The organism is Cupriavidus ulmosensis, from assembly GCF_977008105.1.
Map to the genome: position 1 here is coordinate 566113 of NZ_CDRMWP010000002.1, position 57671 is coordinate 623783.

Annotated in this window: 44 protein-coding genes, 1 tRNA gene and 1 pseudogene (2 of these 46 only partly in view); 21 read left to right on the forward strand and 25 right to left on the reverse strand. The window is 71.1% G+C overall.

All coding sequences use genetic code 11. The features are described from left to right. From ACWTPI_RS22430 to ACWTPI_RS22515, 18 genes are all read right to left on the reverse strand, one after another. Positions 1-864: the 5' portion of an FAD-dependent oxidoreductase gene (locus ACWTPI_RS22430; RefSeq protein ID WP_197090448.1), read on the reverse strand. Its footprint begins 822 nt before the window's first position; 864 of the gene's 1686 nt are visible here — the first part of the coding sequence; its start codon is at positions 862-864; the stop codon falls past the left edge of the window. A gap of 111 nt (positions 865-975) precedes the next feature. Continuing rightward, on the reverse strand, positions 976-1317 hold the full coding sequence (locus tag ACWTPI_RS22435; protein WP_020204009.1) for an FKBP-type peptidyl-prolyl cis-trans isomerase: 342 nt from the start codon (positions 1315-1317) through the stop codon (positions 976-978). Positions 1318-1377: 60 nt separating this feature from the next. Continuing rightward, the gene (locus tag ACWTPI_RS22440; RefSeq protein WP_454732758.1) at positions 1378-2052 is read right to left on the reverse strand and encodes a hypothetical protein; all 675 of its coding nucleotides are present in this window, start codon (positions 2050-2052) and stop codon (positions 1378-1380) included. Positions 2053-2061: 9 nt separating this feature from the next. After that, on the reverse strand, positions 2062-3456 hold the full coding sequence (locus ACWTPI_RS22445) for a selenium-binding protein SBP56-related protein (RefSeq protein WP_454732759.1): 1395 nt from the start codon (positions 3454-3456) through the stop codon (positions 2062-2064). A 121-nt stretch (positions 3457-3577) separates the two neighbouring features. Then, positions 3578-4417 (reverse strand): MetQ/NlpA family ABC transporter substrate-binding protein, encoded by an 840-nt coding sequence (locus tag ACWTPI_RS22450; RefSeq protein ID WP_454732760.1) that lies wholly within the window; start codon positions 4415-4417, stop codon positions 3578-3580. Positions 4418-4606: 189 nt separating this feature from the next. After that, entirely contained in the window at positions 4607-5662 is a 1056-nt protein-coding gene (gene selD, locus ACWTPI_RS22455; protein WP_454733992.1) for a selenide, water dikinase SelD, read from the reverse strand. Between the two features lie 26 nt (positions 5663-5688). Continuing rightward, positions 5689-6813: a transglutaminase-like domain-containing protein gene (locus ACWTPI_RS22460; RefSeq protein ID WP_020204004.1), complete on the reverse strand. Its 1125-nt coding sequence runs from the start codon at positions 6811-6813 to the stop codon at positions 5689-5691. A gap of 191 nt (positions 6814-7004) precedes the next feature. Then, positions 7005-8051 carry a nucleotidyl transferase AbiEii/AbiGii toxin family protein gene (locus tag ACWTPI_RS22465; RefSeq protein WP_454732761.1) on the reverse strand — a complete coding sequence of 349 codons (1047 nt, stop codon included), beginning with the start codon at positions 8049-8051 and terminating at the stop codon, positions 7005-7007. 3 nt (positions 8052-8054) lie between these two features. Then, complete coding sequence (locus ACWTPI_RS22470; protein ID WP_454732762.1) at positions 8055-8744, reverse strand: DUF6088 family protein; 690 nt, start codon at positions 8742-8744, stop codon at positions 8055-8057. A 335-nt stretch (positions 8745-9079) separates the two neighbouring features. Further along, complete coding sequence (locus ACWTPI_RS22475) at positions 9080-9325, reverse strand: hypothetical protein (protein ID WP_020204001.1); 246 nt, start codon at positions 9323-9325, stop codon at positions 9080-9082. A gap of 358 nt (positions 9326-9683) precedes the next feature. Then, positions 9684-9779 (reverse strand) — tRNA-Sec (locus ACWTPI_RS22480). A 53-nt stretch (positions 9780-9832) separates the two neighbouring features. Beyond that, positions 9833-11764 carry a selenocysteine-specific translation elongation factor gene (selB, locus tag ACWTPI_RS22485; RefSeq protein ID WP_454732763.1) on the reverse strand — a complete coding sequence of 644 codons (1932 nt, stop codon included), beginning with the start codon at positions 11762-11764 and terminating at the stop codon, positions 9833-9835. Next, positions 11761-13188, reverse strand: a complete 1428-nt coding sequence (gene selA, locus ACWTPI_RS22490) for an L-seryl-tRNA(Sec) selenium transferase (RefSeq protein WP_454733993.1) — start codon at positions 13186-13188, stop codon at positions 11761-11763. Before selA ends, selB begins: the two co-directional genes overlap by 4 nt. A 26-nt stretch (positions 13189-13214) precedes the next feature. Then, complete coding sequence (gene fdhE, locus ACWTPI_RS22495) at positions 13215-14177, reverse strand: formate dehydrogenase accessory protein FdhE (RefSeq protein ID WP_454732764.1); 963 nt, start codon at positions 14175-14177, stop codon at positions 13215-13217. Between the two features lie 93 nt (positions 14178-14270). Continuing rightward, positions 14271-14912, reverse strand: coding sequence for a formate dehydrogenase subunit gamma (locus ACWTPI_RS22500; RefSeq protein ID WP_454732765.1), 642 nt, complete (start codon positions 14910-14912; stop codon positions 14271-14273). After that, positions 14899-15837 (reverse strand): formate dehydrogenase subunit beta, encoded by a 939-nt coding sequence (gene fdxH / locus ACWTPI_RS22505; RefSeq protein WP_020203093.1) that lies wholly within the window; start codon positions 15835-15837, stop codon positions 14899-14901. The genes ACWTPI_RS22500 and fdxH overlap by 14 nt, the downstream gene beginning before the upstream one ends. Before the next feature lie 45 nt (positions 15838-15882). Then, positions 15883-18951, reverse strand: a complete 3069-nt coding sequence (gene fdnG / locus ACWTPI_RS22510; RefSeq protein ID WP_155888070.1) for a formate dehydrogenase-N subunit alpha — start codon at positions 18949-18951, stop codon at positions 15883-15885. 692 nt (positions 18952-19643) lie between these two features. After that, entirely contained in the window at positions 19644-19799 is a 156-nt protein-coding gene (locus tag ACWTPI_RS22515; RefSeq protein WP_454732766.1) for a hypothetical protein, read from the reverse strand. A gap of 487 nt (positions 19800-20286) precedes the next feature. On the opposite strand from ACWTPI_RS22515, the gene ACWTPI_RS22520 reads away from it, so the two are divergent. Then, positions 20287-20754, forward strand: a complete 468-nt coding sequence (locus ACWTPI_RS22520) for a GDP-mannose mannosyl hydrolase (protein WP_029044266.1) — start codon at positions 20287-20289, stop codon at positions 20752-20754. Between the two features lie 16 nt (positions 20755-20770). Here the strand turns inward: ACWTPI_RS22520 and galU are convergent, their stop codons facing one another. Next, positions 20771-21784, reverse strand: a complete 1014-nt coding sequence (gene galU, locus ACWTPI_RS22525) for a UTP--glucose-1-phosphate uridylyltransferase GalU (protein WP_454732767.1) — start codon at positions 21782-21784, stop codon at positions 20771-20773. Positions 21785-22066: 282 nt separating this feature from the next. Here galU and ACWTPI_RS22530 point away from each other — a divergent pair, with 282 nt between their 5' ends. Together ACWTPI_RS22530 and ACWTPI_RS22535 are read left to right on the forward strand one after the other, a co-directional pair. Then, positions 22067-22690, forward strand: coding sequence for a phosphatase PAP2 family protein (locus tag ACWTPI_RS22530; RefSeq protein ID WP_020206134.1), 624 nt, complete (start codon positions 22067-22069; stop codon positions 22688-22690). 4 nt (positions 22691-22694) lie between these two features. Further along, positions 22695-24689: a hypothetical protein gene (locus ACWTPI_RS22535; protein WP_020206133.1), complete on the forward strand. Its 1995-nt coding sequence runs from the start codon at positions 22695-22697 to the stop codon at positions 24687-24689. A 46-nt stretch (positions 24690-24735) separates the two neighbouring features. Here ACWTPI_RS22535 and ACWTPI_RS22540 read toward each other — a convergent pair. From ACWTPI_RS22540 to ACWTPI_RS22555, 4 genes and pseudogenes are all read right to left on the reverse strand, one after another. Then, a pseudogene (locus ACWTPI_RS22540) lies at positions 24736-25170 on the reverse strand (IS3-like element ISAzo10 family transposase); the annotation flags it as partial. Between the two features lie 46 nt (positions 25171-25216). Then, positions 25217-26362, reverse strand: coding sequence for an acyltransferase family protein (locus ACWTPI_RS22545; RefSeq protein WP_020423976.1), 1146 nt, complete (start codon positions 26360-26362; stop codon positions 25217-25219). Positions 26363-26436: 74 nt separating this feature from the next. Beyond that, positions 26437-27072 (reverse strand): DapH/DapD/GlmU-related protein, encoded by a 636-nt coding sequence (locus ACWTPI_RS22550; protein WP_454733994.1) that lies wholly within the window; start codon positions 27070-27072, stop codon positions 26437-26439. Positions 27073-27333: 261 nt separating this feature from the next. Then, a complete protein-coding gene (locus ACWTPI_RS22555; protein WP_454732768.1) occupies positions 27334-28521 on the reverse strand; it encodes a glycosyltransferase in 1188 nt (395 codons plus the stop codon). A gap of 315 nt (positions 28522-28836) precedes the next feature. On the opposite strand from ACWTPI_RS22555, the gene ACWTPI_RS22560 reads away from it, so the two are divergent. From ACWTPI_RS22560 to ACWTPI_RS22640, 17 genes are all read left to right on the forward strand, one after another. Further along, on the forward strand, positions 28837-30114 hold the full coding sequence (locus tag ACWTPI_RS22560) for an oligosaccharide flippase family protein (RefSeq protein WP_454732769.1): 1278 nt from the start codon (positions 28837-28839) through the stop codon (positions 30112-30114). Continuing rightward, positions 30114-31172, forward strand: coding sequence for a glycosyltransferase family 4 protein (locus tag ACWTPI_RS22565; RefSeq protein ID WP_454733995.1), 1059 nt, complete (start codon positions 30114-30116; stop codon positions 31170-31172). Before ACWTPI_RS22560 ends, ACWTPI_RS22565 begins: the two co-directional genes overlap by 1 nt. Positions 31173-31212: 40 nt before the next feature. Further along, positions 31213-31902, forward strand: coding sequence for a PIG-L deacetylase family protein (locus tag ACWTPI_RS22570; RefSeq protein ID WP_020206126.1), 690 nt, complete (start codon positions 31213-31215; stop codon positions 31900-31902). A 646-nt stretch (positions 31903-32548) separates the two neighbouring features. Further along, complete coding sequence (locus ACWTPI_RS22575; RefSeq protein WP_029044265.1) at positions 32549-33553, forward strand: GlxA family transcriptional regulator; 1005 nt, start codon at positions 32549-32551, stop codon at positions 33551-33553. 200 nt (positions 33554-33753) lie between these two features. Continuing rightward, positions 33754-35247 (forward strand): mannose-1-phosphate guanylyltransferase/mannose-6-phosphate isomerase, encoded by a 1494-nt coding sequence (locus ACWTPI_RS22580; RefSeq protein WP_043367387.1) that lies wholly within the window; start codon positions 33754-33756, stop codon positions 35245-35247. A 110-nt stretch (positions 35248-35357) separates the two neighbouring features. Continuing rightward, positions 35358-36737 (forward strand): undecaprenyl-phosphate glucose phosphotransferase, encoded by a 1380-nt coding sequence (locus ACWTPI_RS22585; protein ID WP_020206123.1) that lies wholly within the window; start codon positions 35358-35360, stop codon positions 36735-36737. A 72-nt stretch (positions 36738-36809) separates the two neighbouring features. Further along, positions 36810-39035, forward strand: a complete 2226-nt coding sequence (locus tag ACWTPI_RS22590; RefSeq protein WP_020206122.1) for a polysaccharide biosynthesis tyrosine autokinase — start codon at positions 36810-36812, stop codon at positions 39033-39035. Positions 39036-39101: 66 nt separating this feature from the next. Next, complete coding sequence (gene gmd / locus ACWTPI_RS22595; protein ID WP_059413854.1) at positions 39102-40220, forward strand: GDP-mannose 4,6-dehydratase; 1119 nt, start codon at positions 39102-39104, stop codon at positions 40218-40220. Between the two features lie 41 nt (positions 40221-40261). Continuing rightward, the gene (locus tag ACWTPI_RS22600) at positions 40262-41251 is read left to right on the forward strand and encodes a GDP-L-fucose synthase family protein (RefSeq protein WP_059413852.1); all 990 of its coding nucleotides are present in this window, start codon (positions 40262-40264) and stop codon (positions 41249-41251) included. Positions 41252-41270: 19 nt separating this feature from the next. Next, a complete protein-coding gene (locus tag ACWTPI_RS22605) occupies positions 41271-42449 on the forward strand; it encodes a glycosyltransferase family 4 protein (RefSeq protein WP_454732770.1) in 1179 nt (392 codons plus the stop codon). A gap of 56 nt (positions 42450-42505) precedes the next feature. After that, positions 42506-43810: a WcaI family glycosyltransferase gene (locus tag ACWTPI_RS22610; RefSeq protein WP_454732771.1), complete on the forward strand. Its 1305-nt coding sequence runs from the start codon at positions 42506-42508 to the stop codon at positions 43808-43810. A 226-nt stretch (positions 43811-44036) separates the two neighbouring features. Next, a complete protein-coding gene (locus ACWTPI_RS22615; RefSeq protein ID WP_454732772.1) occupies positions 44037-45509 on the forward strand; it encodes a hypothetical protein in 1473 nt (490 codons plus the stop codon). Further along, complete coding sequence (locus tag ACWTPI_RS22620) at positions 45506-46747, forward strand: glycosyltransferase (RefSeq protein WP_454732773.1); 1242 nt, start codon at positions 45506-45508, stop codon at positions 46745-46747. The genes ACWTPI_RS22615 and ACWTPI_RS22620 overlap by 4 nt, the downstream gene beginning before the upstream one ends. Positions 46748-46905: 158 nt before the next feature. Then, a complete protein-coding gene (locus ACWTPI_RS22625; protein ID WP_454732774.1) occupies positions 46906-48648 on the forward strand; it encodes an FAD-dependent oxidoreductase in 1743 nt (580 codons plus the stop codon). A gap of 176 nt (positions 48649-48824) precedes the next feature. Continuing rightward, positions 48825-49634 (forward strand): Crp/Fnr family transcriptional regulator, encoded by an 810-nt coding sequence (locus ACWTPI_RS22630; RefSeq protein WP_020204083.1) that lies wholly within the window; start codon positions 48825-48827, stop codon positions 49632-49634. Then, positions 49631-52066, forward strand: a complete 2436-nt coding sequence (locus ACWTPI_RS22635; protein WP_454732775.1) for a polysaccharide biosynthesis tyrosine autokinase — start codon at positions 49631-49633, stop codon at positions 52064-52066. Before ACWTPI_RS22630 ends, ACWTPI_RS22635 begins: the two co-directional genes overlap by 4 nt. 323 nt (positions 52067-52389) lie before the next feature. Next, positions 52390-52587 carry a hypothetical protein gene (locus tag ACWTPI_RS22640; RefSeq protein ID WP_156173951.1) on the forward strand — a complete coding sequence of 66 codons (198 nt, stop codon included), beginning with the start codon at positions 52390-52392 and terminating at the stop codon, positions 52585-52587. A gap of 15 nt (positions 52588-52602) precedes the next feature. On the opposite strand, the gene ACWTPI_RS22645 is transcribed toward ACWTPI_RS22640, so the two are convergent. Then, positions 52603-53313 (reverse strand): response regulator transcription factor, encoded by a 711-nt coding sequence (locus ACWTPI_RS22645; protein WP_043366914.1) that lies wholly within the window; start codon positions 53311-53313, stop codon positions 52603-52605. Between the two features lie 548 nt (positions 53314-53861). Here ACWTPI_RS22645 and ACWTPI_RS22650 point away from each other — a divergent pair. Further along, positions 53862-54500, forward strand: a complete 639-nt coding sequence (locus tag ACWTPI_RS22650; RefSeq protein ID WP_020204079.1) for a response regulator transcription factor — start codon at positions 53862-53864, stop codon at positions 54498-54500. A 40-nt stretch (positions 54501-54540) separates the two neighbouring features. On the opposite strand, the gene ACWTPI_RS22655 is transcribed toward ACWTPI_RS22650, so the two are convergent. Continuing rightward, positions 54541-57671 carry the 3' portion of an ATP-binding protein gene (locus tag ACWTPI_RS22655; protein WP_020204078.1) on the reverse strand. Its footprint extends 142 nt past the window's final position, so 3131 of the gene's 3273 nt are visible here — the last part of the coding sequence; its start codon lies beyond the right edge, outside the window; it ends in the stop codon at positions 54541-54543.

Below are 57671 nucleotides of genomic sequence, written 5' to 3' on the forward strand. Positions count from 1 at the left end.
CGTCTGCAAGGCGCGCGCGATCACGCCGCGGCCATGCGCGGAGCCGGCGCCTTCCAGCACCTGGCCCTGCGCGTCGTAGAACGTGGCCCACTGGTAGAACAGCGACTTGGTGACGGAGGCGAACGCGGGGCCGAGCCCGTAGGCGTTGGAGAACTCCATGCCCGACAGCTCGGCGCCGGCCTCGGCGGCCATCAGGTGGCCTTCGCCGGTGAGCACGTTGCAGCCCAGCGCGCGGCTCAGGAACGCGCAGCCGCCGGTGGCGATCACCACCGCGCCGGCGCGCACGCGCCATTGCGCGGCCTGGCCGGCGCGCGGCTGGCGGCGCAGGCCGCGCGCGCCGCTCACCCGGCCGCCGTCGTCCACCAGCAGTTCCAGCGCGGGGCTGTGGTCGAGGATGCGCCCGCCCGCGGCCTTCACGCGCCGGCGCATCAGCCGCATGTATTCGGGCCCCTGCAGCGAGATGCGCTGGCTTTGCCCGTGCTCGTCCTGCGGGAACGGGTAGCCCCATTCGGCCAGCCGTTCCAGCCCGGCGTGGGTGCGGTCCAGCACGCGGTCCATCCAGGCCGGCTCCGCCAGCTCGCCGCCCAGCGTGTAGCGGCTGGCCCTGGCCGCCGCGCGCGCGGCCGGGTCGGGCGCGACGTGCCAGATCGCCGTGCCGGCCGCCGCGGTGGCGCCGGAAGCGCCGCAATAGCCCTTGTCGGCCAGCACCACGCGCGCGCCGCGCTCGGCCGCGGCCACGGCCGCCCAGGTGCCGGCGGGGCCGCCGCCGATGACCAGCACGTCGGTGTCCAGCCAATCGGCGTTCGGCGGGGCGGTGTCCAGCGGGGCGGGTGCGGCGCGCGGCTCGCGCGGGCGGGATGGCATGCGGCGGTCCTCCGGGGCGGTGGCATAGCGGATGTATCGGATGACAGTAGCCACGGCGCGCCGCGCGCACAACGAAGGATTGGTGAAAACCTTATACGGTTGGCGGCGCGCTCAGTCGTCGCGCGTCAGCACCTCCAGCAGCGCGATCTCGAACACCAGGTTCGAATTCGGCTTGATGTGCTCGCCCACCTGCCGCTCGCCGTAGGCGAGGTGCGCGGGAACGGACAGCCGGCGCCTGCCGCCGGTCCGCATGCCCATCAGGCCGATGTCCCAGCCCTTGATGACGCGGCCGGTGCCGATCACGCACTGGAACGGCTTGCCGCGCTCGTGGGAGGAATCGAACATGGTGCCGTCCTCCAGGTAGCCGGTGTACTCGGTGGTGATGAGGGCGCCCTTGACGACCGCCTTGCCGGTGCCGGGTTCGATGTCTTCGATCTTCAGTTCGGTGCTCATTGCGTTGTCTGGTTGGGTTGTGCTTTGCGTGTCTGGCGTGTGGTGCGCGATGGTACCCGCTCAGTGGCCGGACGCGAACAGCAGCCACGTGCCGCAGGCCAGCAGCGCGGCGGTCCATACGCGGTCGAGGTTGAGCCAGCCGGTGCGCAGGAAGGCCACGCCGAGGCGGTCGTACACCAGCAGCGCCACGGTGCCGATGGCCAGCAGCATGGCCAGCGTGTGCAGGCCCAGCGCCAGCAGCGCCGGCACCAGCGCGCCGCCGCCGGGCGCCGCGGCGGCGCACAGCGGCAGCATCACCGGCACCAGCATCAGCCCGGCGCCGTGCGCGCCGGCCATCAGGAACGACCACAGCGCCAGCCCCGCCATGCCGGCCTGCATGCCCACGCGCGGGTGGCGGCGGTGGCCGCGCAGCGCGTGCCACGCGGCCCAGCCGATCAGCGCGACGCCGCCGATGCGCGCCATCCACGCCGGGTCCAGCAGGCTGCCGAGCGTGAGCGCGGCGGCCAGCACCAGCGCGACCGCCAGCGCATGGCCCAGCGCGATCGGCAGCAGCGCCAGCAGCACCACCTTGCGCCGTCCGCGATGCAGCCCGAGCGCGACCGCGAACAGCCAGCCCATCGCCGGGTTGATGCCGTGGAACAGGCCCAGCGCGGCAATCGCCAGCCACGGCCACCAGAGCGGCCACAGCGCCGCCCATTGCGCGGCGAGATGGGTATCCAGCGCGGCTCCGGGCATGGCGCGCCGCTACGGGTAGCAGTACGAGTCGGACGAGCAGTCGCCACCCTGCAGCCGCACCTGGTGCGGCCGGTGGCCGGCCGGCCAGCGCAGGAAGAAGCGCGGGTCGAAGGCGATGCCGCCCTCGGGCGCGGCGTCGAGCTTGACCATCCAGCCGTCGATGCCTTCCGGGTAGAACTGCGCGTCCACTGCGCCGTACAGCGAGTTGGTGAAATAGACGCGGCGGCCGTCGCGGCTCACCTCCACCATCTGCGGGCCGCCGTTGAGCGCGGCGCCGCCCGCGCCCGGGTGCGTGGCGCGCGAGACGATGCCGCCGATGCGCACGCGCCCGGTCTGCTGCGGCGCGAACGGGTCGGAGACGTCGTATTGCAGCAGGTCGCCGGTGCCCCAGCACGAGACGTAGAGGAAGCGGTCGTCCATCGACAGATCGATGTCGCTCACCAGCGGCGGCACCGCCTTGAAGCCCTTGAGGATGGGCGGCAGCAGGTCCGGGTCGGCGGGTTCGGCCGGGATCTCGATGATCTTGCGCACGGCCCATCTGTCGCCGTCGCGGTACCAGGTCCAGATCGACGAGGACAGGTCCTTGAGGCTGATGACGCAGTTGACGAAGCCGTAGGCCCGGGTCGGGTCGTGCGCGGGGCGCAGCTCGAACACCAGCTGGTGCTCCTCGCCGAAGTCGATCTCCTGCAGGTGCCTGCGCTTGTTGAGGTCCCAGAAATGCAGGCGCCGGCCGTAGCGCGAGCCGAGCAGGATCTCGGGCACCAGGCCGTCCTCGAACATGTCCGGCGTGCCCCATTCGCTGGTCACCAGCGTGTCGTAGCCGAGATGCCACCAGCCGTCATAGGCGAACTGCTGCGGGCCGCGCTCCACTTCCCACTGGCCGAGCGGCTCGAAGCTTTCCTGGTCCAGCAGCATGATGCCGCCCGGCCCCTTGCCCGCGCCGTTGCCGAGCGCCGTGATGTAGATGCCGGCGGGGCCGCAGTGCACGGTGTGCGGGCGCGTGTAGCCGGTGCGCTCGGCCAGCTCGCCGGGCTCGATCACCTTGACGATGACGGGGTGCAGCGGATCGGGCTTGGTGTCGAGGATGTAGACGCGCGAGGAGCGCAGGCCCGGCACCACCAGGTAGCGCCGCTCCATGTGCGGGTGCGGCGCGTTCGGGCACAGGCAGGAGGAACAGGCGTTCCAGCCGAAGTGATGCAGCTCGTCGCCGGTGTGCGGCATGGCCACCCGGCCGACGATGGTGGCGTAGGCGGGCGAGGCCGGGTCCGTGTTCACCACGGCGATGCCGTCGGGCTGGCTGCGCGTGGGATCGAACATCGCCACGTAGGCGAGGGATTCGGGCGGTGCCTTCGCCGCCAGGCGCGGCGACGGGTAAAAGCTCGGATCGGGCTTCCAGGTTGCCATGATGTGCCTCCTTGTATGCCTTGTACGGCTCGCATGCCTTGCCCCACCGGCTATCGCGGCTTTGTACTATAGGACACATCGGCGGGATCGGCCGGCCCCCGGCGGGGCGGCCCGGCACCGCTCAGAAGGCCGGGATCAGCGAGCCCTTGAACTCGGTCTCGATGAACCGGCGCACTTCCTCCGACTGGTAGGCCTTCACCAGCTTCTTCACCCACGGCTTGTCCTTGTCCTCGGCGCGCGTGGCGATCAGGTTGGCGTAGGGGCCGCGCGCGTCTTCCACCGCGATGGTGTCGCGCTGCAGCGAGAGGCCGGCGCGATAGGCATAGTCGTTGTTGATCGAGGCGGCGGCGAGGTCGTCGAGCGCGCGCGGCAGTTGCGCGGCGTCGAGCTCGATCAGCTTGAGCTTCTTCGGGTTCTCCACCACGTCGAGCGGGGTGGCGTTGACGCCGTTCTCGCCCACGCCCGGCTTGAGCTTGATGAGCCCGGCCTTCTGCAACAGCAGCAGCGCGCGGTTGCCGTTGGACGGATCGTTCTGGATGCCGATGCGCGCGCCCTGCGGCAGTTGCGCGACCGACTTGTAGGCCCTGGAGTAGATACCCAGCGGCGCGGTCAGCGTCAGGCCCACCGGCACGATCTTGTAGCCGCGCGCCTTGATCTGGCTGTCGAGGAAGGGCTTGTGCTGGAAGGCGTTGGCGTCGAGGTCGCCGGCGGCGAGCGCCTCGTTGGGCTGCAGGTAGTCGCTGAAGGTGATGACCTGGATGTCCAGGCCGTCGCGCGCGGCGACCTTGCGCACCACCTCGAAGGTCTGTTCGGCATTGCCGACCGAGACGCCGACCTTGATCTTCGTTTTTTCCTGCGCTTGCGCTTGCGCTTGCGCTTGCGCCTGCGTTTGTGCCTGCGCGGCGCCGGCGCCGAATGCCATCGCCAGTGCCGCCAGCGCGGCCGCGTGCCATCGTTTCATGGTCCCGTTCCCAGGCTGTTGCGTGGCCGCCAAGTATAGGAACGGCACGACGCCGCGCGAACTGATGGTTTCGTCTTAGCTTAGAACGGGGCGGGGCAATAGCTTGTTCGGTTGTCGCGGGCGGCCCGCGCGGGATGCGTTTGGACACGTTGGGATGCGCGCGGCCAGGAAGCACCCGGCCGCCGCCGCTCACACTGTCACGCGCGCCGGCCCCGCCGTGGTCTCGCCGATCACGGCGGCATGCGCGAAGCCTTCGTCGCGGAACACGGCGAGCACGTCGTCCACCGCCGCCGGCGCGCATGCCACCAGCAGGCCGCCGCTGGTCTGCGGATCGGTCAGCAGGGCTTTCTGCGCCGGCGTGATGCTTGCCGCCAGCGCCACCTCGGCGCCGTAGCTGGCCCAGTTGCGCCCCGACGCGCCAGTGACCACGCCCGCGCCGGCCAGCGCCGCCACGCCGGGCAGCAGCGGGATGCGGTCCATCGCCAGCCGCGCGCCCACGCCGCTGCCGCGGCAGACTTCCAGCAGATGGCCGAGCAGGCCGAAGCCGGTCACGTCGGTGAGCGCGTGCACGCCCGCCAGGGCCGCCAGCCGTCGGCCCGGCGTGTTGAGCCGCGTGGTGCTGGCGATCATCTCGCGGTAGCCGTCGGCGTCCAGCTTGTCCTTCTTGATGGCGGCCGACATGATGCCCACGCCGAGCGGCTTGCCGAGGATCAGCACGTCGCCGGGCCGCGCGGCGCTGTTGCGCTTGACGTGGTCGGGGTGCACCAGCCCCATCACCACCAGCCCGTAGATCGGCTCGACCGAGTCGATGGTGTGGCCGCCCGCGACGGGAATGCCCGCCTGCGCGCAGACCGCCTCGCCGCCGGCCAGGATGGTGCCGATGACCTCCGGCGGCAGCTTGTCCACCGGCATGCCGACCAGCGCCAGCGCCATGATCGGCGTGCCGCCCATCGCGTAGACGTCGGAGATGGCGTTGGCCGCGGCGATGCGGCCGAAGTCGTAGGGGTCGTCCACCACCGGCATGAAGAAGTCCGTGGTGGCGACCAGCGCCTGGGTGTCGTTGAGCCTGTAGACGGCGGCGTCGTCGCTGGTCTCGATGCCGACCATCAGCGCGGGCGGCGCCGGGAAGCCGCGCGTGTTCCTGAGGATCTCGGAGAGCACGCCGGGCGCGATCTTGCAGCCGCAGCCGCCGCCGTGGGAAAAGGCCGTCAGCCTGATTGCGCCGGCGGCCGGCCGGTCGGCCATCGTGTTGTTTGCCGTCATGGGTCTCCCTATGCGATGCGGCGCGAGGCGATGCGGTAGCCGAACGCGGCGGGATCGACACTGTCGAGCGTGCCGGCGACGGTCTCGCCGTTCGGGTACATCAGGAACGGCACCGGCGCCGCCTTGCTGCCCGGCAGCGCCACGTCGTGGCCGTGGTTGTAGGCCACCCAGTTCATCTCCCAGGCGCCGAACAGCATCGCGCGCGCCGAGCGCACCTTCCAGTGCGTCATCGGCAGCCCGCCGGGCACCTCCTCGAGCGCCACCTTGCGCACGTCGGCCGGGTCCACCGGCACCCAGCCGTAGCCGGCGTTGTAGAACTCGGCGCGGCAGTGCTGCGCCTTGGAGATGTCGCCGGCCTTGCCCATCGCCTTGAAGCCGTATGCGGAATTGTCCACGCGCACGCCGTAGGCATCGCGCGCCGGAATGCCCGAGGCGCGCGCCAGCGCCACGAACAGCGCGTTGATGTCCGCGCACTTGCCGCCCATGATGCCGCCCGCGCGCAGCATGGCCGCCACGTCGCCCACGCCGCAGCCGCGCACGCTGGCCTCGCGGCAGGTATGGTCGACCACCCATTCGTAGAGCGCGCGGGCGCGCGTCATGTCGTCCGGCGCGCCGGCGGTGATCTGCTGCGCGGTGGCCTTGACGATGCCATCGGTCGGCAGCAGTTGCGTGGGCCGCAGGTATTCGCGCAGGGTCTCGGCCGATTCGCGCGGCCCGCGCGACGACGGCGGCTGGCCGAGATCCGCCTTGCGGTCGCGCAGCGCCACCACGTTGGTCAGCGTGGCATGCAGCGGCTGGCCTTCGGCGGCGGCGGGCCAGTTCAGCGCCAGCATGCGCACGTCGTAGCCGGGCGCGCGGGTGTCTTCCGCGCGTGCGCCGGGCGCGGCCCAGGTGGTGGACAGCGTGCGCTGGTAGTCGCCGATCCGCCCGGCGGTGATCGGCACCCACACGCTGGCCGGCGCGGCCGCGGGCGGCAGCGTCACCTCCGTGGTGACTTCATAGACACGCCAGCCCTCGGCGGCCGGCAACGCCTCGGCGCCTGGCGCGCCGGCGCGGGCCAGCCCGGGAATCCCGGCTGCGCCCGCCAGCACGGGCGCGGCGGCGCCCGCTTTCAGGAAAGAACGACGGTCCATTTGCATTCCTCCGGTTCGGTGGCCTGGGCGGTGCGCGGCGGTCGCGGCGGTACGCCTGACCAATGCATAGTAGGCCGCCGGGGCGGAAGGGGGGAGCAAAAAAGTGCCGGGCAGGGGGCTGGGAGCGGCGGGAGAGTGCGGGAGGGCCGATGGGCGAAACATCGGTCGGCGGGCTGGCCGGCTAGCCGATGCTACGAGCCGATGACATTGACGGCCTGTTCCAGGCGGGCAGCGGCATCGAGCACCGCATCGAATGCCGGCGCGTTGCCAAAGACCATGCCCGCCATCGCCGCGTAGTCCCTTGCCAGCGCATCGCGCATGGCTCCCGCCGGGACCAGGGTGAACGCGCCGGGCCGCGCGGCGTCGAGTCCCAGGTCCGCGCTGCCGAAGAAGAGTCTTGCGTGTCGCACGCAGTCCAGGGCAAGCAGGCCATCGCCGGTCCAGCCATGCGCCGTGGCAATTCGCAAGAGCTGGTGCAGGTCGTAGTAATGGCGGGAAACCCGCTGGCCGCCATGCCGGAGTTCGGCGCGGCGGTCGTGCCATTGCCGCAGTCCGTGCACGATGATGATCTTGTCCCAGAACGTGCGTTTCGCTTCTACGGTGGTGATGTCCGGCACGGCCAGGTCCAGCCCCGGCACGTCGCCGGCAACGTAGGGCGTGACACTGGCGGGGACGTGCGGATCGAGGGCCGACTTGGCTCCCGACTCGATCTTGACGGCCGAGCGGACGTAGCCTCCCGCCTCCTGCGTGACGGCGGGGTACCAGAAAAGCAGGCTCTGGCGATCCGCATCGCCCGGGTCCGGCTCAAGCAGGAAACGCCCTTCGCCGATTGCCGCGAGAGCGCACGCGCTTATCCGAGTTCTCAGGGCGCCGGCGACATAGGCCTGGCAGGCTTCCTTGATCGCGTTGAGCCGCTCGCGGCGCTTCTTCCCGCTCAGCGCATCAAGTTCGGCGGCGCTCGCCTGCTGGCCAAGATCGTCGCGAAAGACCGTGACGTCGATGTCTTCCGAAAAGCGGGTAATCAGGCCGAATGCCTTGGACAGGGAAGTGCCGCCCTTGAACAGCAATCGCGGCCCGCCGTCGGGCAGCCGGTTGAACAGTACGTCCAGGGTCCAGCACACCCAGAAATCCTTCTCGACGTTCTGCACGGCCGTGCCCAGGCGCGTGGCGGTGCGCAGGAACAGGTCGCGCCGGTCGGCATCGGAAGCCGCGAGGATTTGCCGGTAGGCCTGGTTCAACCTTTACCCCGGCATGTCCGCGGCGGCGGCGGCCGGCGCCGGTGTCGGCCTGCGGTGCGCGGGCGGGGCGTCCGCGTGGAGCAGATCCCGCGCGATGTCCTGCATCCAGGCCGGCATCATCGACAGCCCGCCCGCAAGATCCTCGCGGATCGCATCGCCGTTCGCCGAGCCGGCGAGGACATCCCGCAACCGGCCGAGGATGTGGGCGCGGTCGGATGCCAGCATGTCCTTCAGCCAGTAAAGGGCCTGCACCACGCGCATGGCGGGGCGGCCTGCCCAGTACAGGCGGCTTGGCGCGGTGTGTTTGAACTGGATATCCAGGTTGCCTAGCCGCACGCCACGGCGCCGGGCATCCGTATGGACGACGACGCGGGCGGGAACGGCATCGGTCAGCCCCAGGTCGTTCGCCGCCGTCAGGCCGTCCACCAGCATCCGCAACTGGTCCCGCCGCGCGATTGCCGCTATCACGGCGCGATAGTCCGGCGTGGTGGGACTGTTCGTCAGCTGGTTCATCGAGGGCCGGTCGTAGAGGCCTCGTTCGATTCGCCGCAGTTCTCCTGCCGCGACCATGCGCTGCAATACCTTGTCGATCGCATCCCGGTTTCCGAGATCGGCGAAATCGGACGGCACCCAAACCTGGCTGCATGCGGCGGCATCGATCAATGCGGAGATTCTGGACTTGAGGGCGGACATGTGGGGCTCCTTGTCCGATATTTGTATATTTTTTCCAGACAACTGGCAAGCCATCTGTCCGTAAAAAAGTATCAAATTTCGGACAACATTGAGCGGATCATGGTGCACTTTGTCGTGACCGACTGAAGAACGGAGACTGGCGCCGGCAACAGTTGCCGCGAATGACCAGTTCCTTCTTCCGAGCACGAAAGGTCGGACCGCGTTCGCCGTCTCGAAAGGCCGCAAATGAGGTCTCTTGAGATTCCGATCAGAAGAAGATTCAGGCTGCCCGCCTGATCTGCCCGAAGCGGTGCGGGCTCTGCAGCCACGCCCTCGTCCGCATACCCCCTCTTGCCTCACTCGCCAAGCGCCGGAATGCTCCCCTCCTGCACCAGGATGCGCGGCGACCCCATCTCGCCCGTTTCCTCGTCCACCAGCACTTCGTAGGCGGCGACGCCGGCGAAGCTGGACGCCATTGCGCTGGCGATGCGGATGGCGCCGACCTCGCTGGAGGCCTGGCGGATCTCGCCGGGCTGGAGCGAGTCGCCTTTGCCCTGACGGTATGGCACGACGATGTACTTGATGGCGCGGGTATCGGACATGACGGCGACTCTCCGGATGGTGGCTGCGTTAATCAGGTAATGCAGCGGTTTGGATACTGTACGAATATACAGTGTATGGGCCATCCTGGGCCGAGTGCATATAGTTGAGTTTACTGTATGGATATACAGTAATCGGATCGGGGCCTCGTCCCCGCGCCGGGGCAGGGATTCGCTGACGATCTGGAGGGCGAGGCGTGGCGCGTGGCGGACGATCTCCGGCCGGAGGCCGGGCATCATTTCGCCAGTCTGGCGCAGCCGGGCGCCATCCAATCTCGAAAACCCGCGGGAAAGGCAAGAAAGCGCGCCCTGTGCAAATCCTTGCCTGTTGCCGTGTCCGGCAAGAAACCGGAAAACCTCGTGGCGGAAAGCAGCAGGAGTCGAACCTACCTGGGAACGGCTGACGCCCCCAACCGGGTTTGAAGCCCGGCCGCATCACCGGATACGCATGCCTTCCTTCGCGGACTACATGGACTTGCGGGTGCTACAGGACTGCACGGACTGCACGGACTACACGCGGCCGGCACCGGCCTGCCACGCATTGCCGGGCCGCAGCACGCGGCCGTTGCCGACGCGCCGAGTGTAGCCGACGCGGTCGAAGAACTCCAGAATCTGGATGGCGCGCTTGCGGCCCAGCGCGGTGGCGTCGCGAAAGCGCACCGCGTCGGCGCTGCCATGTTGCGCGATCAGCGTGGCGACCAGCGCGGCCAGTTCGCGCACGCGGCCGTCGTCGTAGAACAGGTCGGGCACGATCTGGTGCAGCGTGCCCTGGCGCGCCATCCGGCGCAATAGCTGGCGCATCCTGTCTTCCGGCACGTTGCGGGCCGCGGCGAGTTCGCGCACCCAGGGCGGGTCGTAGCCGCCGGCCGCCAGCATCGGCGCGATGCGCTGCGCCAGCGCGAGGTCTTCGTCCGACAGCGTGACGGCGTGCGACGGCAGTTGCAGCCACGCGCCGTTGCGGCGCAGGGCGCCTTGTCCGACCAGCGTGTCGAGCAGCGCGCCCCAGGCCGCGTCCGGCAGCGCCGGCGCGCCGGCGAGGGCCGCGCGGCGCAGGGCGCCGGCGTCGAGGCCGGGTTCGTCGGGCAGGCGCGCGTGGAACGCGGCCAGCGTGTCGAGCACGGTGCGCTGCAGCGCCTGCCAGTGCGCGGCGAGGATGACGCAGGCATCGGCATGTCCCGCCGCGGGCACGGTCAGCGCGTCGGCCGGCAGCCGCCAGCCGGCCGGGCCGCTGCCGGTCAGGCAGGCCAGGCGCGCGGTGGCGATGCCGTGGGTGGCCTGCGCCAGCAGCGGCGCCAGCCCGGCGCCTTCGGTCATTTCCCGCAGCGCCCGCAGCCACGCCAGGCGCCGCGCGGTGCGGCGGCGTCGCTCGGGCGCGAACGGGTCGAGCACGGTGCCGCCGCCCACGGTCTGGCTGGCCTGCGCGTTGCGCACGATGAAGCGGTCGCCGGGCAGCGCGCAGACCGGCGCGGCGAACACCAGCTGGGCCAGCGCGGTGCCGCCCGGTTCCAGCGCTTCGGTGTCGAGCAGCACGGCGTTGGCCAGCTGGTGCGTGGTGCCGAGGTGGACGTGCAGCGGCGTCCAGTGCGCGAGCCGCAGGTCCGCCTGCGGCAGCAGGGCGAGCGAGACGTCGATGCGGACCGAGGGCGCGACCAGCGCGGGATCGGCTATCCAGTCGCCGCGGTTGACCGCGTCCTTGTCGATGCCGGCCAGGTTGAGCGCGCAGCGCTGCCCGGCGCGGCCGGTGTCGGCGGGGCGCTGCTGCGCGTGGATGCTGCGCACACGCGCCGGCTTGCCGGACGGCGCGACCTGCATGGTGTCGCCAACGCGGACCTGGCCGCCGAGGACCGTGCCGGTGACGACCGTGCCGTGGCCGGGCAGCGTGAACACGCGGTCCACCGCCAGCCGGAACAGGCCGTCCGCGCCGCGCGGCGGCACCTGCTGCGCGGCTTCGTGCAGCCAGGCGCGCAGCGCGGCCACGCCGGCGTCGCCGGCGCGCGTGGCGTCGAGCGCGAACACCGGCGCGCCGGCGAACGGCGTGCCGGCCAGCAGCGCCGCGATCTCGCCGCGCACCGCGTCGAGGCGCGCGGCGCCGGCGCGGTCGGCCTTGGTCAGCGCCACCGCGGCGCGCGCGATGCCGAGCCGCTCGACGATGGCCACGTGCTCGCGCGTCTGCGGCATCACGCCGTCGTCGGCGGCGACCACCAGCAGCGCCAGGTCGATGCCGCTGGCGCCGGCGGCCATCGTGTGGATCAGGCGCTCGTGGCCGGGCACGTCGACATAACCGAGCACGTCGCCGTTGGGCAGCGGCGTGTAGGCATAACCGAGCGCGATGGAGATGCCGCGCGCCTTCTCTTCCTTGAGGCGGTCGGTGTCGACGCCGGTCAGCGCATGCACCAGGGTGGTCTTGCCGTGGTCGATGTGCCCGGCGGTGCCGACGATCATGGGCGCAGCGCCTGCCACTGGGCGCAGAAGGCGGCCTCGTCGGCCTGTTCCAGGCAGCGCAGGTCCAGCCACAGGGTCTGGTCGGCGACGCGGCCGATGACGGGGCGGGGCAGCGCGCGCAGCGCCGCTTCGAGCCGCTGCAGCTGGCGCCCGGCGCCGGCGCGGCGCCCGCCTGCCGCCGTGATGGCCAGGCCGTGGCTCGGCAACTGGCTGCCCGGCTGCGCGCCGCTGCCGACCTGGCTGAACATCGGCGCGTCCGCGACGAGGTAGGCGTCGCCGAGCGCCGGCTGCAGCAGCGGGCGCAGGCGCAGCGCCTGCGCGTGCAGGTCCGGCGCCGCGCGCGTGAGCAGGCGCAGCGTGGGCAGGCTGTCGGCCAGCAGCTCGGGCGCGCGGTAGAGCCGCAGCACGGGCTCGAGCGCGGCCAGCGTCAGCTTGCCCACGCGCAGCGCGCGCTTGAGCGGGTTCTTCTTGATCTTGCGGATCAGCTCGGCGCGCCCGACGATCAGCCCGGCCTGCGGCCCGCCGAGCAGCTTGTCGCCGCTGAAGGTCACGAGGCTGGCGCCGGCCTCGATGGTCTCGCGCACCGTGGTCTCGGGCGGCAGGCCCCAGCGCGTGAGGTCCACCAGCGTGCCGCTGCCGAGGTCCACCACCACCGGCAGGCCGTGCGGCGCGGCCAGCGCCGCCACCTCGGCCACCTCCACGCTGCGCGTGAAGCCGGTCACCTGGTAGTTGCTGCAATGGACCTTCATCAGCAGCGCGGTGCGCGGGCCGATGGCGTCGGCGTAGTCGTGCGGATGGGTGCGGTTGGTGGTGCCCACCTCGACCAGCCGCGCGCCGGCGCGCTGCATGATGTCGGGGATGCGGAAGGCGCCGCCGATCTCGACCAGCTCGCCGCGCGAGACCACCACCTCGCGCCGCTGCGCCAGCGCGTTGAGCATCAGCAGCACGGCCGCGGCGTTGTTGTTGACCACGGTCGCGGCCTCGGCGCCGGTGAGCTCGCACAGCAGGTCCTCGACGAGGTCGTCGCGGTCGCCGCGCGCGCCGCTGGCGAGGTCGAATTCCAGGTTGGCCGGCGCGGTCAGCGCGCGCGCCACCGCCTGCACCGCGCTGTCGGGCAGCAGGGCGCGGCCGAGGTTGGTATGCAGCACGGTGCCGGTGAGGTTGAACACCGCGCGCAGGCGCGGCTCGGCGGCGCGCGCCAGCGCCGCGCCCAGCGCGTCGGCCAGCGCCCGGGGCGCCACCGCGCCGGCCGCCAGCCGCCCGGCGAGCGCCTGCGCGCGGCAGCCGTCGAGCAGGCCGCGCAGCGTGGCCGTAACCTGGGTGCGGCCGTGGCTGGCCAGCAGCGGCTGCAGCTCGGGCGCGTTGAGCAGGCGGTCGAGCGAGGGAATGTCCGCCGGCCCGGCGAGGGCGGGCGCGGTGGGCATGGCGGGCGTGCCATCGTCGAGCGCGCTCAAGACTGCGCTCCCTGCCACAGCAGCGGGTTGCCGCTGGCGCGCGCGTAGCCGGCCTCGCCCATCAGCACGTCCAGCGCCAGCGTGGCGAGGTCGTCGGCGACGGGCTCGACCTCCATGTCCTTTTCCATGTAGCAGATCTTGCGGTAGGTATGGCAGTGCTCGCAGGACTCGGCCTTGACCGCGTGCAGGCCGTCGCTTTTTTCCGTGGCCTCGCGCCGGGCCGTCTCGTTCTCGGCGACGTGGTAGGTGATGCCCTCGGTGGATTCGCAATGGCTGCACTTGATGCGCACCATGTGCCATTCGGTGGCGCACAGCGCGCAATGGAGATAGCGCAGGCCCTGGTAGCGCCCGCCGATGCGCACGATGCTGGCCACCGGCAGCGTGCCGCATGCCGGGCACACGGTGTGCACGTCGAGCGCCGGCACGTCGGCCTCGGCGAGCTGGCTGGCCCGGCTGGTCCAGCCGACCTGGAGCGCGGCCATCAGGAACGGCGCGATGGCGGGGTCGGCTTCGTCGTCGCGCCCGCCCAGCAGGGCCTGCGCCTGGGCGGCCAGCGCATGCGATGGCAGCGCGGCCAGCCGCGCGAGCGCCGCGGTGGCCGCCGCCGGCAGGCCGGGCGCGACCTGCAAGGCGGCCAGCAGCGCCACCAGCGCGGCGTGCCACGCGCCGTCGCCGTGGCCGCCGGCGGCGGCCAGCGGCGGCATGCGATGCTCGCGCGCCAGCGCGATGGCGTGCGCGTCGGGCGGCGGCAAGTCCAGGCTGGCGGCGGCCGCTTCCTGGGCCTCGGCCACGGTGGCCATCAGGGCGAGATAGGCGCCGATCGGGTTGCCGCCGGCAAGCTGGCGCAGGCGCTGCGCGCGCGCGGCGAAGACGCCGGCGCGCGGCGGCAGGCGCAGGCGCGCCAGCGCGACGTGGTCGAGCGACTCGATTTCGTGGGGTTGGAGAATGCGCTGCACCATGATCGTCCCGGTTCCGTGGAACGGCATCCCGGCGGGGACGCCGCAGGCGCCGCCGGTGCGGGCGGCAGCCTGCGTCCGGCGCTGTTTGTGGCGCTACTTGTTGCCTTGCCTGAAGACTTCCCGGAACCACGCGCGGTGGTGCTTCCAGGCCCATCCGTAAGTCACCGTGCCGCGCGTCATGGCCGCGACCGAGCCCTTGACCCACAACGCCGCATAGATGTGGACAATGATGCCGCAAATCAGCGCGAAGGCGCAAATGGCGTGCACCACCGCCGAGACGCGGATGACCTCGATGGGGAAATACGCGGAGAAGTAGACGCGCCAGATCACGATGCCCGACAGCAGCAGCAACGGCATGCACAGCACCATCAGGAAGAACAGCAGCTTCTGGCCGGCGTTGTAGCGCCCGACCTCGGGCAGCGCTTCCTCGTGGTTGGCGAGCACGTCGCCGGCGTGGCGCAGCCACACGCGGTCGTTGGCGTTGAGCATGTTGTGGCGCCAGAAGCGCAGCACCAGCAGCACGAACGAGACGAACATCAGCACGCCCAGGAACGGGTGCAGGATGCGCGTCCAGGTGCCGCCGCCGAGCACGTTGCTCAGCCAGAGCATCGACGGGTGGAACAGCGCCAGCCCGGACAGCGCCAGCAGGACGAAGCTGATGGCGACGATCCAGTGGTTGGTGCGCTCGCCGGCGGTGTAGCGCAGGATCAGGCCGGGCCTGTCAGCGGGTTTCATGGCGTCCCTCCTCGTCGGCCGCGCGCGGCTCGCGGGCCAGTTCCGCGCGCGCGGCTTCCTCGTCTTCCTCGCTGGTCTCGTTGGGGCCGACGCGGATGTAGTGGAAGAAGCCCGCCAGCGCGGTGACGGCGATGCCGGCCACCGCGAGCGGCTTGGCCAGGCCCTTCCACAGGCCCACCAGCGGGCTGATGCGCGGCGTGTCGGGCAGGCCGTGGTAGAGCGAAGGCTGGTCGGCGTGGTGCAGCACGTACATCACGTGCGTGCCGCCCACGCCCGCGGGGTCGTACAGGCCGGCCTTGTCGAAGCCGCGCGATTTGAGGTCGACGATGCGCTCCTCGGCATGCTGCTTCATGTCTTCCTTGGTGCCGAAGACGATGGCGCCGGTCGGGCAGGTCTTCACGCAGGCGGGTTCCTGGCCCACCCCGACGCGGTCCGAGCACAGCGTGCACTTGTAGGCCTTGTGGTCCTGCTTCGAGATGCGCGGAATGTTGAACGGGCAGCCGGTGATGCAGTAGCCGCAGCCGATGCAGTTCTCTTCCTGGAAGTCGACGATGCCGTTGGTGTACTGCACGATGGCGCCCGGCGAGGGGCAGGCCTTGAGGCAGCCGGGATCGTCGCAGTGCATGCAGCCGTCCTTGCGGATCAGCCATTCGAGGTTGCCGTTGGGGTTCTCGTATTCGGAGAAGCGCATCACGGTCCAGGAATGGTCGCTCAGGTCGGCCGGGTTGTCGTAGACGCCCACGTTGTGGCCGATTTCGTCGCGCAGGTCGTTCCATTCCATGCACGCCGCCTGGCAGGCCTTGCAGCCGATGCACTTGGTGGTGTCGATCAGCTTGGCCACGGTGCCGGTCGCCGGCGCGCGCACCTGCGTCGACGGCGTGGTGGTGGCCGAGCGCCGGCGGATGTCGAGAGACTGCAGTGCCATGACGTTCCCCTGTGTCCCTTATGTCCCTATGTTCCCGCGTCTTCGCTAGGCCTTCTCGACCTTCACCAGGAAGGACTTGAACTCCGGCGTCTGCGTATTGCCGTCGCCCACCGACGGGGTCAGCGTGTTGGTGATGAAGCCCGGCCGCGCCAGCCCGGTGAAGCCCCAGTGGATCGGGATGCCCACCGTGTGCAGCGTCTTGCCGTCCACCTGCAGCGCCCTGAGCCGCTTGGTGACCACCGCCACCGCCTTGATGAAGCCGCGGTTGGACGACACCTTGACGCGGTCGCCCGCGACGATGCCGAGCTCCTTCGCCAGCGCCTCGCCGATCTCCACGAACTGCTCGGGCTGGAGGATGGCGTTGATGCGCGCGTGCTTGGTCCAGCCGTGGAAATGCTCGGTGAGCCGGTAGGTGGTGGCGACGTGCGGGAACTGCGCGACCTTGCCCATCGCCGCGAGGTCGTCCTTGAACACGCGCGCGGCCGGGTTGCTGGTGGCCTGCGGCTGCTTGTCGTTGAGCGGGTTGTAGCCCAGCGGCGTCTCGAACGGCTCGTAGTGTTCCGGGAACGGCCCCTCGGCCATGCCGGCGCGGGCGAAGAAGCGCGCCACGCCTTCCGGGTTCATGATGAACGGCCCCATGCCGCCGGCCGGGTCTTCGTCGGCCTTGAAGTCCGCCACGTCGGCGCCGCCCCACGCGGTGCCGTTCCAGCCGATCAGCTTGCGCGCCGGGTTGAACGGCTTGCCGGCCGGATCGCACGAGGCGCGGTTGTACAGCACGCGGCGGTTGGCCGGCCACGCCCAGGCCCAGTTCAGGGTCTGGCCGATGCCGGTGGGGTCCGTATTGTCGCGCCGCGCCATCTGGTTGCCGGCGCTGGTCCAGGCGCCGCAGAAGATCCAGCAGCCGCTGGCGGTGCTGCCGTCGTCGCGCAGCTCGGCGAAGCCGCTCAACTGCTCGCCCGCGCGCCGCGTCACCTTGGCGGGGTCCTTGGGATCCTTGAGCTCGGCGATGGCGCGGCCGGAGTATTCGCGGGCCAGTTCTTCCGGGTTCGGGCTGTACGGGTCCGCGTAGGGCCAGGTCAGGTTGAGGATCGGGTCGGGGAACTTGCCGCCGTCGGCCTGGTACATCTTGCGCATGCGCAGGAACAGCCCGGCCATGATCTCCAGGTCGCTGCGCGCCTCGCCCGGCGGCTCGGCGCCTTTCCAGTGCCATTGCAGCCAGCGCCCGGAGTTGACCAGCGCGCCGTTTTCCTCGGCGAAGCAGGTGGTGGGCAGGCGGAACACCTCGGTCTGGATCCGCGCCGGGTCGACGTCGTTCATCTCGCCGGCGTGGCGCCAGAACTCGGAGGTCTCGGTGGCCAGCGGGTCCATCACGATCAGGAACTTGAGCCTGGCCAGCCCGGCCGCGAGCTTGGCCTTGTTGGGCGCGGCCACCAGCGGGTTGAAGCCCTGCGCGATGTAGCCGTTCATCTTGCCCTGGTTCATCAACTCGACCACCTGCAGCAGGTCGTACAGCTTGTCGAGCTTGGGCAGGTAGTCGTAGGCCCAGTGGTTGTCCGCGGTGGCGGCGTCGCCCCACCACGCCTTCATCAGGCTGACGTGGAACTTGGGGTAGTTCTGCCAGTAGCTGAGCTGGTTGGGTCGCAGCGGCTTGAGCGCGCGCGCGGCGATGTACTTGTCGTAGTCCTGCTCGGGCTCGCTCGGCAGCGTCATGTAGCCGGGCAACTGGTTGGACAGCAGCCCCAGGTCGGTCAGGCCCTGGATGTTGGAGTGGCCGCGCAGCGCGTTCATGCCGCCGCCGGACACGCCGATGTTGCCCAGCAGCAGCTGCACCATCGCGCCGGTGCGGATGATCTGCGAGCCGATCGAGTGCTGCGTCCAGCCCAGCGCGTACATGATGGTCATGGCGCGCGTGGGCGTGGCGGTGGACGCCATCATCTCGCATACGGCGAGGAACTTGTCCTTTGGCGTGCCGCACACGCGCTCCACCATCTCGGGCGTGTAGCGCGCGTAGTGCTGCTTGAGCAGGTTGAAGACGCAGCGCGGGTGCGCCAGCGTGGGATCGGTCCTGACGAAGCCGTCGTCGCCGCGCTCGTAGTCCCAGGTGGTCTTGTCGTAGCTGCGCTTGCCGGCGTCATAGCCGGAGAAGATGCCCTGGTCGAAGGCGAAGTCCTCGCGCACGATGAAGGTGAAGTCCGTGTAGTGCTTCACGTACTCGTGCTGGATCTTGTCGTTGGCCAGCAGGTAGCGGATCACGCCGCCCAGGAACACGATGTCGCTGCCCGTGCGGATCGGCACGTACAGGTCCGCCACCGAGGCCGAGCGCGTGAAGCGCGGGTCCACCACGATCAGCCGGGCCTTGTTGTGCGCCTTGGCCTCCGTCACCCACTTGAAGCCGCACGGGTGCGCCTCGGCCGCGTTGCCGCCCATCACCAGCACCACATCCGCGTTCTTGATGTCGACCCAATGGTTCGTCATCGCACCGCGGCCAAACGTCGGGGCAAGACCTGCCACCGTCGGGCCGTGTCAGACGCGCGCCTGGTTGTCGAAGCCCAGCATCCCCATGCTGCGGATGGTCTTCTGCGTGAGGTAGCCCACCTCGTTGCTGCTGGCCGAGGCCGCCAGCATGCCGGTGGTCAGCCAGCGGTTGACCGTCTTGCCGTCGGCGGTCTTGTCGACGAAGTTGGCGTCGCGGTCTTCCTTGAGGCGCTTGGCGATGCGGTCCAGCGCATCGTCCCACGACAGCCGCACCCACTTGTCCGAGCCGGGCGCGCGGTATTCCGGGTATTTCAGCCGGCTGGGGCTGTGGATGAAGTCGATCAGCCCGGCGCCCTTCGGGCACAGCGTGCCGCGATTGACCGGATGATCGGCGTCGCCCTCGATGTGGATCACGCTGGCGGTGGCGTTCTTGGCGCCGTCCCCCAGGCTGTACATCAGCAGGCCGCAGGCCACGGAGCAATACGGGCAGGTGTTGCGCGTCTCGGTGGCGCGGGCCAGCTTGTAGGCCCGCACCTCCGCCAGCGCCTCGCCCGGCGAGAATCCCATCAAGGCCAGGCTGGAGCCCGCCAGGGATGCGCCGGTTATCTTCAGAAACTGGCGCCTGTTCATCGTAACCATGAGAACTCTCCTGGACATGGCGACAACGGTGGGGGTTTTGCGTCTTGTTCCAGAGAGTATAGGCAGGGAAATGCACAAGCGGGACGCGTGCTTTCCCGATCAAGCATGGTCGTTGGTGGATACGACAGTGCGGAACGATGGCAGGTGACGCCGAGGCCACCGCCCGTCAAGCGGGAGCCACCACGCCCACCACGAAACCACGCCGGTGCTACGCCGTGGCGACCCAAACCGGTCGCGGCAGCAGCCCGAACCACCCAAACCGCCCGAGCCTCAAGGCCCACAGAAAGCCCAAACAGAAAACCCGACCCAGGAGAAGAAAGCGACTCCCGAAACCCAAGAAACAAGCAAAAAAACCAATAAAAAAGGCCACTCCGAAGAATGGCCCTTTACACCCCGCGACATCCACACCCCGTCGTTCCAACCCTGCACGCTCTATGGCCTGCATCGGGTACCCTGGAACCCCGCTGCGAAGATCGGTAACGATGCCGTCCACGCGGACAATTCGCCGGTGGCCCAGTTCTCAGACTTATGCATACATTTACTGCGGCTCGTTACGTGGGAAATCATAAGTATCGTCTATAAGACATGATGTCGAGAATAACCCATATTTTCGGGCTCTGTTCCGGCACTCGGACCGGGCCGCCTCGTGGCTGATTCGGTCGTTATGTGATTTTTAAATCATAAGGCGGGCATCACTGCCCCATCCGGCGCTCGCGCAACTGCTGTTCCAGCCGGGAGATGCACAGGTCCACGCGCGAGCGCTTGCGCAGATAGCGGATGCCGAGCGCGGCGAACAACACTGCGGTAACGGCGCACAGCGCCGCCAGGAGGGTCAGGTCGGATTGCATGGGGGTCTGCGTGGGGTTCGGGCGTGCCCCGCGGGCGCGCGGTGATACCCGGGCGCCTGCGCCGGGCATGCGGCAGGCCACTCCCGGCCGCTCCCGCAATAACGTCAGCCACCGGGCAGTCTGAAGGGATACCCAACCTCTGGGTGGATTGGAAAAATCCGGCGGCCGCTGGTGGTCCGCCGGTGGCCCGCGGACCGGACCGTCGCCTTCCGCCAATCGTTCGCTTGTGGCAGCGCGCGGTGCGCTAGCCCACGTTATGATCGCGCGGACGCGGTTAGGCTCGGAACGTCGCGCTCAGGTCTGACCCACTTGCGCGCGTTTTGCGCCTCGCCTATCCCCCGGTGGGCGGGGCGCCTTTCTGCGCCGGCGAGGGTGCGTCGACGGTTCCCGGTCATTCCCCCTTGCGCCGGCGCCGTCCCGCGTTTCGCCGGCTGCCGCGCCGCTGCCGCTTTTTCCACTGCCATCATTTTTCCTGGAGCCGCCATCCATGCTCGGTGCTATGGATTTCCTCGCCGTGGTGCGCCACGCCCCGCTGGTGTCGATCGACCTGATCGTCACCGATGCCCGGGGCCGCGCGCTGCTCGGCCGCCGCCGCAACCGTCCCGCGCGCGACACGTGGTTCGTGCCGGGCGGGCGCATCCGCAAGGACGAAAGCCTCGATGCGGCATTCCGGCGCATCGTCGCGGACGAGCTCGGCATTGCCGGCGCCGAGCGCGCCGGCGCGGTGGCGCGCGGCGTGTTCGAGCATCACTACCCGGACAACTTCGCCGGGGAGCCGGGCGTCACCACGCACTACGTCGTGCTGGCCTACGCCTGGACGATGCCGGACGAGGCGCAGGGCGGCGGGGAGGCGGCGGGCATGCCGGAACAGCACAGCGCCTACCGCTGGATGACGCCCGGGGAACTGCTCGGCCGCGACGACGTGCACGAGAACACCAAGGCCTACTTCCGCTGAAGCCGGCCCGCGCCGTTCAGGCGGCCTCGGGCACCAGCCCGGCGCGTTGCGCGGCGCGGGCGGCGGCCGTGCTGGCCGCGGCTTGCGTGGCCTGCGTGGCTTCCGTGGGTTGAGTGGCTTGCGCGGCTTCGCTGGTTTTCGCGGGCGCTGGCTGCGCGAACACGGCGCATTCGTCGCGCAGGTATTCGGCGAACGGCGCCGCCACCTCGGGATGGCGCAGCGCGAACTCCACCGTGGCCTTCAGGTAGCCGAGCTTGCTGCCGCAGTCGAAGCGCCGGCCTTCGTAGCGGTAGGCCAGCGCCTGCTCGTGGGCGAGCAGCACCTGGATCGCGTCGGTCAGTTGCAGCTCGCCGCCCGCGCCCGGCGCGAGCGCGCCGAGGTGCGCGAAGATGCTGGGCATCAGCACGTAGCGGCCCACCACGCCGAGGTTGGACGGCGCCGCCTCGGGCGCGGGCTTCTCCACGATGCCGGACATCTTGAACACGCGCTCGTCCCACGGCTTGCCGTCGATCACGCCATAGGAGCGGGAGTCCTGCGGCGCGATCGCCTCCACGCCGATGACGCTGCTGTGATAGTGGTCGAAGACCTCGATCATCTGCTTGAGCACGGGCGTGCGCGCGTCGAGCAGGTCGTCGGCCAGGATCACCGCGAACGGCTCGTCGCCGATCAGCTTGCTGGCGCAGCGCACCGCGTGGCCGAGCCCGAGCGGCTCGGCCTGCCGCACGTAGAAGCAGTCGACGTGGGCGGGCTTGATGCCGCGCACCAGGTCCAGCAGCGCCTGTTTGCCGCGCGCCAACAGTTCGGCCTCCACCTCGTAGGATTTGTCGAAGTGGTCCTCGATGGCGCGCTTGCTGCGCCCGGTGACGAAGATCAGCTCGGTGATGCCGGCCGCGATGGCTTCCTCCACGGCGTACTGGACCAGCGGCTTGTCGACCACCGGCAGCATCTCCTTCGGGCTTGCCTTGGTGGCGGGAAGGAAGCGCGTGCCTAGGCCGGCCACCGGAAATACGGCTTTCCTGATCTTGAGCATGGATCTACCCCCGTCGTGTGGTTGCCCGGCCGAGGCGGCCGCGGCGCGGCTTGCCCAGGTGCAGCCAGCGTATCGCCGTGGCCAGACGGGCATCTGCCAACAGTTCGCCATATTCAGACAGTGCGCGCGCGCGCGCGCCACGGCGCGGCGCGGCGGCCTTAGAGTCGGGCCATGAGGTCGGGCCATCAGGTCGGGCAATCAGGTCGGGCCATCAGGTCGGATCGTCGGTCGGACCATCAAGCCGGACTGCCGCACGACGGGCAAGCACAACGAACAAGCACGATGAACTGGTATCGCATCACAGACCTTGGCGATGCTGCCGTGACGCTGCCGCTGGCGTTCGCCACGGCCTTGTGGCTGCTGCGCGCGGACGGGTGGCGCGCCGCGCTGCGCTGGGTCGCGTGCCTGGCGGCGGGCTCGGCGGTGGTGCTGGCCAGCAAGCTGCTGCACGCGGGCTGCGGCCTGGCGCTGGAGCGCTTCGACATGCGCGTGATCAGCGGCCACGCGATGCTCTCGGCGGCGGTGTGGTCGGTGTTCCTGGCGCTGCTGCTGCGCGGCGCGCGGCCGGGCTGGCGCGCCGCCGGCCCGACACGGGGACTGCTGCCGGGGTTGACACTGGGCCTGGCGCTGGCGGCCCTGATCTGCCTGAGCCGCGTGCTGCTCGGCGCGCACACGCCGGCCGAGGTGGTGGCCGGCTGGCTGCTCGGCGCCGCCATCGCGGGCTGGGTGCTGCGCGCCTGCGCGCCCGCGCCGCGCCGGCCCGGCAGCAGCGTGATCGCCGGGGCGGCGCTGCTCGGCCTGTGCACCGTCGCCACGGTCGCCTACGGTCGCCACGCGCCGCTGCAGCAGATCATCTGGCACTACTCTCCGTACTACGCGCAGGTGATCTGCTACCAGGGAGACTAGCGCGATGCGTCTGCTTTGTCCCGCCGCCACCCGCCCGCCGCGCCGCGCCGCGCGCCATACCCTGCCCGCCGCGCTGCTCGCCTGCCTGTGCCTGTTCGCCGCCACCGCGTGCGGCGGCGACCACGGCGCGGACAAGCCCAGGCCGGCCGGCAGCGCGCCGCCGCCGGCCGCGGCCGGGCTGGCGGACAGCGGCACCATCACCTGCGCCGCGCCCGCCGCCGGCGCCGACGCCCCGCCCGACGGCGACACCATCGAGGCCGACACGCCCGGCAGCGACGGCTCGCGCATGTTCGCGCCGGGCAGCACCTTCGAGGTGAGCATCACCACGCGCGCGGCCGGCGCCGACGTCGCCAACTGGTCCATCGCCGACACCTGGGGCCGGGTCCGCGCGAACGGGCAGTTCCCGGTGGACGCCGGCCCGCGCGTGTCGACGATGGATTGCAGGGCGAGCGCCGCCGGCTACTTCGCCGTGTCGGTGAGCCTGGCCTCGGCCGGCGGCGGCCTGCGCTCGCGCGGCACGCGCCCCAACGGCATCGCCACCTTCGGCGTGCTGCCCGACGTCTCCGCGGTGCTGCCGGCGGCCAGCTACGCGCGCCAGGACCTGCACCGCTTCGGCGGGCAGGGCACGGCGTTCGTCGCGCCCGGCCAGACCTGCTGCGACGGCGACGGCTATCGCCCGATCTATCCGGCGCTGGGCCTGTCGTGGGCCAACGACAACCGCAACTGGTCCGTCACCGAGCCGAGCGGCCCCAACACCTTCAACCCGGCCACCTATCCGCTGGCTTCCTACTTCCAGCCCGGCGACCTGATGCGGCTGATCCAGCTCGACGGCATCCCCGGCTGGGCCAGCCCGACCGGCCAGCCCACCTATGGCTACGCGCCCAAGTCCATGCCGGCGTACCAGGACTACATGACGCGCGTGGGGCTGGAGTCGGCCGCCGCGCGCGCGCGCTATTTCCCGGCGCAGTCGGCCAACTACTACCAGGTGACGTGGGAGCCCGACTACGACGGTGGCCGGCCGTGGAAGGACACCGACGCGAACTTCGTGGCGATGTACAAGGCGACGTGGCAGGGCATCCACGCCAACGATCCCAACGCGGTGGTGATGGGCACCACCAATGCCTTCCTGCGGCAGAACTCGGTGTGGATCGAGCGCCTGGCGCCGCTGGGCATCGCGCAGTACCTCGACGGCCTGAGCGCGCACGGCTACTACGACGCCGGCACCTCGCCGTCGCACCCGCCCGAGCGGCTGGTCGGCGCGCCCAGCGCCGCGGACGCCGCCAACGCGCTGCCGGCGGCCATGCGCGAACTGCGCCACGTGGTCGCCACGCGGCTCAAGCGCGGCGCCCGCCTGTTCGTCACCGAGACCGGCATCAGCTACGACCTCGGCGCGACCTACGGCCCCGACTACCCGACCCAGAACATCCTCTACGCGCACGGCGCGGTGGTGGCGCGCGCGCACCTGATCCTGCTCGGCGAGGGCGCCGACGTGAGCTTCGTGTTCTATGCCGCCGACCCGCCCGACGAGCCCGGCTACGGCATCTTCTTCAACCTGGACAACCCGAAAGGCAGCCACGGCCCGGCGCGCGTCAGCCCCAAGCCGGCGGCGATGGCGGTGGCGGCGATGACGCGGCTGGTCGACGGCACCAACACGCTGGGTCCGCTCAAGGGCCTGCCGCAGGGCGTCTACGGTTATGCGTTCCAGCGCCTGGGCAGCAACAGCATCGTGACCGCGCTGTGGACCCACGACAATGCCAGCTGGAGCGCCGCGAGCGGCTTCAGCGCGACCTACAGCGTGCCCTACACGCTGACCGTGGACGCGCCCGGCACCAGCGGCAGCGTGACGGTGCTGGACATGATGGGCAACGCGGCCACGGTGCCGTATGCCAATGGCGCGCTCACGCTCGCGCTGACCGAGGCGCCGCTGTACGTGATCTCGGCCAACGCGACGGTGGCGCAGGCCGGCGTGACCACGCCCGAAGGCTACGTGGCGCAGTAGGGCCTGCCTATTTGTTGCCCGAGGTCTCGAACAGCGCGGTGACGTTCTTGGTCAGCACCAGCAGCGTGGCGGCCTCGGCCAGCGCCTGCTCCTTGCGGCGCAGCTCGCGCTCCAGCTCGCGGATGCGGCGCTGGTCCTGCTCGTGCAGGCGCCGCACCGCGCCCATGCCGCGGCTGTCGGACAGCGCCGCGGCGGCGCTGCGGCGCCAGTATTCCAGCTCGAGCGGGTCGACGGCGTTGTCGCGGCACCACTGCGACTTCTGCTGCTCGCCCATCGTGCCGGTGGCGAGCACGGCCTCGAGCCGGGCCTCGCCGGCGGCGGCGGGGTCGGCCGGCGGCATGGCCAGCGCGTCGGCGCGCCAGCGCCCGAGCGCGGCCATCGAGATGCGCATCTCGGCGGAGACCTGCTCGACGCTGGCGCTCTCGGGTGGCAGCATCCGCGCCACGGCGCGGTCTTTGATGGACTGAGCGTACCTAGCCACAGTGGTTCACCCTGTTTTCTCCGTGCGCGGCGCGGGCCCGGCGCGCTCAAGCGGCGGGGCGCTCGCTTGGCTGCAGCGCCGGCTCGCCGCTGCGCTTGTTGGCCGGGAACAGCGCATCGCGCATGCGCAGGAACGGGAATTCGATCGCGCGCGTGGCGGCGTAGCCCACCACGATGGCCACCGCGAACTGCAGCGCCAGCGCCAGGCCCCACAGCGGCACCGCCGGCACGCCCAGCGCGGTCGCCTTGCGGATGAACAGGTCGCCGGGGGCCAGCGCCACCGAATGCCACAGGTAGATGCCGTACGAGTACACGCCGGTCCACGCCACCGCGCGGTACAGCCACGCGGTGCGCAGCTTGCCCGAGTATTCGAGCACCAGCACGATCAGCGCGGCGAAGCCGATCGACTGGATGGTGTAGCCGATGGTCTCCTCCAGCACCAGGTTCCGCTGCAGCAGCACCAGCCACGCCGCCGTGGCCGCCACGATGGCCACCAGCAGCATCTTGCGGCGCGCGATGCGGTGGTACAGCTCGGGCTTCATCCAGTACAGGGTGGCCAGCATGACGCCGTACAGCAGGCTGTCGATGCGGTACTGCGTGTAGGCCGAGGCGCCTTCGAGGTCGCCGCTGGCCACCGCGAAGCAGCGCGCGGCCAGCACCACCACGCACAGCGCCGCCGTCATCCACAGGATGGTGCCGGCGCGCAGCGACAGGCGCGCCACCAGCAGCAGCACCGCGGGCAGGAACAGGTAGAAGTGCTCCTCGACGGCGAGGCTCCAGGTCTGCGTGATGGAGCTGCCCAGGTAGTTCTGCAGGTGCGTGAGGTTCTGGTACAGGAAGGTGCTGGTCGGGTGCCGCCCGGCCAGCACGTGGAACAGGATCAGCGCGTAGTAGGCCGGCCAGATCTTGAAGATGCGGCGGATGATGAAGCGGCGCGCGTCCACGTGGCCGTTCTGCGCGTACTGGCGCAGCAGCAGCCCGCCGACCAGGAAGCCGCTCAGCGTGAAGAACAGGTTGACGCCCTCGCGGCCGAAGTTCTTGAGCGGATACTCGATCAGCGCGATGAGCGGGTTGCCGGTGCTCACGGCATGGAAGTGCATGCCCATCACGGCGATGATGGCCAGCCCGCGCACGAAGTCGAGTTCGATCGAGCGGCTGCCGATGTGCTTGCCGCGGGTTGCCGGGTTTTCCATGCTGTTCTCCTCCAAGCGCGCTGTCGGGATGGTCTTGCTCCTGGCGCGGCCGGCGCGGGTCGTGCGCGCGCCGCCTACCGCATGCCGGGCGCGTCCGCTTCGCTCATGTCCGCGGGCGCGCCGAAGCGCTTGCGGATGAAGCGGCACGGATTGCCGCCGTAGATGCCTTCCGGCTCCAGCGAGCGGTGCACCACCGACAGCGGCGTGACCACCGCCGAGCGCCCGATGGTGATGCCCTTCTGCACCACGCAGCCGGCGGTGATCCACACGCCGTCCTCGATCACGATGGGCGCGACCTGCAGGTCCATGTTGCCGTCCAGCGCGTGCGAGCCCGCCGTCAGGAAGCTGCCCTGCGAGATGCACACGTTCGAGCCGATGCGCACCGGCGCCTGGTTGTAGATCCACACGTCCATGCCGAACCAGCAACTGTCGCCGACCTCCAGGTTCCACGGCGACTTGACCCGGATCGGGTGCAGCAGCCGGCAGCGGCGCCCGATGCGCGCGCCGAACAGCCGCAGCAGGCCCGCGCGCAGGCCGGAGAACGGGATCAGCTTGTTGCTGATGATGGCGGCCTCGATCACGAACCACATCGCCTCGACCAGCACGCCGCGGCGGCGCACGTAGTTGCCGGGCCCGGCCAGGTCGAGGTCCACCACGCGGCCGGCGGACGCGGCCCGGGTGCCGTCGCGCGCATTGCGCGTGTCGCGCATGTCGCGCGCATCACGCGTATCACGCGCTTCCGGCGTGGCCGCCTCGCGCGGGCCGGCCGCGCGTTCCAGGTAGTCTGCGTATGCTTCGGTCTTCATGTCCGGTCCTTCGCCCCTCGCGCACCGTTCGCGATTTCATTCATTTCGTTCCTGTCGGGAAAATTATCGAACGTGAAACAGCGGGCGAATCGCTATTTGCCGGGAATGGCCTTTCGCAAGGGGCGTTTTGGCGGCTTGGCACTACGGCGCCAGGCCGGCCGCGGCCTAGGCCGCGGCGCGGCGCAGCGTCTGCTTGAATTCGCTGAGCGTGTTGCGCGCGAGCAGGTGCGCGCGCGGCGGGGCGGCGGCGGGCGCCGCCGGCGCCGGCCACGCGGACTGCCCGAGCTGGTCGAGCGCGCGCCCGATCGCGGCGGGGGAGAGATCGTCCAGCACCGGCCCCAGCTCGCGCCCGCGGCAGAACCAGCCGATCAGCCCGTCGGCGGTGGCGATCACGGGCTTGCCGGCGCGGTAGGCCTGCACCAGCACGCCGCTCATGCCGTAGTGGCCCTTGTAGCCGAGCCACACCGCGTCGCAGGCGCAGAACAGGGCGGCCTCGTCCTCGTCGGAGATGAAGCGGTCCAGCATCACCATCGGCGGCGACAGCGCGCGGCTGGCCTCGCGCAGGAACGCGCGCACGTCGGCGTCCTGCTGGCCCGCCACCACCAGCGCGGGCGCGCGCGGGTGCGCCGCCAGCGCCGCCACCAGCTCGCGGATGCCCTTGCGCTCGCTGATGGCGCCATACACCAGCAGGTGCCGGCCCGGGCCCAGCCCGAGCCGCGCGCGCGCCGCCGCGGGATCGGCCGGCAGCGCCTCGGGGCAGGGGTCGGCGAGGTAGGCGACGGCCTGGGCGCGGCCGCTGGCCGAGGCCACCCACTGCGGCAGCGTCGGGTCGATCGACAGCAGCGTCTTCATGCCGCCGGTGTCGAGCGCGCGCCGGAACAGCCAGGTCTTGACCGCGTTGACCAGCGGCTGGCGCGGCGCCTTCACGCCCACCTTGCTGTGATGGAAGCTCGCGCGCATGGTGATGCCGACCCACGGCACCGCGCCGAACGGCGAGCCCAGCAGCGGCAGCGCGTAGAGGAAGTAATCGACATACGGCACCACCACCAGCGAGGCGGGCCGCTCCGCGCCGGCGATGCGGAACGCGTGGCGGAACATGCGCCAGAAGCGCACATAGGCCACGCGGCCGGCGCCCGCGCCCGCGCCGGCCGGGGCCGGTACGAACAGCAGCGTGGTGTGCGGCTGCTGCCCGGCCAGCAGCCGGCGCGCTAGCGGGTGCTCGCGGTTGGCCGGATCGGTGGCTACCATGCAGTGGTAGCCGGCCTCGCGGTAGGCCTGCATCGCCCACTCGACGTAGCGCCAGCGGTGGCCGGTGAAGTCGTGCTCGATGATCAGTGCGGTCGGGTCGGGCATGGCGGGTCCGGACGCAGCGGGCCCGGCGCGGGCCGCCGTGCAGCGGGTTGCGGAGAATCCTCCGTTTCACATTAGCACCGCGCCTGCCGCGCCAGCCGCCAATCTGCGCCCCGCTGGCGGAAAAGCACTGGCCCGCGCGCGCCGCCGCGGGGTGACGGATTAAAGCTATGCCCTGGCGATTGCCGCCCGCGCGGCTGCGGTAGATTGGGCCGCATGGCTCGCAAGCGTTGGCCGCGTCACCGGCATCCCCGGCGCCGGCCGCCGCCGCGCGCCGCCCGAGCGCCTGTCCACGACGTCACCGAGGGGCACAGCAACATGGCCAAATCCCTGCGCGGCGCAGCCGCCTTCCTGCCGCGGTCCGGGCTGCATGCCAGCTCGGCCGCGTGGGTGCTGGGCCAGCAGGTGATGGTGCGCGGGCTGGTGGCGGTCAAGTTCCTGGTGGTCGGCCGCATCCTCGGCCCGTCCGCGGTCGGCATCGCCGCGGTGGCGCTGCTGGCCGTGGCCATCGCCGAGGCGCTCAGCGACACCGGCCTGCCGCAGGCCGTGGTGCAGGGCCAGCAGCCGCCCTCGCCGGACCAGCTCGGCGCGCTGTGGACCGTGCTGACCTGCCGCGGCGCGCTGGTGGCGCTGCTGCTGGCGGCGCTGGCGCCGGTGCTGCAGGCGCAGTTCCACCTCGACGGCGCGCTGCTGCCGCTGCTGATGGCCGCCGCGCTGCCGCTGGTGCGCGGGCTGGCCTCGCCGGCCTATTTCGTGGTCACGCGCGAGCGCGGCTTCCAGCAGATCGCCGGCATCGAGGTGGCCGCCGCCGCCACCGACTGCGTGGTCGGCGTGGCCTGCGCGCTGGCCGGCGCGGGCGCGGGCGCCATCCTGATTGGCCTGCTGGCCGGCGAATCGCTCAAGAGCGCGCTCACGTGGCTGGGCATGAAGCCGCGCCCGCCGCTGCGCCCGCGCTGGACCGGCATCGGCCACTACATGGGCTTCAGCCGCTGGATCTGGGCCGGCAGCGTGGTCAACCTGCTGCTCAACCAGTTCGACAAGGTCATCGTCGGCAAGCTGCTCGGGCCGGCGCAGCTCGGCGTGTACCAGATGTCGTCCAAGTTCGCGCAGATGCTGCTGGCCGATGCCGGCATCGCCATGTCGCAGTACCTGTTCCCCACTTTCGCCGCGCGCTTTCGCAAGCAGGACGGCTCCGACGCCACGCTGCTGCGGCGCTTCGTGCTGCTCGGCGGGCTGGGGCTGGCCGCGGTGGTGGTGGCGCTGCGGCTGGCCGCGGAGCCGCTGTTCCTGCTGGTGCTGGGGCCGGCGTGGCTGGGCGCGGTGCCGCTGTTCCGCATCTTCGCCATCTACATGGCCATCGGCGCGCTGATCGCGGTGCTGGTGGCGTACCTGCGCGCGGTGGGCCTGCCGCGCGCGGCCACCGAGGCCTCGGTGATCCAGATCTGCGTGCTGCTCGCCGCGGTGCCGCCGGCCACGCACTACCGCGGCGCGGCCGGCCTCGCGTGGGCGATGACGCTGGGCCTGTCGTGCGCCGCGGCCTGGATGCTCTACCGCATCCACCGGATACGCGGCGCGCGCACGCACAAGGAGGCATGATGCGGATTCTTCATCTGGTGCTGACCCCGCGCCTGTCGGGCGCGGAGATGCTGGCCAAGGACCTGGCGATCCACCAGCAGTCCCACGGCGACACCGTGTGCGTGTCGGCGCTGATGCCGCAGCAGGACGACTTCGCGCCGCTGCGCGCCCAGCTCGACGCCGCCGGCGTGCGCTGCCTGTTCCCCGCCCGGCCGCACAAGCTGCCCGGGCGGCTGTGGCACCTGCGCGGCGTGCTGCGCGCGTGCCGGCCCGACATCCTGTTCGCCCACGCCACCATCCCGGCGTTCTACGCGCGCGCGCTGCCGTCGCGCGTGCCGGTGGTGTACGTGATGCACTCGGCCGCCAACGACTTCGAGCGCAAGCTGTTCCGCAACGTCGAGCGGCTGCTGTCCACGCGCGCGCGCGCCGTGATCGGCGTGTCGCAGGGGAACCTCCGCGACTACATCGGCGCGGTGGGCGAGCATCCGCTCATGGCGGTCATCCCCAACGGCGTGGACACCGGCCGCTTCTTCATCCGCCCGGCCGTGCCGGCGCGCGCGCCGCTGGTGGTGCAGGTGGGCCGCTACGCGGCCATCAAGAATCAGCTGCAGACCGTGCTGGCGTTCCGCGAGGCGCTGCGCGACGTGCCCGACGCGCGGCTGGAGATGTACGGCGTGATCGAGGACCCGGCCTACTACGCCGAGGTCTGCGCGCAGGTATCCGGTCTTGGCCTGGGCGACAAGGTGTGGGTCAACGGCCCGCAGAACAACGTGCCGGAGCTGCTGGCCTCGGCGACGGTGTTCGCCATGCCGTCGGCCTCGGAGGCGCACAGCATCGCCTTTCTCGAGGCGCTGGCCGCTGGCGTGCCGGTGGTTGCCAGCGCGATTCCCGCCTTCGCCTTCGCGCGCGACTACCCGGGCGTGCAGCTGCTCGATACCGGCGACGCCGCCGCCTACGGCGCGGCGCTCACGCGCGCGCTGGCCCAGCCGCGCATGGCGCGCTCGCTCGACGGCCTCACGCTGAACGACACCGCCGGCCAGTACCGCGCGCTGGCGCGCCGGCTGGTGAGCTCGGCCTGAGCGCCGCCGCGGGGAGGCATAGAAACAGGAGGAGGCAGAGATGGAACGCAAGCGTGTACTTGTCCTGAGCCCGCACGCCGACGACGCCGAGCTGGGCGTGGGCGGCTACCTCGCGCGCGTGGTCGACGCCGGCGGCGAAGTCATGGTGGTGCTGGCCACGGCCGGCACCAGCCGCTCGCTGAACCTGGGCCGGGTGGTCGGCGAGCGCGAGCGCCTCAACGAGTTCCTGGAGTCGATGAACGTGCTGGGCGTGCAGGCCACCGAGGTCCTGACCACCGGCTTCGACGGCGCGCTCGACACCGTGCCGCGCGCGCAGATGATCCACCGGCTGGACATGCTGCAGAACCGCTTCGAGCCGGACGAGGTGCTGATCCCGCTGGCGTCCTCGCACCAGGACCACCGCTATTGCTGGGAGGTCGGGCTGGCCGCCACGCGGCCGAGCCGCGCCAAGCACGCGCCGGGACTGGTGGCCGCCTACGAGTACCCGGCCACGTGCTGGGGCGGCGGCGGCATCGTCGACGTCGCCGGCGGCACCTTGTACATCGACGTGAGCGCGACCTGGCAGCGCAAGATCGACGCGCTGCGCAGGCATGTCTCGCAGATCCACGAAGGTGCCGGCCACCTCGTCGGCGTGGCCGGCGTCACCGCGCTGGCGCAGTGGCGCGGCGCCGAATCCGGCTTCGCGCTGGCCGAGGTGCTGCACGTCCTGCGCATGCGCTGGGGCGACTGAACGCCTGCCGCGCGGCCGCGATCGCCCGCCCGCCGCCTGGCTTTGCCCGCCAGCCGGGCGGGCCTGCCTCTCATGTTCCCGCCGTTTCTTTCCATGTCGCCGCCCGCCGCGCGGGCGGCGCGCACGGCACCTGCGCGCTGAAAGACGCGGTAACAGTGGAAGAATCACGCGAACTGCGCGCCGCCTCCGGCCATATCGAATGGAGCATATTAATTATTTTTTCCGAATTTTTTTATTTGTAAATAACCAGGCAACGCCATGCGCCCGCCTAGTGAAAAATTGTAAGCAAAAGTTAATGGCTTGCCTATATGCCGGCATGCACTTTAATTGGTCACTATGTTCGCTGGCGCGCACTGGTTTTTACGCCATATTTGCTGCTTCGCAACATGCTGCACTACAGTGCAAGAGCGTTGTCCAAAGCCGCCCCGGAGCCGGGCTGGCACCGTCGAGCAGGCCTAAATCCTGCTGGTGGAGTGGGAGTCGCACGGACTTTTCAGGGATTATTCTGATAGACGGACGCCTTCCGCCAACACTTCGCTACTTTCCGACACCGCCGTATTCCTACGGTTTCGGGATGTCTACGATGCAACGCAACACCAATTAAAAAATTCTCGAAGGAAACGGTCAATTCAATGGGGGGAAAACCATGCCCTATGCGCAGCTCGAACCGGCGACGGTTAGTTGGCTCAGTTCCTCGTTTAGTACTTCCATTAATCGTTCCAAGTGCGCCGCGCGACGCGTCGGTATTCTCCTGTTCGACGGATTTTCACTACTAGGTGCCGGTCTGGTGGCAGAGCTGTTCCAGACTGCCAATGAATGCTCCGCGTCCGGCGCGGGCAAGGAAGCCGCCTACGACGTCCAGCTGCTGTCCGTGGATGGCGGCAGCGTGGCCTGCTCGTCGGCGCTGCGGGTCTGGACCGACGGGCTCGACCCGCGCGAGTTCGCCGGCTTCGACGTGCTGTTCATCGCCGGCGGCGCCGGCGCGCGCAATGCCGCGGCCGACGAGCGGCTGCTGCGCTGGCTGCGCGTGGTGACGCCGCGGACCGCGACGGTGCGGCCGATCGCGGAAGGGCGCGCGGTGCTGGCCGCCGCGGGCATCCTCAAGTCGCAGGGCGGCGAGCACGGCAATGTGGTCTACGGGCTGCACAGCGCCGACGAATCGGGCGAGCAGTACGAGCTGGTGCGCAGCGCGCTCACGCTCATCAAGCGCGATCTCGGCCTGGACGTGGCGCGCGCGGTGGGCAGCCGCGTGATGCCGGCCTGGACCGCGCGCCTGATGCCGCGCCTGGCCGACACCGGCACCACCAGCGTGGGCGACAAGATCCGCGCCGCCGCGCGGTGGCTGCACGAGCACTGCGAGCAGCAGATCTCCGTGTCCGACGCGGCCCAGGTGGCGACCATGAGCGAGCGCAACTTCCTGCGCCGCTTCAAGCTCGAGATGGGCGTGACGCCGTCCGACTACCTGCTGCATGCGCGGCTCGACACCGCCTGCAGCTTCCTCGCCGAGACCGAGCTGCCGGTCGACAAGGTGGCGCGCCGCTGCGGCATGGGCAATGGCGACCGGCTGGCCAAGATCTTCCGCAAGCGCATGTCGATCTCGCCGACCGAGTACCGCCAGCGCAGCAAGGCCGGCATCGCCTGCGCGGGGTGAGCGCCATGCGCGCACCGCGGCAGCTGCACAGGGCGCAGCGCAGGCGGCATCGCCGCGCATGCGCGATGCCGCATCGGACAACGGGCGCCGCGCTGCGCGGCGCGCCGGGAGCGCGGCTCCCGATCGAGGAGGGCAGGGAAATGTCGAAGACGCTCGTGGAAGCCGTGGCCGGGACGTTGCCGATGCAGTCGGCGCCATCCATGCAAGCGCCGGCAGCGGCGCCCGCGCAGGCGCAGGACGTGGCCGCGCGCCTGCGCATCACGCCGGTGGTGCTGGCCGGCGGCGCCGGCACGCGGCTGTGGCCGTTGTCGCGGGAGCACTTTCCCAAGCAGCTGATCGACCTGGTCGGACCGGACTCGCTGCTGCAGGCCACCGTGCGGCGCATGCAGGGCTTCTCCGGCCGGCACCCGGTGGACGCCACCGCCATCATCGTGTGCGGCGACGAGCATCGCTTCGTCACCGCCGAGCAGCTGCAGGCCGGCGGCATGCAGGGCCGGCTGGTGGTGGAGCCGGCGCGCCGCAACACCGCGCCCGCGCTGACGCTGGCCGCCACGCTGGCGCGCGCCGACGGCGCCGACGCGATCCTGGTGGTGATGCCCGCCGATCACGCCATCCCCGACACCGGCGCCTTCCACCGCGCGCTGGCGCTGGCCGCCAGCCACGCGGAGCAGGGCGCCATCGTCACGCTCGGCGTGCCGCCCACGCGGCCCGACACCGGCTACGGCTACATCAAGCTCGGCGAGCCGATGGCCGACGGCGTGCGCCACATGGAGCGCTTCGTCGAAAAGCCGGCGCTGGAGCTGGCCGCGCAGTACGTGGCCAGCGGCAACTACTGGTGGAACAGCGGCATCTTCGTGGTGCGCGCCTCGGTCTGGCTCAAGGCCATCGAATCGCTGCACCCGGCCATCCACGAGATGTGCGTCGCCGCGGCCGCCGAAGGCGAGCAGGACGGCCAGTTCTTCCGGCCGTGCGCGCGGCAGTTCCTGCTGAGCCCCTCGGACTCGATCGACTACGCCGTAATGGAGCGGCTCGACTGCGGCGACGCGCCCTGCCGCGGCGTGGTGGTGCCGCTCGAGGCGGGCTGGTCCGACCTCGGCTCGTGGGACGCGGTGTGGGACGCGATGGACAAGGACACCGCCGGCAACGCCGCGCGCGGGCGCGTGGTGTTCGAGGGCGCGCACTCCAGCTACGTGCATTCCGACGGCCGCCTGGTGGCCTGCGTGGGCACCAGCAACATCGTGGTGGTCGAGACCGCCGACGCGGTGCTGGTGGTGGACCGCTCGCACGTGCAGGACGTCAAGGACGTGGTGGCGCGCATGAAGATCCAGCACGCGCCGGAAGCCGACGCCCACCGCAAGGTGCGGCGCCCGTGGGGCTTCTACGACTCCATCGAGCACGGCGACCGCTTCCAGGTCAAGCGCATCGTGGTGCAGCCCGGCGCGCGCCTGTCGCTGCAGCTGCATCACCACCGCGCCGAGCACTGGGTGGTGGTCAGCGGCACCGCGCTGGTGGTGCGCGGCGAGGAGAAGTTCCTGCTCAGCGAAAACCAGTCCACCTTCATCCCGCTGGGCGTGCTCCACCGGCTGGAAAACCCCGGGAAGCTGCCGCTGGAAATCATCGAGGTGCAGTCCGGCGGCTATCTCGGCGAGGACGACATCGTGCGCGTGGACGACACCTACGGGCGCTGCGCCTGACGCGGCGCGCACGGGCGGGGGCGCCGCGGGGAGGCGGCGGAAGAACGGGCGGCAAGACGTGGCGCGGGCGTGGTCCCGGGCCGTGGCGGGAAGGCATCGGGAGAGGGGAAATGCTGAAGATCGAAGGCTTGCTGGCGCGCCTGCTGGACGTCGCGCTGGTGTTCGCGGGCGCCGCCATCGCTTCGCACATCCGCTTCGACGAGATGGCGCAGCGCACCTTCTACGACGTTTTCCTCGCCTTGTCGGTGGCCTTCACGCTGGCGCTGTTCCCGGCCTTCGGCATCTACGAGTCGTGGCGCGGGCGCTCCAAGTTCGGGCTGGCCGGCCACCTCGCGCTGGCCTGGCTGCTGGTGCAGCTGTGCGGCATCATGGTGCTGTTCTCGCTGCACCACGCCGCCACCGTGTCGCGGTTGTGGTTCGTCTACTGGACGGCTTCCACCGGCGCGCTGCTGATCCTCTCGCGCCTGCTCACGCACGGCGTGCTGGGCCAGGTGCGCAGCGCCGGCATGAACCTGCACAAGGTCGCGGTGGTGGGCTGCGGCGCGCACTGCAGCGCGGTGATCCGCCGCAGCGCGGCGGCGCCGGCCTCGGGCTTTCGCGTGGTGGCGGCGTTCAACGTGGCGCCGGCGGTGGGCAGCCTCAACGTGAAGGTGCCCACCTTCGAGGACCGCGCCGCGTTCCACCGCTACATCCGCTCGCAGGACATCCATGAAGTGTGGCTGGCGCTGCCGCTGTCGGAGGAGCGCACCATCCTGGAGTTCGTGGCGGAGTTCCGCGAGGAACTGGTCAACGTGCGCTTCATGCCGGACCTGCGCAGCCTGGCGCTGTTCGACAGCGGCACCATCAGCCTGATCGGCATGCCCGCCATCAACCTGGTGGCCTCGCCGCTGTCCGACAGCGCGCTGCGGCAGAAGGACGTGTTCGACCGCCTGTTCGCCGCCGCCGCGCTGGTCGGGCTGTCGCCGCTGCTGCTGGCCATCGCCATCGCGGTCAAGCTCTCGTCGCCGGGGCCAGTGCTGTTCAAGCAGAAGCGCAAGAGCACCGACGGCCGCATCTTCACCATCTACAAGTTCCGCTCGATGCGCGCGCACGTGGAGGCCACGGGCGTGGTCACGCAGGCCACCCGCGACGACCCGCGCATCACGCGCGTGGGCGCCTTCCTGCGCCGCACCAGCCTGGACGAGCTGCCGCAGTTCTTCAACGTGCTGCGCGGCGACATGTCGGTGGTGGGCCCGCGCCCGCACGCCATCGAGCACGACGACCAGTACCAGAAGCTGGTGAGCGGCTATATCCACCGCTACCGCGTCAAGCCCGGCATCACCGGCTGGGCCCAGGTCAACGGCTTTCGCGGCGAGACCGACCGCATCGAGAAGATGGAAGGCCGCATCGCCTGCGACCTGTACTACCTCGGCAACTGGTCGTTCGCGCTGGACATGCGCATCATCGCGGCCACCGTGGCCAAGGGGCTGATCCACCGCAACGCGTACTGACACAGAGGGGACCGGGGACTGCGCTGGCGCAGCCCCCGGCGGGAAGCAATCGCCATCAGGGAGTCGCTTGTTATGGCTGCCAAGTTCGATACCCAGTACACCGACGTCTCCAGTGCCACGGAGCTTCGCCTGTCCGACTACCTCGTCACGCTGCTGGAGAACTGGCGCATGATCGCGGCGGTCACGCTGGTCGCGCTGCTGGCGGGCACCGCCTTCGCGCTGCTGCAAAGCCCGGTCTACCGCGCCGACGCGCTGATCCAGGTCGAGGACAGCAAGGGCAACCCCAACAACCAGAACCAGAATTCGCTGCAGACGCTGTCGTCGATCTTCGACTCCAAGTCCACCGCGGCGGCCGAGACCGAGCTGCTGCGCTCGCGGCTGGTGGTGGAAGAGGCGGTGCGCAAGCTGCATCTGGACATCGCCGCCGGGCCGCGCTACTTCCCGGTGGTCGGGCGCTGGCTGGCGTCGCTCAACGACGGCATGGCGGCGCCCACCACGCTGCTGGGCCTGTCCGACTACGCCTGGGGCGCCGAGTCGATCACGGTGTCGTCGTTCGAGACGCCGCAGAAGTTCTATGGCAAGCGCTTCGTGCTGGTGTCCGACGGCGAGCGCAGCTTCACCGTGCGCGACCCCGAAGGCAAGGCCGTGCTGCAGGGGCGCGTGGGCGAGGAAGCCAGCGCCGCCACGCCGCTGGGCCCGGTCAGCGTGCGCGTGGACGAGCTGGCCGGGCGCAAGGGCTCGCAGTTCGAGCTGGTGCGCTATTCCACCGTGGGCACCGTGGAGCGCGTGCAGCGCGCGCTCTCGGTGGGCGAGCTGGCGCTGCAGTCCGGCATCATCCGCGCCAGCATCGAAGGGCCCAGCGCCAAGCTCACCGCCGACATCATCAACACCATCGCGCGCCAGTTCGTGCAGCAGGACATCGGCCGCCGCTCGGCCGAGGCCGAGCACACGCTGGCCTTCCTCGACCAGCAGTTGCCGGCGCTGCGCAAGCAGGTGGACCAGGCCGAGGAGCGCTACAACGCCTTCCGCAACCGCCAGGGCACCGTCAACCTGGGCGAGGAAAGCCGGCTGCTGCTGCAGCAGATCGTCGACAACAAGGCCTCGCTCGACAAGCTGACCACGCGCCTGGCCGAGGTGCGCACGCTCTATACCGACGAGAACCCGGCGGTGAGCGCGATCACCGCGCAGATCGCCACGCTGACCGCGCAGCAGGGCGCGCTCAAGCGCCGCGTCTCGGTGCTGCCCGACACCGAGCAGACCGCGGTGCGGCTCGAGCGCGACGTGCGCGTCAACACCGAGCTGTACACCAACCTGCTCAACAACGCCCAGCAACTGCGCGTGATCAAGGCCGGGCAGGTGGGCAACGTGCGCGTGGTGGACTTCGCCGAGCCGGCCGACGAGCCGGTGCGCCCGCAGCGCGCCGTGCTGGTGCTCATCAGCGGCGGCGTGGGGCTGGTGCTGGGCGCGCTGCTGGCGTTCCTGCGCAAGGGGCTGTGGGGCGGCGTGGAGAACCCGCAGGAGCTCGAGCGGATGCTGGGCGTGCCGGTGTGCGCGGTGGTGCCGCGCAGCCGCACCCAGTTGCGCCTGCAGCGCGAGCTGCGCCTGGGCCGCAGCCGCCAGAGCGTGCTGGCCGCGCGCGCGCCGGACGACATCGCGGTGGAGGGCGTGCGCAGCCTGCGCACCAGCCTGCAGGGCGCGCTGGCCAGCGCCAGGAACAACGTGGTGATGCTCACCGGCGCCAGCCAGGACGCGGGCAAGTCGTTCATGTCGGTCAACCTGGCCGCGCTGGTGGCCACCGGGCGCAAGCGCGTGCTGCTGATCGACGGCGACATGCGCCGCGGCGAGGTCCACTCGCATTTCGGCCTGCCGCAGGTGCCGGGCCTGTCGGACGCGCTGATGGGCACCGACATCGAATCGGCGGTCACGCATGACGTGCTGCCGGGGCTGGACGTGCTGCCGCGCGGCACGCTGCCGGGCGACCCGGCCGAGCTGCTGATGGGCGACCGCCTGGACTCCCTGCTCGACTGCTTCAAGCAGCGCTACGACATGGTGATCATCGACACGCCGCCCGTGCTCGCCGTGACCGACGCCGCGCTGCTGGGCCGGCACGCCGGCACCACGCTGCTGGTGGTGCGGCACGGCCGCCATTCCGCCAACGAGGTGGCCGAGACCGCGCGGCGCCTGAACAACGGCAGCGTGCTGCTGCAGGGCGTGCTGCTGACCGACGTGCCCAAGCCGCCGCTGCAGCTGCGCTCGAGCTACGGCGGCTACTACGGCTACCAGGGCGGCGCGCGCTAGCCGGGCGCCGGCCGCCTCTCCCTCGCACCCGCCCCCCCAACACCAACGCACGGCAGGAGAAACGCAATGTCGCACAAGGTTGCTCTGATCACAGGCATCACCGGACAGGATGGCTCCTACCTCGCGGAGCTGCTGCTGGAAAAGGGATACGAGGTGCACGGCGTGAAGCGCCGCACGTCGCTGTTCAACACCGACCGCATCGACCATCTCTACCGCGAGCCGCACGACCCCGACCGGCGCCTGTTCCTGCATCACGGCGACCTGACCGACGCGGCCAGCATGCTGCGCGTGATCCAGCAGGTGCTGCCCGACGAGATCTACAACCTGGCGGCGCAGAGCCACGTGGCGGTGTCGTTCGAGGAACCCGAGTACACCGCCAACGCCGACGGCCTCGGCACGCTGCGCCTGCTCGAGGCCATCCGCATCCTCGGGCTGGAGAAGAAGACGCGCTTCTACCAGGCCTCCACCTCCGAGCTGTACGGCCTGGTGCAGGAGATCCCGCAGAAGGAGACCACGCCGTTCTATCCGCGCAGCCCCTACGCGGTGGCCAAGCTCTACGCCTACTGGATCACGGTCAACTACCGCGAGGCCTACGGCATGTACGCCTGCAACGGCATCCTGTTCAACCACGAAAGCCCGGTGCGCGGCGAGACCTTCGTCACGCGCAAGATCACGCGCGCGATCTCGCGCATCGCCGTCGGGCTGCAGGACGAGTTCTACCTGGGCAACCTGTCGGCGCTGCGCGACTGGGGCCACGCGCGCGACTACGTCGAGATGCAGTGGCTGATGCTGCAGCAGGAAAAGCCCGAGGACTTCGTCATCGCCACCGGCGTGCAGTACAGCGTGCGTGAGTTCGTGCAGTGCGCCGCGGCCGAGCTCGGCGTGACGGTGCGTTTCGAAGGCACGGGCGTGGACGAGGTGGGCGTGGTCGAGCGCGTGCAGGGCAAGGAGACCCGCCTGTCGCCGGGCAAGGTGATCGTGCGCGTGGATCCCAAGTACTTCCGCCCGACCGAGGTGGAGACGCTGCTCGGCGATCCGTCCAAGGCCCACGACAAGCTCGGCTGGTCGCCCGCCACGCCGTTCTCCAGGCTGGTCAAGGAGATGGTGCGGGCCGACTTCCAGATCGCCCGGCGCGACGCGCTGGTGACGCTGGCCGGCTTCCAGGCGCTGGAACACCACGAGTAGGGCCGATCCGCAAGCGAAACGACCATCGAGCATCGAGAGCCATGAAAAAAGACGCCGTCATCTATATCGCCGGGCACAACGGCATGGTGGGCTCCGCGCTGCTGCGCCGGCTGCGCGCCGCGGGATACCGCAACCTCGTCACGCGCAGCCGCGCCGAGCTGGACCTGACCGACCAGGGCGCGGTGCACCGCTTCTTCGCCGACGAGGGCATCGACGTGGTGCTGCTGGCCGCGGCGCGCGTCGGCGGCATCCTCGCCAACGCGCTGCGGCCGGTCAACTTCCTCTACGAGAACCTGGCGATCGAGACCAACGTGATCCACGCCGCCTACCAGGCCGGCGTGGGCCGGCTGGTGTTCTTCGGCTCGTCGTGCATCTATCCGCGCGACTGCCCGCAGCCGATCCGCGAGGAGTACCTGCTGAGCGGGCCGCTGGAGCGCACCAACGAGGCCTACGCCATCGCCAAGATCGCCGGGCTGAAGCTGTGCGAGGCCTACAACCGGCAGTACGGCACGCGCTACGTCTCGCTGATGCCGACCAACCTGTACGGCCCCAACGACAACTACGACCTGGCCACCAGCCACGTGCTGCCGGCGCTGGTCAGCAAGGCCTACACCGCGGTCAAGGAGGGCGCGCCGAGCCTGCAGGTCTGGGGCACCGGCACGCCGCGGCGCGAATTCCTCCACGTCGACGACCTCGCCGCGGCGACGCTGTTCGTGCTCGAGCGCGGCGTGGCCGAAGGTGTGTTCAACGTGGGCACCGGCGCCGACCTGCCGATCCGCGAGCTGGCCGAGCGCATCTGCCGCGTGGCGGGTTTTCGCGGCGGCCTGGTGTTCGACGCCGCGAAGCCGGACGGCACGCCGAGCAAGCGGCTCGACGTGTCGCGCCTCGCGCAGCTTGGCTGGCAGCCCGCGATCGGCCTCGACCAAGGCCTCGAAGCCGTCTACCGGGAGTACGCGGCGCGCAGGGATGGCGTGATGCCCGGGGGTGCGCCGGCCGAGGCCGGCGCACAGGCAAGCGCCGTCATCGAGTGACGAGATAAAGGAGCGAATCATGGCAGCTTCAGTGACCATATTCCACAACGTCGTCTGGTCGCGCCACAAGGGCGCCGTGCTGTCGGCGCTGTACAGCCAGTCGGCGGCCAGCCCGATCCGCTACACGATGGTGCAGATCGCGGAGACCGAGTACTACCGCGTGGGCTTCTCCGACGTCGACTACTCGTTCCACAAGTACCCGATGCACCAGCTCTACGCCGGCTGCTACGAGGACGTGCCGCGCTGGAAGATGACCGCGCGCCTGACCTGGGAAGTGATCAAGGCCAGGAGCGAGCTGGTGGTGCTGCCCGGCTACCACCGGCCCGAATACTGGGCCATGCTGCTGGCCTGCATCGTCACCGGCAAGCGGCGCGCGGTGTTCTGCGACTCCACCGGGCACGACCGGCCGCGGCGCATGGTGACGTCGATTCCCAAGCGGCTGTTCTTCTCGCTGTGCCACGGCTATTTCGGCTTCGGCGAGCGCAGCCGCGAATACCTGATGTCGCTCGGCGCGCGGCCCGAGCGCATCTTCACGCCATGCCAGGCGGCCGCCATGCCGGCCACGTACCAGCCCGAGCAGGTGGTGCGCCAGCGGCTGAGCCACCGCGCCGACGGCAAGCCGGTGTTCCTCTACGTGGGCCGGCTGTCCGAGGAAAAGGGGCTCGATACCCTGCTGGTCGCCTTCGCCGGGCTGCGCGGGCAACTGCCCGCGGCGACGCTGCGCATGGTCGGCACCGGCCCGCTGGCCGGCACGCTGCGCCAGATGGCGGCCAGCCTCGGCATCGAGGACGCGGTGGAGCTGGTCGGCAGCAAGCAGGACGAGGAGCTGTCGCAGGAGTACTACCGCGCGCTGTGCATGGTGCTGCCGAGCTACAGCGAGCCGTGGGGCCTGGTGGTCAACGAGGCGCTCAGCCACGGCTGCCCGACGGTGGCCAGCGACATCTGCGGCTGCGTGCCCGAGCTGGTGCTGGAAGGCGAGACCGGCTTCGCGGTGCCGGTGCGCGACGCCGCCGCGCTGCAGGCCGGCATGGCGCGCGCGGTGGCGGCCTTCGCCGACACCCAGGCCACCGCCGAGCGCTGCCTGGCCGTGATCCGGCGCTTCGATCCCGCCAGCGCGGCATCGAACATCGCGCGCGGCTGCGCGGCGATGCTCAGCGAGCCGGACCTGCGCCAGCACGCCGGCGGCGTGCAGACCTGAAGCGCCGGCGGCATCCCGGCCCCAGGGCCACGCGCGCAAATTCGATGGAGCGACCCGTGAGAATCCTCGTCTGCGGACAGAACTACGCACCGGAGCTGACCGGAACCGGCAAGTACACGGCCGAGATGGCCGAGGCGCTGGCGGCCGCCGGCCACGAGGTCCGCGTGGTCTGCGCGCCGCCCTACTACCCGGACTGGCGCGTCGGCGAAGGCTATTCGGCCACGCGCTACAGCCGCGAGTGGCGCGGCGGGGTGCGGGTCTACCGCGCCCCGCTGTGGGTGCCGCGCCGGCCCACCGGCGCCACGCGCCTGCTGCACCTGGCCAGCTTCGCGCTGGGCGCGCTGCCCGCGCTGGCGGCGCAGGCCGCGTGGCGCCCGCACGCCGTCATCGCGGTGGCGCCCAGCCTGATGAGCGTGCCGGCGGCGCTGGCGCTGGCGCGCCTGGCCGGCGCCAGGAGCTGGCTGCACGTGCAGGACTACGAGGTCGACGCCGCCTTCGGACTGGGCCTGCTGCGGCGCCCGTGGCTGCGGCGCGCGGCGCTGGCAGTGGAGCGCTTCCTGATGCGCCGCTTCGACGTGGTGTCCACCATCTCGGAAAAGATGGCCGAGCACGCCGCGCGCAAGGGCGTGAGCGCCGCGCGCGTGTTCCGCCTGCCGAACTGGGTCGACACCGCGGCGATCTTCCCACTCGGGCGGCCCAGCGCCTATCGCGGGGAGCTCGGCATCGCGCCCGGGCAGATCGTGGTGCTGTACGCCGGCAACATGGGCGAGAAGCAGGGCCTGGAAGTGCTGGTGTGCGCGGTGGCGGCGCTGGCCGGCCATGCCGGCATCACCTTCGTGTTCTGCGGCACCGGCCCGGCGCGGCCCATGCTCGAGACCTACTGCGCGGGCCTGGAGAACTGCCGCTTCCTGCCGCTGCAGCCGGCCGACCGCCTCAACGAGCTGCTCAACCTCGCGGATATCCACGTGCTGCCGCAGCGCGGCGACGCGGCCGACCTCGTGATGCCGTCCAAGCTCACCGGCATGCTGGCCAGCGGCCGCCCGACCGTGGCGATGGCCAATGCCGGAACCGAGCTGTTCGCCGCGGTGGCGGGGCGCGGCGTGGCGGTGCCGCCCGACGACATCGATGCGCTCGCCACCGCCATCAAGACGCTGGCCGCGGACGCCGCGCGCCGCGCCGGGCTGGGCGCGGCGGCGCGCGCCTATGCCGAGGCCACGCTGTCTTCCGGCGCCGTGCTCGCGCGCCTCGACGCGCGGCTGCGCGCGCTGTGCGGCGAGGGCCCCGAGCAGCCGCAGGCGGCGGACGCGCGCGGCGCGGAAGACCTGGCGGCGCACGCGCTGCGGCCGGGCAAGACGGAGTAGCGCCGCAACACACGTAGGGAACAGGCAAAGGACAAGGGGAGAGCGGAGGAACAGGCAAGCCGGGCTGGACGGGTACAAGAACAGTTGGGGGAAAAGCAAGATGTCCGCTACACAACAGGCAGCGCTGCCCGCGGGCAGCGGCATGGCCGCGCCATGCGCGGGCCGGCCGGCGCCGCGGCGCGCGCGCGCCGCGCGGGCCCGCCGCGGCTGACGGAGGGCCGCCGCCATGCGCAACCGCTTCGCACCGCTGTGGATCTGGCTGATGCTGTATCCGCTCGCGCTCGACTTCAAGAGCGTGGACGAGAACGGCACGCGGATCCTGCAGATCCTGCTGACGGTGCCCGCCGTCGGCGCGGCCGCGGCGCTGGCGCTGATCGCGCCGCGCTTCACCGGGCGCACGCAACTGAGCCGGCTGGCGATGGCGGCGCTGCTGCTGACGGTGCCGGGCAGCCTGGTGGCCCAGCTCGTGCAGGGCAACGACCTCGGCAACTACCTGCGCGTGCTGCTGCCGTTCCTGCTGCTGCTGCTCGGCTACCTGGCGGCGCGCCATCCGTGGCCGGAGGACCGGCTGGCGTACATCGAGGGCGTCATGTTCAACGCGGTGGCGGTGTCGCTGCTGTTTACCTTCGCCTATGGCATGGCGGTCGGCGGCGGGCTGGAGAACGTGCGCTTTCGCATCGTCTCGCCGGCCTTCCTGGTGCTGCAGGGCGTGCTGCTGCATGAGTTCGTCATCGCGCGGCGGGTGACGAAGATGAACCTGCTGCTGTTCATCGTCAGCGTGGTGATCGAGATGCTGAGCGTGACGCGCAGCCTGTTGGTCGGCACGGCCCTGCTGTTCCTGTTCGCGACCTGGCTCAGCGCGCCGTCGATCCGGCACCTGATGCGCGCTGCGCTGCGCGCCACGGTCATTACGGCCACGCTCGCGGGCGGCACCGCGCTGATCGGCTCGGCGCTGTTCCCGAGCGTCGCCGCGCACTGGACGCAGCGCCTCGCCGCGGCCAAGGCGACCGAGTCCGGCATCGACCCGACCACCGCCACCCGCCTGGCCGAGCTCAAGGACCAGTACGACCAGGTCACGCAGAACAAGACCTCGCTGCTGGTCGGCAAGGGCTACGGGCACTACTACCGCTATTCGCCGGCCTACCTGCCGGCGCTCACCGGGCAGATGACCGAGAAGGAGTTCTACGCCATCAACGAATGGACGGCCGGGCACAACTTCTGGGTCTACCAGTTGTTCGCCGGCGGCCTGCTGTTCGGCATCGCCCTGCCGGCGATCGTGCTGTACGCGCTGTACCGCGGCAGCGTGGCCTACCGGCACTGGCGCCGCGTGGCGCCGGACGCGCCGTACCTGGCCGTGCTCGGGCGCGCGCTGCTGGTGCTGGCCTCGCTGCCGGCTGCCTCGATCGGCGGCAATCCGCTCGGGCCGCGCTTCTCGGGCCTGCTGTACGGCGTGGCGCTGGGCCTGCTGGTGGCCACGCATGCGCGCCTGCTGCGCGCCGAGGCCCGCGGCAGGCAGGAAGCGCCGGCGCAGCAAGCGCCGGCTGCCGGGCCGGCCGCGCCGGCGTGGCCGCCGCTGCCCGGCGGCGCCTACCCGCATCCGCTGCCGCTGCCGGCGCCGGCGGTGGTCGCGGCAGCCGCGGCGGACCCGGCCGCGCAGGTGCCGCGCCTGCGCCATCAACCGAGCGGGGCGTCCACATGAAGATCCTCCATGTACTGGCGTCGGTCGATCCGCGCGGCGGCGGTCCGGTGGAAAGCGTGCGCCAGGGCAGCGCCCAGCTGCTGGCGCTGGGCCACAAGGTCGAGGTGCTGTCGCTCGACGCGCCGGACGCGCCCGGCGTGGCCGGCTTCACGCTGCCGCTGCATGCGCTCGGGCCGGCGCGCGGCTTCTATCACTACTCGCCGCGGCTGGTGCCGTGGCTGCGCGCGCACGCGCGCGAGTTCGACGCGGTGATCGTCAACGGCCTGTGGCAATACCACGGCTTCGGGACCTGGCGCGCGCTGCGCAAGCTGGACGTGCCCTACTACGTCTACCCGCACGGCATGCTCGACCCGTGGTTCAAGCGCGCCTATCCGCTCAAGCACCTGAAGAAATGGCTGTACTGGCCGTGGGCGGAATACCGCGTGCTGCGCGACGCGCGGGCGGTGCTGTTTACCGCCGAGGAAGAGCGCCGCCTGGCCGCCCGGTCGTTCTGGCTGTACCGGGTGCGCGCGCGCGTGGTCAGCTTCGGCACGCAGGCGCCGCCGCCGGAAGACGCGCCCGGCGTGCCGCCGCGCGAGCGCTTCCTGGCCGCGCATCCCGAGCTGCGCGGCAAGCGCATCGTGCTGTTCCTCGGCCGCATCCACGAGAAAAAGGGCTGCGACCTGCTGATCGAGGCGTTCGGCCGTGCCGCCGCGCGCTATCCCGACGCGCACCTGGTGATGGCCGGCCCCGACGGCGCGGGCTGGGGCGAGCGGCTGCGCGCGCAGGCGGCGGCGGCCGGCATCGGCGCGCGCGTGAGCTGGCCCGGCATGCTCGACGGCCCGATGAAATGGGGCGCGTTCCGCGCCAGCGACGTGTTCGTGCTGCCTTCGCACCAGGAGAACTTCGGCATCGCGGTGGCCGAGGCGATGGCGTGCGGCGTGCCGGTGCTGATCTCCGACAAGGTGAACATCTGGCGCGAGGTCGAGGGCGACGGCGCCGGCCTGGCCGCGCCGGACACGGCGCAGGGCACGGAAGCGCTGCTGCGCTGCTGGTTCGCCCTGGGAGAGCGCGAGCGCGGTGCCATGCGCGCGTGCGCGCAGGCCAGCTTCGCGCGGCGCTTCTCGGTCGAGGGCATGGCCGGCGACCTGCTGCGCGTGCTGCAGGCCGAGCCGCCCGCGCACGAGCATGGCCGCAAGCCGGCGCAGGAGGCCGCGCGCGCGGTGCCGGTGCCGGGCTGGCGCGCCGGCGACGGCTGACGCCGGCGCGGAAGAACAGGCGAAGGGAGGCGAGGGCGGGCGCGCTTGGCCGCCGTTGGCGCAATGTTGGCGAACGCCGGCGAGCACGCCGTAGGAAGATGGATCGACAGCGAAGGGGTTGCCGCCGGGCCGCGCGTCCGGCGAGCGGGGAGCAGGCCATGTTCATCGACACAAGAAAACTGCAGGACGACACCGTCGTGCACAGCACCGTCTGCATCATCGGTGCCGGCGTGGCCGGCATCACGCTGGCGCTGGAGATGGACCGCCTGGGCATCGATGCCTGCCTGCTGGAAAGCGGCGGCTACAGCGCCGACGACGACACCCGCGACCTCTACCGCGGCGAGAACAGCGGCCTGCCCTACGCCTTCGCCGACGGCTGCCGCAGCCGCTATCTCGGCGGCAGCAGCAACTGCTGGGGCGGCTGGTGCCGGCCGCTGGACCCGTGGGACCTGGAGCGGCGCAGCTGGGTCGCGCACAGCGGCTGGCCGTTCGGGCTCGACGAGCTCACGCCGTTCTACGAGCGCACCCACGCGCTGCTCAAGCTCGGGCCCAACAATTTCGACCCGGCCTACTGGGAGGCTTCCATCCGGCGCCACGACGTGCGGCGCCTGCCGCTCACCGGCGGGCACATCCGCGACACCATCTCGCAGTTCAGCCCGCCGGCGCGCTTCGGCAAGCTGTACCGCCCGCAACTGGAGAAGTCGCAGCGCGTCAAGGTCTACCTGTACGCCAACGTGGTCAACATCGACGCCAACGCGGATGCTTCGTCGGTCACGCGGGTGTCGGTGGCCACGCTCAGCGGGCGGCGCCTCAAGGTGGCGGCGCGGCTGTTCGTGCTGGCCACCGGCGGCATCGAGAACGCGCGCCTGCTGCTGGCCTCGAACGGCGTGCAGCCGGCTGGGCTGGGCAACGGCGCCGATCTGGTGGGGCGCTATTTCATGGACCATCCGCGCCTGATGTCCGGCAGCGTGCGCTTCAGCAGGGCGTGGGAGCGCAACAAGCTGTACGACATCAAGTACCACTACCAGAACGCGGCGGTCAAAGCCCACGGCACGCACGTGTCCTCGCAGTTCGCGCTCAAGCCGGCGGTGCTGGAGCGCGAGGGGCTGCTCAATTCGCGCGTGTGGTTTTTCTCGCTGTTCTACGGCGAGGGCAGCCGCGGCGCGGAGGCGCTGATCCGTGCCAAGCAGGCGCTGCTGAAGAAGGAGCAGCCCGGGCGCAAGGTCAGCCGCGACCTGCTGACGATGGCCGCGCACCCGATCGACACCGTGGGCTTCGGGCTGACGCGGCTGCTGCAGCCGCGCTCGCTGATCACCGGCGTCAAGATGCAGGCCATCGTGGAAGCGGAGCCCGATCCGCACAGCCGCGTGACGCTGTGCGACCAGCGCGACCGGCTCGGCCTGCCGCGCGTGCGCGTGCACTGGCGCGTGGGCAGCCTGGTGCAGCGCACCTTCGACCGCACCTTCGCGCTGCTGGCCGACGAGCTGCAGCGCAGCGGCGTGGCGCAGGTCACGCTCGATCCGCCCACCGAGGGGCAGCCGTGGCCGGCCTCGCTCGAAGGGACGTGGCACCACATGGGCACCACGCGCATGCACGATTCGCCAAGATCGGGCGTGGTGGACCGCAACTGCCGCGTGCACGGCCTGGCCAACCTCTACGTGGCGGGCAGCTCGGTGTTCCCGACCGTGGGCGCGAACTTCCCCACCATCACCATCGCCGCGCTGTCGCTGCGGCTGGGCGAGCATATCGCGCGCGAGGTCGCCATGCCGGGCGCGACGTACAAGAGCGACGCGGAGGCGCCGCGCAAGGCACCCGCGGCCGTGCCGGAGGAGAGCCTGGCGCTCGCGGCGGCCGCGATCGCGCCGGCCGGGCCCGGGCTGATGCCGATGCCGAAGGAGTAGCCGGGCGTCACTTGACGCAGCGGGAGGTGACAGGCGTGACGGTGTTGCCAGCAATCACGAACGCAGCCGCGGCGGGCCGGCATTGGCGCAGATCTTGCGGCATGCGTGGCGTGCCGCCGGCCGGCGCCGCGCGCGGGCGGCCAGGAGAGCGGCCAGGATTGGCGGAGGGAACGACTATGTACGGCCAGCGACTGTCTCCGGACGTGAACTTGCTGCTGCGCGGCCTGCCGCGCGAAGACTGGGGCGCGCTCTCCGACTACGTCGAGCTGGTGCGCATGCGTCCCGGGCAGTTGCTCTGCGATACCGGCCAGCACACCAACCACGTCTACTTCCCGACCACCGCGGTGGTGTCGATGCTGTCCTTCCTCGAGGACGGCACCGCCATCGAGATCGCCACCGTGGGCAGCGAGGGCATGGTCGGCATCCCGGTGGTCACGGGCGGGCAGGCCATGCCGTTCCGCTTCGAGGTGCAGACCCCCGGCTACGGCTTCCGCCTGAGCTCGGTGCGGCTGCGGCAGGAACTGCTGCGCTCGCCGGCCACGCTGCGCGCGGCGCTGCTGTACGTGCAGGCGCTGATGACGCAGATCGCGCAGACCGCGGTGTGCAACCGCTACCACTCGTTGAGCCAGCAGGTGTGCCGCTGGCTGCTGCTGACCGCCGACCGCCTGTGCTCCAACGAGATCGCCATCACCCAGCAGGTGATCGCCGCGCGCCTGGGCGTGCGCCGCGAAGGGGTGACGGAGGCCGCCGGCAAGCTCGCCGACCTGGGCCTGATCCATTACAGCCGGGGCCACATCACGCTGATCGACCGGCGCCGGCTGGAGCTGCACGCCTGCGAATGCTATGGCCTGGTCACGCGCGAGTACGGGCGCCTGCTGTCCGGGCGGCCCGCCGAGCTGTGCCTGCTCGACGGCGGCGGCCGGGCACGGCCCGGCTCCGCCGGCGCGCATCCGTCGCATTCAGCCCATTCAGGGAGCTGCCTGTGAATACCTTCACCCAAGCCGGCCCCGCGCCGGCATTCCGGGCGCCGGCCGCGGCCGTGCGCCGCGGCATGGCCCGCGCATGGCACGACCATGCCGGGATGATCGCCGGCGCCACCGCCGGCGCGGCGCTGTGCGGCGCGATCTATGCGTGGTCGCTGCCCGCGGTCTACCAGGCCGACGTGCTGGTGCGGCCCGAGGCGCGGCCCGAGGCGGGCAAGGGAAGCGGCCCGGGCGGCCAGTCCGCCGCGCCGCCCGCCGGCGAGCTGCGCCCGGACGCGCTGACCAGCCGCGCGGTGCTCACGCCGGTGGTGCGCGAGTCCCGGCTCGACATCGTCGCGGCGGCGCGCGTGGTGCCGCTCATCGGGCCGCTGTGGGCGCGCTTCGCCGGCGCCGCCGACGGCGCGCCGCTGGCGCCGCCGGCGGGCCTGGACGCGCTGTCCGGTTATGCCTGGGGCGGCGAGCGCATCGACGTGCTGGCGCTGAACGTGCCCGAGGCCCTGCTCAACCAGCCGCTCACGCTGGTGGCGCTCGGCGACGGCGAGTTCCGCCTGGAGCGCGCCGACGGCGCCACGCTGCTCGCCGGCAAGGCCGGCGACGTGGTGCGCGGCGAAGGCGTGTCGATGAAGCTGGCGCGGCTGGACGCGCGCGCGGGCACGCGCTTCACGCTGACGCGGCGCGACCCGGTCACGGCCTACGACCTGCTGGTGCGCGGGCTCATGGTGGAAGCGCAGCCGGGCACGGCCGGCACGGTCGCGGGCACGGCCGGCGCCGCGCCGCAGGCGGTGCGCATCGCCTGGCGCGACGGCGACCCCGCGCGCGCCGCCGCCGTGGTCAACGCGGTGGCGCACTCGATCTCCGACACCGAGGTCGGCCAGCGGCGCGAGCAGGCCGACCAGCAGCTCGACTTCATCACCGGCGAGCTGCCGCGCGTGAAGGCGCAGCTCGAGCAGGCCGAGGCCGCGCTCGCGCGCTACCGCGCCCGCGCCGGCTCGATGCAGCCCACCGAGGAATCGAAGTCGTACCTGAGCGGCAGCATCGACTACCAGAAGCAGATCTCCGCGCTGCGCATCGAGCGCGCGCGCCTGCTGCGCAAGTACACCACCGAAAGCCAGGAAGTGCAGGCCGTCGACGACCAGCTCCAGCAGCTCGCCAGCGACCGCCGCAACCTGGAGACGCAGCGCAAGGGCCTGACCGAGGCCGAGCGCGAATCGGCCTCGCTGACGCGCGACGTGAAGGTGGCCGAGGACACCTACATGGCCCTGCGCCGCCAGGCGCAGGCGCTGGCGCTGGCGCAGTCCGACCGCACCAGCGACGTGCGGCTGGTGGACTTCGCCGTGGCCCCGGCGCTGCCGGTCGGCCCGCAGCGGGGCCTGCTGACCGCGCTGGCGGCCTTGCTGGGCCTGCTGGCCAGCGCCGCGCTGGCGGTCTACAAGGGGCGCGCGCGCCAGGGCATGGACAGCGCGCCGGAGATCGAGAGCACGCTGGCGCTGCCGATGGTGGGCGAGGTGGTGTTCAGCCCCGAGCAGGCCGAGCTCGAGCGCCGCAGCCAGGCGTCGCCGCGCTCGCTGATCGCGCCCACGCTGCTGGCCGGCGAGCGGGCCCAGGCCATGTGCCTGCCGTCGGGCGTGGACGGCGCGCGCGCGGCGCTGCGCGGCGCGGTCTCGCCGGCCACGATGCAGCCGGAGGCGGCCGGCGAGCCGCCGCCCGCGCTGCACGACCGCTACCTGCTGGCGCGGCAATATCCGCACGCGCCGGCCGTGGAAGGGCTGCGCACGCTGCGCGCGGCGCTGCATTTCGCGATGGAGGGCGCGGCCAACCACATCGTCGCCGTCACCAGCGCGTCGGCGGGCGCCGGCAAGACCTTCGGCGCGGTCAACCTGGCGGTGCTGGCGGCCGAGGCCGGCATGCGCGTGCTGCTGGTCGACGGCGACCTGCGCCGCGCCCGCGTGGCCGGCCAGTTCGGGCTGGATGGCATGCCGGGGCTGGCCGACCTGCTGTGCGGCACGCTGGCCCTGCACGATGCGATCCGGCCCACCGCGGTGCCCGGCCTGTGGCTGCTCGCCGCCGGCACGCGGCCGGTGAACCCGTCCGAGCTGCTGATGCTGCCGGCGCTGCGCGAGCTGCTGCTGACCTGCGACGCCGGCTTCGACCTGATCCTGGTGGATACGCCGCCGATCCTGGCGGTGGCGGACGCGGCGCTGGTGGGGCGCCTGGCCGGCTCCACGCTGCTGTTCGTGCGCGCCGACTGCACGCCGCAGGAGAAGGTGAGCGAGGCCCTCAAGCAGCTCGAGCGCGCGCGCGCCAACGTGATCGGCGGGGTGCTCAATGGCCTGCAGTTGCGCCGCAGCAACCGCGAGCGCTGCGGCGAGACCACCAGCTACCTGCGCGCCACGCCGCTCGAAGACCCCGGCACGCCCGGCTGGCGGATCTGCTGAGCGCCGCCTCGCCGGCGCCGCGCGCGAACCCTTGAACCCTTGAACCCTTGAACCCTCGAATTCACTGTGTGCCGGGGTTCGCGCGGACCGCCTCGCGCCGCGCTCCGGCCGCCGCGTCCGTGCCCGCACGTGCGCGGGACGGCACGTTCCGCGCGTAGCACGATGAAATGTTTGTGACAACCCTCAATTGAGGCCTTCCGGCAGCCGTTATGCGGTGGAACAGTCCACGGCATTCATGGTGAAATGCATCGAATAAAGCCGGATAGCCGGTCAGTCGTCACCGGCCGTGGTCTTCGGCCCCGATGCGGGCAAGGAGGGGACAAATGAATCTGTTGAAAGCGCTCTGGTGGTGCCCGTTGTCCCTGATGGCGACGATCACCGTGCCCCTGCCCGATCCCGGTTTCGAGATGCAGGCCGCGCCCGCGGCCCCCGGCGACCACGTCGGCCCCGGCCAGCCGTGGCGCGCCGGGGTCGATACCGATGCCGGCGCCGCGCAGCGCCACCCGCGCGGACAGGCCTGAGGCCGCCGCCGCGGGTTAAGGCAGGCTGCCCTCGCCCGCGGCATCCGCGGGCTTGCCGCCGGCGTGCGGCCGCGTCTGGCCGAGCAGGCCGGTGGAGGTGGCGTAGCTGAACAGGTCCATGTCGCCGCGCAGGCCCAGCTTGCGCATGGCCGACATCTTCTGCGTGCTGATGGTCTTGATGCTGCGGCCGAGGTTGGCCGCGATCTGGCTGACCGACATGCCGGTCAGGTACAGGCGGATGACGCTGATCTCGCGCGGGCTGAGCGCGCCGAAGCGCACGCGCGGATCCACCTGCATGCCGGCGCTGTCCTGCAGCGCCTGGATGGTCGGCGACAGGTAGCGGCGTCCGACCAGCATCTGCCCCAGCGCGGTCGCGATGTGCGACGCATCGTCGAGCTTGCTCACCACCGACAGCCGCTCGAATCGCGCCAGCTTGCCGATCTGGCCGGGGTTGTCCATCATCGTCACGACCAGGATCCAGAGCTCGGGATAGTGGCTGCGCACGAGTTCGAGCATGTGCATGCCGTCGCCGTGGGCACCCCCCGGCATGACGAAATCGGTCAGCAGGATGTCGCACGGACGCCGGCTCAGCACCGTGAGCAGCTCGGTGGAGTTGCGGGCGACGCCGGCGATCTCCACGCTGTCGAACTGTGCCAGCAGGCCGCGCAGGCCCAGCAGCATGACGGGATGGTCGTCGGCGATGACGATTAGGGTTTTGGAGGACATAGCATCGGCCTGCATGGGCTCATATCCGGGAAGACGGTGCGCGGGCACGCGGGGATCGTGGTGGGCACGGCGGCGCGGGGCGCCGGCAAGGACATCGGCTTCAGACTTTATCCCCGACGGCGCGGCGGCGGTTTGCGAAATTTCGGCAAATCGCCGTAGCTCGCGGCTTTCGCGGCGGGCGCGCCGGCCGCGCATGGCACGCCGCGGCGCCGTTTCGCATGGCGCGCCGCGTTTTTTCCGCCAACCCCCGCTGAAACTTCCGCATCGCGGCCGCGGGCGCGGCGGCCATGCGCCGGACGGCCCGCCGGGGCGCCGTCGGCCACCTTCCGGCCCCCGCCCGGGCGCCGTCGGGGAAGTGCATATTCCGCAGTGCCGCAACTCTTTTGGGAAATTTCCGACATTTTGTGCAGACAATTCCCGGCGCCCGTGGCGTAATTTCATAACATAATCCGCGCTTCACCCGCAAAATCACGGTAAGGCGCCGGAGGCGGGCGGAGCGTGAGCAGTCGGAGAATGAGCTGTCTTTGGGAATCTTGGGGAGAACGCGCGTGGCAACGATCCTGATCGTCGATGATCATCCGGCATTGCGCCTGGTGATCAAGACACAGTTGTCGCAAGTGCTGGGGGTCAGCAACATCCTGGAAGCGGACAATGGCCAGGCGGCCATCGAGGCCGTGCGGCAGTTCGAGCCCGACCTCGCCATCCTGGACCTGGACATCCCGCGCATCAGCGGCCTCGACGTGATTCCCCGGCTCAAGCTGCTGCACCCGCCGATCCGCATCCTCGTGATCTCCGGCCAGGACCAGGCCACCTTCGCGCCGCGCGCGCGGCAGGCCGGCGCGCAGGGCTTCGTGAGCAAGATGCAGGACATGAAGGAGATCGTGCGTTGCGTCGAGGCGGTGATGGCCGGCTACACCGTGTTCCCCGAGATGCGCCACGAGCGCGACCTGCCGCCGGTGTCGCAGCGCGCCGACGAGGAGCGGCTCATGCTGCTGTCGGACAAGGAGATCGTGATCCTGCAGATGCTCGTGCGCGGCCTGTCCAACAAGGCCATCGGCGAGCTGCTGTTCATCAGCAACAAGACGGTGAGCAGCCACAAGACCCGCATCATGGGCAAGCTGCAGGTCAACTCGCTGGTGGACCTGGTCGACTTCGCGCGGCGCTGCCGGCTCTCGCCGGGGCAGTGACGCCATGACCGCGCCGCGGCGCGGCGGCGCCGGCCTCTAGTCAGTCTTCGGGCCGTTCCTCGGCCATCTCCGCCGCGGTCTTGCCCGCCGCCACCTCCGCCACTTCCACCGCCTGCGCGCCGGCGCCGAGATAACCGCGCAGCGTGCGCTCCAGCACCGCCAGCCCGACCGGCTTGACGATCACCGCGTTCATGCCCGCGGCCAGCGCGCGCCGGTGGTCCTCGGCCTGGCCGCTGGCGGTGCAGCCGATGATCGGGACCCGGCTGGCGGCGTCGTGCCGCGCGCGCACCGCGCTGGCCAGGCCGAAGCCGTCCATCACCGGCATCATGCAGTCGCAGATCACCAGGTCCGGCGACTCCCGCAGGATCGCCTGCAGGCCCAGCGCGCCGTCTTCCGCCGTGCACGAGGCAATGCCGAGCCGCTGCAGCTGGCGCACCAGCAGCAGGCGGTTGGGCGCGTGGTCGTCCACCACCAGGACGCGCCGGCCCGGCGGGAACGGCGCGAAGCCGCCGCGCGGCCCGGGCGGGGCCGCCAGCGCCGGCGCCGCGGCGCACACCGGCAGCTCCAGCCGCACCCGGATCCGCGTGCCCTGGCCGGGCTCGCTCTCCAGCGTGACCTGCCCGCCCATCTTGCGCACCAGGTTGTGCGAGATCGACAGGCCCAGCCCGGTGCCGCCGATGTTGGGGCGGCCGGCGGACTCCACCTGGGCGAACGGGCGGAACAGCTTGCCGATGGCCTCGGCCGGGATGCCGATGCCGCTGTCCTCGATGACGATCTCCAGCGCCTGCCGCGCTTCGCGCACGGCCTCGCCATGCAGGCGGATGCGCACGCCGCCGCGCTCGGTGAAGCGGATCGCGTTGGAGACGAAATTGCCGATGACCTGGCGGATGCGCAGCATGTCCACCATGTGCGCGGGCGCGACCGCCGCGTCCGCGTCCAGCGTCAGCGCCAGCCCTTTCTGCGACGCCACCGGGCGGAACATGCGCGCCACCTCCTGCAGGCCGTCGCGCAGGCTCGCCGCGCGCGGCTGCAGCGTGAACTGCCCGGCTTCCATCTTGGACAGGTCGAGGATGTCGTCGAGCAGCGACAGCAGCGAGGTCGCGGCGCTGTGCGCGGTGCCGAGCTGCTCGCGGTCGTGCTCGCCGCGGCGGCGCGTGAGCATCAGTTCCAGCATGCCGAGGATGGCGTTCATCGGCGTGCGGATCTCATGGCTGATCGAGGCCAGGAAGGTGGACTTGGCGCGGTTCGCGGCCTCCGCGCGGTCCTTGGCGCCGGCCAGCTCGGCCAGCATCTGCTCGCGCTCGGTCACGTCGATCCAGCCGCCCACGATGCCGGCGGTGCCGCCGTCGGCGCGGCGCAGCTGCGTCACCCAGCTGGTGACGCTGCGCGCCACGCCGTCGACCATCAGGCGGCGGTCCGCGGCGAAGGGCTGGCCGGTGTCCAGCACGCGCCGGTAGATGTCCATCTGCTCCTGCGAGCCGATATCGGGCTTGATCACGGCGCGCGCATAGGACGGCGCGGTGCCGCGCAGCACTTCGCGCGAGGTGCCGAGCGCCGCCTCGTAGGCGCGGTTGCAGGTGATCATGCGCAGCGCGCTGTCGCGCAGGAAGATCGGCTGCGGGATGCCGTCCAGCACCGTGGCCTGGAACGCGAGCTGGTCCAGCAGGGCGTGCTCGGCCGCGCTGCGCTGCGTGACCTGGCGCCGCAGCGACGTCACCCAGCCCAGGAACAGCGCGCTCACCACCAGCGGCACGGCCGCGCCGGCGATCAGCCACGGCAGCAGCTGGCGCCAGGCCAGCACCGGCACGCCGGCCTGGGTCCATTGCGCGCGCATGGCGCCGAGGTCGTCGCGCGAGATGCTGAGCAGGGCCTTGTTGAGGATGGCCAGCAGCTCCGGGTGCTGCCGGGTCACGCCGAGGCCGACCTCGAGCGGCATGCCGCCCGTCGCCGCGGCGATGCGCAGCCGGCCCGCGTAGGCGCGCTTGAGCATGTAGTCGGCCATGAAGGCGCTGGCGATGGTGGCGTCCGCCTTGCCCGCGGCCACCATGCGGAACGCTTCCTCGTAGGTGCCGGTCTCGCGCCGGCTGACCGGGTAGCTGGCGCCCACCAGTTCCTGGATGCCGTTGAACGGCGGTCCCGCGACGACCTTGCCGGCGAGGTCGGCCACGCTGTGGATGCTGTCGTCGCCGGCCTGCGCGACCACCACCCAGTTGCCCGAGTAGTACGGCGCGCTCACCGGCAGGCTGCCGGTGCCGGCGTCCGGATGGTTGATCGGCAGGATCGGCACGACGTCCAGCGCGCCGCTGTCGAGGTCGGCGCTGGCCGTCGCCGCCGTGGCCGGCCAGTACGGCACGAAACGCAGTCCGGTGCGCTGCCCGACCAGTTGCAGCACCTGCTCGGTCAGCCCTTCGAGCTGCTGGCCGGCGCCGATGAACTGGAAGGGCACGAGATCGCGCGAAGCCAGGTAGCGCACGTCGCGGTGGCGCGCCAGCCAGGCGCTTTCCGCGGCGGACAGGTTGAGCTTGTCGGCGAGGTGGAATTCGAGCGAGCCGGGCACCCAGGCATTGTCGATCTGGCGCTGCAGCGCCGCCGGCAGGCCGGCCAGCGCGCGCTCGACGAGGCTGCCCAGGGCGGGGTCGGCGACGGCGAAGCGCACGCCCTCCGGGGTGATCGGCGCGAAGTTGCGCGCGGTCAGTTCGCCGTAGCTGTACTGGTCGATCAGGTAGCTGGCCGCGGCGGCGCTGGTGACCATCACGAAGTCCGCCTTGCGCACCAGTTCGTCGAGCGCGCCGAGCAGGTTGTCGAACGCGCGCAGCGGCGCGTCCGGGTAGGCCTGCTCCAGCGCGGCGGGCGAGACCTCGCCGCGCAGGTAGCCGATGGCGCGCGTCGCCTCGTTGTGGCGGCTGTCGCGGCGCGAGATGACCTCGACCAGGCGGTGCGCGCGGTAGGGCGCGGTGCGCAGGCCGCCGGGCTGGCCGTCCAGCACGGTGGTGACGAGGTCGACCGCGCCCTGGTCGAGCGCGCGCCGCGCGGCCTGCGGCGACGGGTAGCGCATGACGCGCAGCGGCACGCCCATGCGCGCGGCGAGCACGGCGAGATAGTCGGCCGAGATCCCGCGGTATTCCCCTTCCAGGTCGACCAGGTCGAACGGCGGCAGGTAGTTGCCCGCCA

Bases quoted from the DNA above. Each gene is read 5' to 3' on its own strand.
- fdhE (WP_454732764.1), bottom strand. From the start codon at position 14,177: ATGGTGCAGCGCATTCTCCAACCCCACGAAATCGAGTCGCTCGACCAC.
- selB (WP_454732763.1), bottom strand. From the start codon at position 11,764: ATGATCGTCGGCACCGCCGGGCACATCGACCACGGCAAGACCACCCTG.
- ACWTPI_RS22620 (WP_454732773.1), top strand. From the start codon at position 45,506: ATGAAGATCCTCCATGTACTGGCGTCGGTCGATCCGCGCGGCGGCGGT.
- ACWTPI_RS22605 (WP_454732770.1), top strand. From the start codon at position 41,271: ATGGCAGCTTCAGTGACCATATTCCACAACGTCGTCTGGTCGCGCCAC.
- ACWTPI_RS22460 (WP_020204004.1), bottom strand. From the start codon at position 6,813: ATGGACCGTCGTTCTTTCCTGAAAGCGGGCGCCGCCGCGCCCGTGCTG.
- ACWTPI_RS22615 (WP_454732772.1), top strand. From the start codon at position 44,037: ATGCGCAACCGCTTCGCACCGCTGTGGATCTGGCTGATGCTGTATCCG.
- ACWTPI_RS22535 (WP_020206133.1), top strand. From the start codon at position 22,695: ATGCGTCTGCTTTGTCCCGCCGCCACCCGCCCGCCGCGCCGCGCCGCG.
- ACWTPI_RS22585 (WP_020206123.1), top strand. From the start codon at position 35,358: ATGCTGAAGATCGAAGGCTTGCTGGCGCGCCTGCTGGACGTCGCGCTG.
- ACWTPI_RS22575 (WP_029044265.1), top strand. From the start codon at position 32,549: ATGCCCTATGCGCAGCTCGAACCGGCGACGGTTAGTTGGCTCAGTTCC.
- fdxH (WP_020203093.1), bottom strand. From the start codon at position 15,837: ATGGCACTGCAGTCTCTCGACATCCGCCGGCGCTCGGCCACCACCACG.
- ACWTPI_RS22570 (WP_020206126.1), top strand. From the start codon at position 31,213: ATGGAACGCAAGCGTGTACTTGTCCTGAGCCCGCACGCCGACGACGCC.
- ACWTPI_RS22445 (WP_454732759.1), bottom strand. From the start codon at position 3,456: ATGGCAACCTGGAAGCCCGATCCGAGCTTTTACCCGTCGCCGCGCCTG.
- ACWTPI_RS22450 (WP_454732760.1), bottom strand. From the start codon at position 4,417: ATGAAACGATGGCACGCGGCCGCGCTGGCGGCACTGGCGATGGCATTC.
- ACWTPI_RS22440 (WP_454732758.1), bottom strand. From the start codon at position 2,052: ATGCCCGGAGCCGCGCTGGATACCCATCTCGCCGCGCAATGGGCGGCG.
- ACWTPI_RS22555 (WP_454732768.1), bottom strand. From the start codon at position 28,521: ATGCCCGACCCGACCGCACTGATCATCGAGCACGACTTCACCGGCCAC.
- ACWTPI_RS22550 (WP_454733994.1), bottom strand. From the start codon at position 27,072: ATGCGCGACACGCGCAATGCGCGCGACGGCACCCGGGCCGCGTCCGCC.
- ACWTPI_RS22640 (WP_156173951.1), top strand. From the start codon at position 52,390: ATGAATCTGTTGAAAGCGCTCTGGTGGTGCCCGTTGTCCCTGATGGCG.
- ACWTPI_RS22625 (WP_454732774.1), top strand. From the start codon at position 46,906: ATGTTCATCGACACAAGAAAACTGCAGGACGACACCGTCGTGCACAGC.
- ACWTPI_RS22520 (WP_029044266.1), top strand. From the start codon at position 20,287: ATGCTCGGTGCTATGGATTTCCTCGCCGTGGTGCGCCACGCCCCGCTG.
- ACWTPI_RS22530 (WP_020206134.1), top strand. From the start codon at position 22,067: ATGAACTGGTATCGCATCACAGACCTTGGCGATGCTGCCGTGACGCTG.
- selD (WP_454733992.1), bottom strand. From the start codon at position 5,662: ATGGCCGACCGGCCGGCCGCCGGCGCAATCAGGCTGACGGCCTTTTCC.
- galU (WP_454732767.1), bottom strand. From the start codon at position 21,784: ATGCTCAAGATCAGGAAAGCCGTATTTCCGGTGGCCGGCCTAGGCACG.
- ACWTPI_RS22645 (WP_043366914.1), bottom strand. From the start codon at position 53,313: ATGTCCTCCAAAACCCTAATCGTCATCGCCGACGACCATCCCGTCATG.
- ACWTPI_RS22590 (WP_020206122.1), top strand. From the start codon at position 36,810: ATGGCTGCCAAGTTCGATACCCAGTACACCGACGTCTCCAGTGCCACG.
- ACWTPI_RS22500 (WP_454732765.1), bottom strand. From the start codon at position 14,912: ATGAAACCCGCTGACAGGCCCGGCCTGATCCTGCGCTACACCGCCGGC.
- ACWTPI_RS22470 (WP_454732762.1), bottom strand. From the start codon at position 8,744: ATGTCCGCCCTCAAGTCCAGAATCTCCGCATTGATCGATGCCGCCGCA.
- ACWTPI_RS22580 (WP_043367387.1), top strand. From the start codon at position 33,754: ATGCAAGCGCCGGCAGCGGCGCCCGCGCAGGCGCAGGACGTGGCCGCG.
- gmd (WP_059413854.1), top strand. From the start codon at position 39,102: ATGTCGCACAAGGTTGCTCTGATCACAGGCATCACCGGACAGGATGGC.
- ACWTPI_RS22435 (WP_020204009.1), bottom strand. From the start codon at position 1,317: ATGAGCACCGAACTGAAGATCGAAGACATCGAACCCGGCACCGGCAAG.
- ACWTPI_RS22600 (WP_059413852.1), top strand. From the start codon at position 40,262: ATGAAAAAAGACGCCGTCATCTATATCGCCGGGCACAACGGCATGGTG.
- ACWTPI_RS22515 (WP_454732766.1), bottom strand. From the start codon at position 19,799: ATGCAATCCGACCTGACCCTCCTGGCGGCGCTGTGCGCCGTTACCGCA.
- ACWTPI_RS22630 (WP_020204083.1), top strand. From the start codon at position 48,825: ATGTACGGCCAGCGACTGTCTCCGGACGTGAACTTGCTGCTGCGCGGC.
- ACWTPI_RS22560 (WP_454732769.1), top strand. From the start codon at position 28,837: ATGGCCAAATCCCTGCGCGGCGCAGCCGCCTTCCTGCCGCGGTCCGGG.
- ACWTPI_RS22565 (WP_454733995.1), top strand. From the start codon at position 30,114: ATGCGGATTCTTCATCTGGTGCTGACCCCGCGCCTGTCGGGCGCGGAG.
- selA (WP_454733993.1), bottom strand. From the start codon at position 13,188: ATGCCCACCGCGCCCGCCCTCGCCGGGCCGGCGGACATTCCCTCGCTC.
- ACWTPI_RS22475 (WP_020204001.1), bottom strand. From the start codon at position 9,325: ATGTCCGATACCCGCGCCATCAAGTACATCGTCGTGCCATACCGTCAG.
- ACWTPI_RS22545 (WP_020423976.1), bottom strand. From the start codon at position 26,362: ATGGAAAACCCGGCAACCCGCGGCAAGCACATCGGCAGCCGCTCGATC.